Here is a 41,616-nt window from a genome sequence, read left to right on the forward strand (position 1 = left end):
AGCTTACAGAACTGCTTGTGAAGCTCTAGAGGATGAGTTCAAGTAAATGTTGCACTTATTCTTGCAATTTATCAGAAACAAAACCAAGAATGAATACACCACCAAGTAGACCAAGTACAAGTCCCATGAAACTATTGAACCATTCGTATGCAGATTTAATATCTGAATGAGCCATGATAATGGAAACAACAATTGAGAATAAACCTACTGCTAGAGATACGAATTGTGCAATTTTCGTACGACGATCGTCTGACATATTTTTAGAAATGACATCTTGAATATCCAATGTCCATGAAGTTGCAACAGAGTTCAAACCTGTTGAAATAGTTGATTGAGCTGCTGCATAAATCGCTGCCAAGATCAAACCTGTGACACCTACTGGTAACTGGTATGCAATAAAGTACATAAAGATTTGGTCTTGAGGGATATTGCTAGCTGCACTGCCTGCATTTTGTACTTGATAGAATACGTACAAGCCTGTACCGATCAAGTAAAAGACTGTTGCAGTAGCAAGTGACAAGACACCATTTGTGAACAACATTTTATTAAGTTTCTTAATATTTTGTGTTGTAGTAAAACGTTGAACCAAATCTTGAGATGAAGCATAGGAAGATAAGATTGTAAAGCCTGAACCCATCACAATTAAGAAGATGGAGTTTGAAAGCAAGTTAGGATCGAAAAGTTTTTCATTTGCAGCAAGGAATTTCCCGTTTGCTAATGTTTCTGCTACTGCACCAAAGCCACCTTTAATATTAGCCATCAGTACAAATAAAGCTACAACGACACCACTAATCAGAACCACACCTTGAATAAAGTCTGTCCATAATACGGATTTTAGACCACCAGTATAAGAATAAACAATTGCAATTGCACCCATCAAAATAATCAAAATATTGATGTCAATTCCTGTCAATACTGATAAACCAGCTGATGGGAGGTACATAATGATAGACATACGTCCCAATTGATAAATAATAAACAAGAGTGCTGAAATAATACGAAGTGCTTTAGAATTAAAACGTTTATCCAAGTAATCATATGCCGTATCGATGTCTATCCGTGCAAAGATAGGTAAGATAAAACGAATTGTCAGTGGAATAGCTACAACCATCCCTAATTGAGCAAACCATAAAATCCAGCTACCTGCATAAGAGTTACCAGCGAGTCCCAAGAAGGAAATCGGACTGAGCATTGTGGCAAAAATGGATACCGAAGTAACATACCAAGGAACCGAACCATCTCCTTTAAAGAACTCTTTTCCTTTCATCTCTTTTTTAGAGAAATAGATACCCGCAACCAACACCGCAAGTAAATAAACAATCAAGATAATTAAGTCAATTATTGTAAATCCTGTTGTGCTCATAACATATCTCCATATTGATTTTATTTATTATAAAAATTCTTTTCGTGCTTGTTGAATAAGTACTGCTGCTTGTTTTGCAACCTCCAAGTCACCTTCTGCCAATGCTTCTAAGGGTTGACGAACAGAACCTAAATCAAGTTTTTCATTTAGACGCAAAACCTCTTTTGCTACAGCATACATATTTGCCTTACCTGATACCATCTTATAGATAACTTCATTGATAGCATATTGAAGTTTTTTAGCAGTATCTAAATCTCGTTCTTGAATCAAACTTTCCAATTTCAAGAACAAATCTGGCATAACGCCATAAGTACCACCAATACCAGCTTCTGCTCCCATCAAGCGACCACCAAGATATTGTTCATCTGGACCATTGAATACAATGTAATCTTCTCCACCTGCAGCTACAAACATTTGAATATCTTGTACAGGCATAGAAGAATTTTTAACTCCAATCACACGAGGATTTTGACGCATTGTTGCATACAAACTACCAGTCAATGCAACCCCTGCCAATTGTGGAATATTATAAATGATAAAATCTGTATTTGGCGCAGCTTCACTCATTGCATTCCAATATGCTGCGATTGAATATTCTGGCAATTTGAAGTAAATAGGTGGGATAGCAGCAATAGCATCGACTCCAACACTTTCTGAATGTTTTGCCAATTCAATACTATCTTTCGTGTTATTACATGCAACATGGTTGATAACTGTTAATTTACCTTTGGCAACTTCCATAACAGCTTCAATAATTTGTTTACGATCTTCTACACTTTGGTAAATACATTCACCTGAAGAACCATTTACATAGATACCTTTTACACCTTTGTCAATGAAATATTGAACCAGAGATTTTACACGTTCTTGGCTAATTTCACCATTTTCATCATAGCAAGCATAAAATGCAGGAATAACGCCTTTGTATTTAGTTAAATCTTTCATCAGATTTCTCCTTTATATTGTTTTTTATTTGATGACATTAATAAATCGCTGAGCAATTTCTTTTGGACGTGTAATCGCTCCACCAATGACAACACTGGTAACACCTAAACTATAAGCTTTTTTTAATTGTTCTGGATAATGAATTTTTCCTTCGGCAATTACCGGAATATTAAAATCAGCCAATTTTTTCATTAGTTCAAAATCAGGCTCATCTGATTGTACACTTGTACTTGTGTACCCTGATAATGTTGTACCAACAAAATCAACGCCTGATTTAAATGCATAGAGACCTTCATCAAAATTACTTACATCCGCCATCAACAATTGATTAGGATATTTTTCTTTTATTTTTTTGATAAATTCACTGACAACTAAGCCATCATATCTTGGTCTTAAAGTTGCATCAAATGCAATGACTGTTGTTCCGCATTCTACAAGTTCATCTACTTCTTTCATCGTAGCAGTAATATATGGTTCTTGAGGTGGATAATCTCTTTTGATAATTCCAATTATTGGTAAATCTACTACTTTCTGAATTGCTTTAATATCACGCACAGAATTTGCGCGAATGCCCACTGCTCCTGCCTCTAAAGCTGCTTTAGCCATAAAAGGCATCAAGCTAAATTCTTCATTATAAAGGGGTTCACCGGGTAAAGCTTGACAAGAAACAATGACTCCACCATGGACTTGACTTATAAATTTTTCTTTAGTCCAAATTTGGCTCATTTTATTATTCCTCCTTATGGATAATAGTTTGATTGTAATAATATTGTCTCTCTGGACTTTCCAGATAATGAGAGAATAAGCAGTCTGTAATTAAAAGTATTGGAAACTGAGGTGATATGCGATTGCCATACGAGAGATGATTGATCGAAGCTAATAACAATAATTCATCAAAGAAACAATCTTCTTCGTCAAAATTTCTTGTAGTCATTAAAACTGTTTTAGCGCCTTTATCCGCAGCTTTTTGAAGACCTTCTAGTACAATATCAGTTTGACCTGAAATAGATGCTCCAATGACGAGGCAATTTTCATTAAGTAATAAGCTATTCCACAAAATCATATCCTCGTCTGATAATACTTCACCAATGACTCCGAGACGCATAAATCTCATCTTCATTTCTTGTAAAGCAAGAACAGAACTTCCTTCACCATAAAGATATACACGCTCAGCAGTTTCTATCATCTCAGCAATACGCTCAAGTTGAACTTCATCAAGAACCGTGTAAGTTTTTCTCAACATTTCTTCATAGTCAGATAAAACTTTTTCTGTAGCCTCTGTATACAATGCTAACTTTTCTTTCTCACGAATCATCTCTTGGTATTTGAAAATGAATTGTCTAAAACCTTTAAAACCACATTTTTTCGCAAATCGAGTCAATGTTGCTTTGGATACACTAAGGCTTTCGCACAATGCCTCACATGAATAATTATTAAGAGGTTGCTGTTTTAAGAAGAATTTAGCAATGTCTTTTTCAGCATATGCCATATTTGGTAAGTTAGCTTCTATCATTGGAATTAGTTCTTTTTGTAGTAACATATGAGCTCCTTTGTTAAAGTAAACGTTTACATTATTTATTCTAACACTTATTTTTTTTTTTTTTTCAATATTTTTCATGATTTAGAAACTAGTTTCCAATTTCTTTCATTTCATAACAGAACAACAAATATAAAGATATAACAATTTTTTATTCTTTATATTTGTATTTTATGCCTTTTAAGAACATTTATCGACGTCGATATACTCGTATATACATGTTTTATTAATTTATATTTTTATTTTATTATTTCTTTCGGAATTTCTATACAACATTTTATTTCTAAAAAAATAGAAAAAATGTTCCTAGTTTCTTTATTTTATACTGTTAATACATTTTTGTTTCCGAATTAATAATAATCCTATAAAAACTACTGATTTATGAGATAAATCAGAACACCTATTTTAAAAAAGCAGCAAACTATAAACTAGTAGGTTCCACACCAAATGTAGCCCCATACTACCCCATAAGTCCGATTTATAGCGCACCATCCCTAAAAACATTCCCAATGAAACATATGAACACCAAGCTAGAATGGTTCCTGGATGATGAGCTAAGGCAAATAAAACACTTGTCAAAGCAACTCGAATATCTAATTTTCTGACCAAGTTCCATAAAATTTCTCTATACAGAAATTCTTCAACCATACTCGCATTGATTAAAAACAATAAAAATGAAAACCAAGGAACTTGATGTTGAAGGCCAATTAAGTTTGCTTGATTCGTGCTTCCTTGAGCATGAATCAGACTTAAACATAGACTTATAATCAGTAGGCTGACAAATCCAATACCAAGCCATTTTATCCTAGTTTTCAAATTAACCTTGATCACTTGTTTTCGTTGACCATACATCCCTAAAAAAGAAATGAGCGATGCACCATAGAGAATCTGTAGTATAGTTAACTCACCGATACAAAGAAATTTCAGTAAGTATAGAGATACCAATAGGACATTTACTTGTTGGAATATATAAACTGGAATTATTCTTTTCATAGTTACCTCCGAAATAAATCTTCATAATCTAAATCTAATACCTGCACAATCCTTTCTACCCATGGACTTTGAGGCATTCGTTGTTCCATCTTATAGTGGCGAATCTTTTGATACAAACGATTCAATTCACTTGGATAGTGAAACTCTCCCGCAAACATTTTTCTGGTTAACTCAATCCAGCTGATATTTCTTTCAGCCAAAATAATGGACAAGTTCTCCCAAAATCGTTCAGCCATATTGCTTCTCCTTTAGTTAGATAAATAATGTGTTTGTGCCATGTAAATCAATTGTTTCGTATCTCTTGGCAATAAAGCTCTAGCCTCCTCTAGATTCAGATTTGGATAAACCCGCTTATTTGAAACCGCAAGAGGAAGTCTAATAGTTAGTTCAGGATTTTTTAATATCATTTCAATGAAATCTGTTAATTTTAGATTGTCACGGTTCTTAAATCGTAATAAATTAGGAGATAAAAACTCAAAACAATCTGAAGAATAGCTCATCAGCTCAATTAATTTATCCTTTGTCATTTCAGAAACTGAATGACAAGATACCTCGATGCCATAGTTTTGGAAGAAGTCTAAAAGAAGTTGATTTCTTTGGCTATTTTTACTTAGATAGAGATCAATCATGGGAGACCTCCCAAAGATTCGGTTCCATTTGATATTCTGAGACTATTAAGGAATCTAATAAATTTGCGAAGTTAATCGGTTTCTTGTCTTCATCATAAGCTTTTACAGTTACTTGGGTTGTAAGTATTCCCTCTTTTCCCTCGGCTCGATAGCCTTGTCCATATAAAACAAAAACAAGATTCTGATTATCATCTACAAAGGCATCAGCTCCGTTCTTTATATCCTGACTTTCAAGGAATTCCATAATGTTTTGAAGATAGGATTCGTAAAATAGGGGGTAGTTGTGTTTTTTATGGTAATCATCTAAAAATGTCACCTCAAACTCACATGGATAATTGGACATCAAAAATATTTGTTCATCCAGCTGTTTGATTTCTGCGTCATGTAATTCTGTTTCTAATTCATCACAATCTAGTATTGATTCTTTATTTAATGCTTTCATCTTTTTCCTCTATTTCTTTTAATTTTTTTGCGATTGCGGCAATCACAGGAACGGTTACACTATTACCAGCTTGTTTATAGAGCTGACTATTACTAGAGACTTTTCTAGCAGCTTCAAAAGCCCAATCAGGAAAGCCCTGCAGTCTAAAACACTCTTTAGGAGTGATTCGTCGTATCCTCAAACGGTAAAATTGCCCATCAATTAAGACACCAGCTACTTGGTAAACTTGTTTATCTTCTCCTTCATAGCTAGCCACTACTACTCCCATTTGCCCACTAGTTGTTAACGTATTCGCTATACCTTTTCCAACTCTACCACGACGATACTGAGAACTTGGTCTTTCTAAATTGATTGAATCGCCAATCTCTGCTTGAGCATATCCTTTTTTCGTTGCCTCTCGGACTTTTAGAAATTTGATTGGTTCTGGAATCAGTATTTTGGGAATTTTATCTCCACCTTGCATCGTAGTCAGTGTTGGAGATAAGCCCTCACTTCCATAGACGCGACCGGTCTCCTTAAAGCTAGTTGGTAAATCTCCAACAACGACAATACCATGGCGATCCTGAGTATTTAAAGTAAACATTGGCTCTTGATTATCCTTGAAACGTCTACCATTTTGTCTTTTTTCTAATCTGTCTGGTGTCATACAAGGAATCGCAACTTTAAATCCTTCTCCTTTTCCACGAACTAAGGTTGGTGCAAGACCTTCTGAATAATAGACTTTACCACTCATTCCACTTTTTGATGGATTCAAATTCCCTAATATTTTTAAAGTCTCAGAGTTAGTTGCTTGACCTTCTCGTCTGAAAGGAAATAGGAGTCTGGTACCTCTCTTTCTAGAATGTCCGATAATAAACACCCTCTCTCTGTTTTGGGGAACGCCAAAATCCTTACTGTTAAGCACCTGCCACTCAACATCAAACCCCAATTCATCAAGCGTGGTAAGGATTGTGGTGAACGTCCGTCCCTTATCGTGATTGAGTAGGCCTTTAACATTTTCAAGAAAAAGAAAACGTGGTTGGATTTGTTTGGCCGCTCGAGCAATTTCAAAGAATAAAGTGCCTCTAGTATCTTCAAATCCCAATCGTCTTCCTGCGATTGAAAATGCTTGACAAGGGAATCCCCCACAGATGACATCGACTTTCCCTCTAAGTTTTTTAAATTCGTCATCTGAAACATCTCGTATGTCATGAAATTCAATTTCTCCTTCCGTTTGAAAAATGGACTTATAAGATTCTCTAGCAAATTTATCAATCTCACAAAATCCAATACACTCGTGTCCAACACTTTCCATTCCTAGTCGAAAACCACCGATACCTGAAAATAAATCAATAAATCTCATTTCTTTACCCCCTTTCCTGATCGACTATCAATGTCCAAATAGTCACACCACTTGAAATGACAATGAGCATAACTAATATCCACTCGATTGGCGACATTTAACCACCTCCTTTTCTAACACGGTTATTCCAAACGGAATACAAGCCATTAAACACAAATTCAGCCAAAACTTCCGCTCGTCTAACAAAGCGAACATTGTCAAGAGCATACTGATAGATTCTCTCAAAATCAGTCATAGCAATTTCACTGGCTGTTTCAGAAAAACCTTCTCGTCTAAATTGATCTTGTACCAATCCCCAAATATAATCTCGATCATATTTTGTGACCTTTTCTACTTTTCTTTTCAAGATAGGTTGAGTATTCCTATCCTCCTCATCCTCAATAAATAAAGAATCAGTCTCACTATATTTAGTCTCACTAACTTCAGTCTCACTAGGGGCTGAATGTGAGACGGGGGCCGTTTCATTTTCAACCTGCCCTAGTCTTTTTTTAACACTAGGCCTGTTTGAATTACCTACTGGGGTAGTAGACAACTCCCCTAAATAAATCTTATTAGCTAGTCTCCCTTTCTCACTTGAAGACTGTTGGACTTCATCAATTAGGTCATATTCTTTTAGAATTTTTTTGATTGATAGTAATTTTGACTTCGAACAACCTAACAGCCTCATCAGTTTAGAATTAGAAAATACTAAATAAACCGCTCCTTCTTCATCTATCCAACCACGACTAAGAGATAATTCTAAACGATCTTTTAAAATAGAATAAGCCACCTTTACTTCTAGTTTCATATCCATATATTTCTCATCCTCAAAAAGAATTTTAGGTAATTTGTAATACCGTTCTGAAGTTTGGTATTGATTTGCGGTAATTCGTTTCATAGCGCACCTCCAAGTTCTTTGAGTGTTAAATCTCCGCTTGATTCCAATTGAACCAAGCCACTTTTTTCCAATTCAGCCATAAGAGAGATGGCTTCAACAATGTCAATTCCCATTTCACGTACTAAAAATGAAATGACAATATAGCGTGATGATTGTAATTCTTTTGTCATTTTCCCTCCTGAAAATAAAAAAAGGAGAACAATATACAATTGTTCTCTCTTTAGATAAATATTTATTGTTGTATTCATTTTTCCGATGCGCAAACGACATCTACAAATACATATACATCTATGTGCCTTTTTAGGACTTTTTTGACGTCAAAATTGCCTTTATCTACAAATACAAAATGCTTGTAAAATAGCTTAAAATCAAGGATTTTTACCCTTTTTTTCGTTGTAGCAACACTACACACTCCACGTGGTGCGTCTGTGGAAATAGATCCACCGGCTGAACTTTCTTCAATTCGTAGCCCAACTCTTGATAGAGTTTGATATCACGCGCCATGGTGGCTACGTTACAAGAGATATAGGCGATGCGGTCAGCTCCTGTTTGGGCGCTTGCTTTGATAAAGCTTTCGGTCAAGCCCTTGCGTGGTGGATCGACCAGGATGGCGGTTGGTTGGATGCCTTCCTTGAGCCAATTTTTCATGGCATTTTCAGCTGTGTCACAGACATAGTGGGCATTGGTGATGCCATTTAGACTAGCATTCTTCTGGCTATTCTCTACTGCTTCAGGGATGACTTCTACCCCATAGACTTCCTTGACATGCTTAGCGACGGATAAACCAATGGTCCCAATTCCAGAGTAGGCATCAATCACGACATCCTCTGCTTTTAACTCCGCAAAATAAATAGCTGTCTGATAAAGCTTCTCTGCCATTTCGGTATTGACCTGATAAAAGGCTGGTCCAGAGATTTGGAAATCATTTCCCAACATTTGATCCGTAATATAGTCTTGACCATAGAGAACCCGCCATTCTTTTCCAAAAATGGCATTGGTATTCTGGTCATTAATATTTTGCATAACAGATTTGATAGCTGGGAATTGCTTGATCAGCTGCTCGATCAACTGGTCCACACGGAACACCTTGGGACGAGTGGTGACCAAAATGACCATGATTTCTCCAGAATGATGTCCTCGACGAACCACAAGGTTACGAATTAAGCCAGACTGTTCCTTCTCATCATAAGGCTTGAGGTCAAAACGACGAATCAAATCTCGAAGAGCCAAGACCACTTGGTCAATGACTGGATCTTGGATATAAAAGTCTTCAATCGGCATCAAATCATGAGAGTTCTTCCGAAAGAAGCCTGTTTCGACCTGACCATTGACACGACGAACAGGGACTTGGGCCTTATTGCGATACTGGACGGGATGATCCATCCCCAAGGTCAGGGGCACTTCGATATCAGAGATTCCTGCCATCTTGTAAAGGCTATCCTTGACCTGCTTGGCCTTGAATTTCAGCTGCTCCGGATAAGCTAGGTGGCCCAAGTCAGCAATGCCGCTTCGCAAGTAAGCCAAATCTAGTTCTTCATTACGATGAGGGGATTTTTCTAAGTACTTTTCTACTTTTCCGTAGCCGATCTTTTTGTTGACTTTAAGCACGCGCATGCGGATGACTTCTCGTGGTAGGGCATTCTCTACAAAAAAGACCAGGCCATCGACCTTAGCCACCCCTGCTCCTTCATGGGTCAAATCGACAATATCAACGGTTACAATATCATTTTTCTTTAACATGGTGTTCAATCTTTCTAAAAAATAAAAGGGATGGAGTTTACAGACTCCTATCCCTTAATTATATCATCTTAGGCCCATTTGGGACAATTTCTTTTTATAAGCATCGAAATCGACCAGCAAGCCTTGTCCGCCATACATATCATAGGCATCGACCCAATCACCATTTTCTGGAATGGTAATGCGTTCAATCCCCTTGCTGGCACTTCCGACTAAGCCAATCCCGTTTGTCAACAAGAAGGAGAAGGGGACATTGGTTGAGGTCATAGCGAAGACCTTTCCTAGTGCTTCAGATCCAGTAAAGAGCTTGGTTGGATCCTTGATTTGGTGAACAATGGCAGACATAACTTCTTGTTGGCGTCTTGTCCGGCCAAAGTCGCCCTCATCATCCTTACGGAAACGAGCATAGTTGAGGAGGGTCCGGCCATCCATCCGTTGTTTTCCGACCTTAATGGTCTGATTTGGAACGACGCCATCTTTCATGTTCAAATCGTCTGGCACTTCCACTTCACTGACCTTTTCACCATCAATAGTGGAAAACTGCGCATTCATCTCGACCCCATTTGGGAAGAGGGTATCAATGGCTGTCGCAAAGGTTTGGAAATCAACCATGGCGTAGTATTGGATATCAATGTCAAAGTTATCCTTGAGCATCTGACGGACCAATTCCGCCCCCTGGTTGTTATTCTGCTCTCCAATGGTAAAGGCCGTATTCAGCTTCTGGTCATAGTAATCTTGATATTCTGGATCTGTTTGCTGGCTTACGCCATCGATATGAACCAAAGTATCCCGCATGAAGCTGACCAGTTTCACCTTGCCGTCCTTGTTGTTGACATTGACGACCATGATAGAGTCCGTTCGCGTCTCAGACGAGCTTTCCCCTATTCGACCATCTGTTCCCAAGATCAGGATATTAACCCCGTCTTTGGTCTTCTGACCGTTGAAATACTCTTTAACAGCTGGTTGGGCGTTGGTCCCACCAGGTTTACTATTCAAGCCTTTAATAAACATAAAGACCATTCCACCAAGGACCAACAAGAGGAAAACGGCAATCCACTTTAAAATACGTTTGAAGCGGATTTTTTTCCCCTTCTTACGTTTGGGAAGAGCTGCTACTTCCTCTCGTTTCTTTTTATTAGATTTGGGTTTATCCTTTCGGCTCCGTGATGGATAGACTGGTAATTCATCAGACTCGTTTTCTCTGCTATTTGAAGAAACCACAGATTCTTCTGCACTTGCTGAAACGGGGTCATCTTGGAATTGTCCCTCTGATTTATTTTTTAAGTACTTGTATTCCAACTGCTCTTTCTCATTCAGATAATGATAGTTGGAATAAAGATAATCCAATCTCTTTTGTTCATGATAGGATAGGTTTTCTGATTCTTTACTCATACGTTCTCCGTTTCATTGTTGTTTAGCACATAGACCGAATAGTGGCCCAAGGTTTTGATAGATGCTCCTAAGGATTCCAGTTCTTGATAGGCAGAAGCAAACAGTGATTCGTCAGCATCCACCACATCGATAATAAAAAAATATTCCCCTAGGACCGTCTTTAAAGGACGACTCTCAATTTTTGTTAAATTTAATTCTCTGGAAGCAAATGTAGCTAAGGCCCGGCATAAAGAACCTGCAATATTACTTGGTAAGGTAATGGCCAGACTATTCTTACAGGAAACTTTCTTTAAGGAATGACTACCTTTAAAAGGTCGCTGACCAAGAATCCAAAAGCGGGTATAATTTTGATCCATCTCTTGAATGTTCCTCGCTACAACTTCCAGACCATATTCATCCTTGACCTCCAAAGGCGCAATGGCTGCAATAGGAAGCTCTGGATGTTGAGAGACATATCGAGCTGCATAGGATGTCGAAGTTGTCATCTCTAGTCTGGCTTGAGGAAAATGTTCCTGAACATAGGCTTTCCCTTGAGCTAATGCTTGAGGATGCGAATAGATCACTTCAATGGATTGATCCTGCTTAACTGCCAAAAGTTGTTGCTTAATGGGATAGACCACTTCTGCAATAGCCTGGAAACGAGCCTGGTGAAAGAGGTAGTCAATCGTCTCATGGACACTGCCTTCGATGGAGTTCTCAACAGGGATGACCGCATACTCTACTTGAGCGGATTCATAGGCTTTCATCACTTCTGTAATGGAGTCATAAGGGCGTAATTCACCATCTTCAAAACTTTCCAGAGCTACATGATGGGTAAAGGATCCCTTAGGACCGAGATAAGCTACAAACATCGGATCATCTCCACAATTTTTTCAGGTGTCTTATCAGTAACATCAATCACATGTGTGGCTACTTCTTCATAAAAGGGCAGGCGTTGTTCATACAAAGCACGAAACTCTTCTTGGTTCATAGCAAGAAAGAGAGGGCGCTTAGTTGCAGGATCAGCGGCCAATCTTTGATAAAGCCGCTCAAAATCAATCCGCAAATAAATATTACAAGCATTCTTCTTGAGAAGCTCGCGATTTTCTGGCTTCAGGACAATGCCTCCACCAGTTGCAATGACCGAGCTCTGTCCATCGAGCAACTCTTGCAATAAAAGTGACTCTTGCAAGCGAAAACTCTCCTCACCATAGCGGGTAAAATAGTCAACAATCGGCATTTCTAAGCGTCGAACTAAGAGTGCATCCATATCAGCAAAAGCTGGATCCAACAAACGACCAATAGTCGTTTTCCCTGCTCCCATAAAGCCAAGTAGTATTTTAGGCATGAGACACCTTTTCTAAGTCTGCAAAGAAGGAAGGGTAACTGGTATTAATTGCTTCAGCACGCGCAAGCTCCACTTCACCATCTCTTACAAGCAAGGCTGCGATAGCTCCCATCATGCCGATCCGGTGGTCGCCAAAGGTTTGTAGACTAGCACCATGCAAAGGCGTTTTCCCTTCAATGATCATACCATCCTCTGTTGGGATGATGGAAGCCCCCATGGCATTTAGACTATCCGCCACGACTTGAATGCGATCCGTTTCTTTAACTTTTAGTTCTTCAGCATCTTTGATAATGGTGTTCCCAGAAGCTTGGGTTGCCAAAAGAGCAATGATTGGAAGCTCATCAATCAAGCGAGGAATCAGATCACCCGAAATTTCAGTTCCATGGAGGTCTGAAGTCTCTACCACAAGGGTCGCAGCCTTAGCAAGTGGATCAACATCCAAGATTTGAAGCTTGCCACCCATTTTTTCAATAACCTCTAGAATGCCTGTACGTGTCTCGTTAATCCCAACATTTTCAAGTCGAATCTTACTATTTGGGATAATCAAACCAGCTACTAACCAAAAGGCTGCACTGGAAATATCACCTGGTACCGTCACCTCACAAGCTTGAAAGCGTTGAGGCCCCCGTAAACGAATTTCTTTGCCTTCCACGCGAATCTGGCCACCGAACTGCTGAATCATATCTTCAGTATGATTCCGTGTCAGCTCCTTCTCCAGAATAACTGACTCTCCTTCTGCCTGCATAGCTGCAAAAAGTAGAGCTGACTTAACCTGAGCAGAAGCTACCGGTAATGAATAATGGATTGGTTGTAACTCTTTTGATCCATGCAGATGAAGGGGCAACATGTCTCGTTCTGTTTGACCTTGGACAGTAACTCCCATCTCTCGAAGGGGGATCGCTACTCGGTCCATAGGTCGTTTGGACAAGCTATCATCTCCAACCATGGTAACTGGGAAGGGACTTCCTGCTAAGACACCCACTATCAATCGAGTAGAGGTGCCTGAATTTCCCATATCCAGATCATTCTTAGGCTGTTGAAAGGCTTCGAAGCCTTTCCCCTCAATGGTGATCACTTGACCATCATCTTGGATAGAGACGCCTAGGTCCCTAAATACTTGAATAGTGGATAAGACATCTTCACCACGTAAGATATCATAGACCTTAGTGGTTCCATGAGCAAGGCTACCAAAGATAATCGAACGATGACTGATTGATTTATCCCCTGGAACACGAATAATTCCATTCAAACCCTTACAATTCGTTTGTAATTTCATGGCTTACCCCTTCAAGCTTTTCTAAAAATTTTACCATAAAAAACAGCCATTTTCAATGTTCACTTGGAAGGACCCGCAAGATGGGAGAGAAAAAGAGGCTGGGACAAAAGTCCTAGCCTCTCATTTGTCTTTGGATTGTCGAGCAAGACGCAGTGGTTGAGTGGGCTCTACTACGCTGATTTCATCAGCTTTTACAGCCCTACTCAACTGTGCGGATGTGGGACGACGAAATCGAATTCTAACGAATTAACGATTTCTTTCCCACTCTCTCTCCCTTATTTAAATAAATCCTGAACTGGATCAAAAATAATCCGTTCAATATCTCCTAGATAAACAGACAATTGCTGTTGTTTGGTGAAAAACTCATTTACAATTGGGTTTCCTTGTAACTTCCCAGCAAAGTCCTGCATTTTCTTTTGTTGGTCTTCAGTTGGCATTTGTCCAGACTGGATGACTCCATGAATTTCTTGTTGGAAAGCCAGGTAGTCACCGAATAATGCTTTTGCATCGGCATCGGCATCAATGGCTTCCTTACTAGCAAGGACAGCCTTGTATTCTGGTAAGTCACGAATTCCTCGTGACAATTCATTGGCTAGATCATAAATGTTTGACATGTGATTTCTCCTTAACAATTTGGTTTTGTTCTATTATACAAAGATTCTGGTACAACTTGTGTTAGAAACTGCTATTTTTGTAAAAATCCTACTTGGGACCTATTTGATCACTACGCTATAATCCGTTTTCTCGGTGATCAGAGCTTCGGCCCGTGCTTGATCTGCAGCTGTCTTAAAGGAAATCTGAAGAATTCCGTAGACATCTTCCCGGTTTTCCTCATTGATGTGAATATTGACCAAGGAGGTACCACGAAGCAATTCGAGGATCCGAAGGATGACATCTTCTTCGTCTGGAACATCCACAAAAATATCGAAGGTGCTTTCCACCCCTCCTCTTTTATGGATCTGCATATGTTGCCGTTGCTCTCGACTATGGTCAAAGAAGGCCCAAATCGCTTCTTCTTGCCCTTGTCTGATCATGTCGGCAACTTGCTCAAGACGATCCTTAAAATCCGCTATCCGATCAAGAACCGAAGCTGGATTAGATAGCAAAACTGAGGTCCACATACTTGGCTCACTCTCCGCAATCCGCGTCATATCACGAAATCCTCCTGCAGCAAAGCGACCTGCTAGGGCATGCTCTTCTGTATAAGCAGCTGCTTGTCCCATCAGGGTAGCCGCCAATACGTGAGGAAAGTGGCTGATCTGAGAAGTAACCCGATCGTGTTCGATAGGATCCACTTCGATGAAGCGGGCTCCAAGCCCTGAGAGTAAATCCTTCAATTCCAAGACCGCACTTGAGTCTGTCGTAGCTGTTGGGGTAAAAATATAGTAGGCATTTTCAAAGAGCGTGGAGTCAGCTGAGGCAGCTCCTGTCTTGTGACTTCCCGCCATGGGATGCCCGCCGACAAAACGGACTGGGAGATGTCTAAAAGCATTTTCGCCAGCTTCTACAATGGCCCCCTTGGTGGAGCCCACATCCGTCACAATGACTCCTTCTTTCAGTGGCATTCTCGCCAGTTGCTGAAAGGTTTGAATGCTTTGCTTGACGGGCAAAGAGACGATGATAACATCTGCATGACTAGCAAAATCTTCCAAATCAGCTGTCACCTCATCAACAATTCCCTTCTTCAGAGCAATATCTCGTGAGGCCTGACTACGATTATAACCTAGTAGAGTTACTTGCGGATGAGCTTTTCGGATCCCCATAGCTAACGAAGCGCCAATCAGTCCAAGACCGACGATATAAACAACCTTTTCTTCCATCTATTTCTCCAGTTAGAAAGCTTTGGTATAGGCCCGATGACGCTCGACAGCCTCCTTCAATTCTTCCAGATTATCAGAAGAGAACTTGTCCAAGACTTCTGTGGCTAAGACCGTTGCCACCACAGCTTCCATGACAACTCCTGCAGCTGGAAGTGCTGTTGGATCACTCCGCTCCACCGTTGCCTTATACGGTTCGTGCGTTTCAATATCGACACTCATGAGGGGTTTATAAAGAGTTGGGATTGGTTTCATTACTCCACGGACGATAATTGGCTCTCCATTGGTCATGCCACCTTCAAATCCGCCCAGATGATTGGTTCGGCGAGTATACCCATCTTGCTCAGACCAGAGAATTTCGTCCATGACTTGACTGCCTTTACGACGACCTGCTTCAAAGCCTAGCCCGAACTCTACACCTTTAAAGGCATTGATAGAGACAACCCCTTGAGCGATCTTAGCATCCAATTTCTTATCCCATTGGACAAAAGAACCCAGACCGACAGGCACACCACCTACAATCGTTTCGACGATCCCTCCGATGGTTTCCCCCTCTTTCTTCACGCTATCGATATAGGCCTTGATTTCCTCTTCTCGCTCTCGATTAACGATGGAAACCTCTGATTGAGCGACCGCTTCCTTGATTTGGGAAACCGTTAGATTTTCCGGAACCTCTACTTCGATGCCACCGAAATTGACGATGTGGCTGGCTACTTGAACCCCAATCTCTTCCAATAGTCGTTTGGCTACTGCACCAACTGCTACCCGCATGGTTGTTTCCCGAGCGGATGAGCGTTCCAAAGAATTTCGTAAGTCATCGAAACGGTACTTGATTCCGCCGACCAAATCAGCGTGGCCTGGACGAGGCTTGGTAATTTTCCGGAGCCCCTTCTTCTTTTCCTCCACATCACTGACAGACATGATCTCCAGCCATTTTTGATGGTCTAGATTGGTGACATTCAAAGTGATAGGACCTCCCATGGTCAAGCCATGGCGAACACCAGAGGTGATCTCGACTTGATCGCTTTCAATCTTCATCCGTGCTCCACGACCGTAGCCACCCTGGCGACGTTTTAGTTCGACGTTGATATAATCAGCTGTCAAAGGGAGCCCTGCTGGCACTCCTTCGATAATAGCTGTAAGTCGAGGTCCGTGTGATTCTCCTGCTGTTAAATAACGCATGGTATCTCCTTTGTCGCTTTCTAGTGTAAGAAGTCTCTCATTTCTTCCAACGGAACTGGATGGATTTGACAAGTCCCAATTTCAGGTACCAAAACGAGTTTCAATTGATTGCCCCTCGCCTTCTTGTCCAAGGTCAAGGCCTGATAAAGCTTTTCCTTATCCCAAGTATGGAATTCTACTGGTAAGCCAAATTTTTGACACATTTGGCAAATAGCCTGCGTTAAACCGGCTTGAACCAATCCCTTGGCTTCTGCAACCTTAGTAACTTGCACCATTCCTATCGCAACGGCTTCTCCGTGCATGACCTGGCCATAACCGGCTGTTGCTTCGATCGCATGACCAAGGGTATGACCGAAATTCAAATAAAGACGAATGCCCTGGTCTAACTCATCTTCGACGACCATCTTGCGCTTGACTTGACAGGAATGGGCAATCAGGGATTCTGCATGCTCATAAATAGACTCAATGGAGCCATCCATTTGATCCAGTTCTTCCCATAAGGCAGGATCTTCGATGAGACCGTACTTAATGACTTCCCCCATGCCCTCGATCAACTCGCGCTTGCCAAGAGTCCGCAGCACTTCAGGGTCAATCAATACCCCATCCGGTTGGGCAAAAGTTCCTACCATGTTCTTTGCATAGAGTGTATTGACTCCGGTCTTACCTCCGATAGAGGAGTCAACCTGAGCCGTCAAACTAGTCGGTACTTGGACGAAATGAATCCCCCGCATATAGGTGGAAGCCACAAAGCCTGCTAGATCACCGACAACACCACCCCCAAGAGCGAGAATGCCGTCTGATCGTGTCATCCCATTTTTCGCTAAAAATTCATAGACTTTCTGAACGGTCGTCAGATTTTTACTAGCTTCTCCTTCTAGGAACTCATAGCTAATCACTGTAAATCCTTCACTTTCAAGGCTTTTTACCACCTGACTTGCATAAAGAGACCCTACATGGTTGTCTGTTATGATTGCTACTTTTTGAGCTTTCCATAATTGACTGAGCCAGGTTCCAACCTTTTGGATCGCTCCATTCTCAATGACAATCTCATAACCATTCTTTGGTAGATCTACATTCACCTTCATAAGGATCTCCTTTCAAATCAATGTGAAAAAGATTACAATTTCACTATTGTATAAAAATAGAAAACAGAGCATACTTGATTAAGTTTTTCTGTTTTCTTCCATCATTTTTCTAATACATAATCTGGGTATTCCAATTTCAAAGCTTGCCAGACTTCCTCTTCTGGGAATGTTTTATCCGTCATCAGTTCAAAGGCAACAGCAGCTTGATGGAAGAGCATTCCCAAGCCATTTAAGGTTTGCGCCCCTTGTTCTTCAGCTAATTGAAGAAATGGTGTCTTGGCAGGAAAATAAGCTAAATCAGCCACTAGACAACCTTTAGGAAAGCTAAACTCTTTCGGAATAGGGAGAGAAGACCCGTCCATTCCTATTCCTGTAGCATTGATCAATAAATCCGTCCCCTCTATCGTTGCATTCAACTGATCCCGACTGGATAAGTCATGAAGGACAATTGAAACATCAAGAGTTTCGGATAGTGGAGCAAAGATAGCCTGATACTTATCTAAACTTTCTGGACGAACAAATAAATGAATCTCGCCAACTCCTTGCCGAATAGCCTCTACAACAATAGCAGTCGCAGCACCACCCGCACCTAAAAGAACGAGTTTCTTATTCATTATCGAAAAAGTCTTAGGAAGACTCTTTAGAAAACCAAGTCCGTCTGTGTTGTAGCCTGTTAAACGACCATCTTTCTGAACAATCGTATTGACCGAACCAATAAGCTGTGCGCTTCCATCTACCTGATCTAAAAATGGCAAGACCTTTTTCTTGTAAGGCATGGAAATATTAGCGCCCAACATATCCAGTACCCGTAACTGTTGAAGACTTTGTTCGACTTGTTCTTCTTCCACTTCCCAAGCAAGATAGACTACATTGGTCGCGGTTAGTTGGTAAGCCCAGTTGTGAATAAAGGGTGAGATACTATGACGAATGGGCTTGGCAATCACGGCCGCCATTCGCGTATAGCCATCAATCTTCATCTAAGATCTCCCGAATCTTGTGCATGCTGGACAAGCTAATTTGTCCTGGTGCACTTTCCACTCCTACACTAGCATAGGACCAAACAGAACCAGTTAAATCGGCAGCGATGCGAGAGATTCGGCCGATTTTCCCCATAGAAATGGTAACGAACTCTTGTTCTGGATTTAGCGTCTTAAAGCCACGTGTATAGTTCATTAGGTCCAGAACATCCTGCTCGGTATGAGCCATCACTGATACCTTGACCAATTTAGGTGTAAAGCTGGTTAACTCCGACATAATCTCCATCATATTTTCAGGAGTTTCCTGGAAATTATGATAGCTGAGGCACAGATTGGAATAATTCATCATCTGTTCAAACTCAACTTTGTGACTAAAATATTCATAATCTATATAATCTGGATGGTAGATCGTATTGATATCGTGGATAATCGATACATATTCATCACCTGAGAGATCAATTTGTCCCCCCTCTGGACGAGTCCGCAGGGTAAACAAAATTTCACGCCCCGCAAATTTTTCAAAAATTGCAGGTGCAACCGGTAGAATATCATTCTTATCCAAGAAGTCTGCCCGCCATTCGATGATATCTGCATCTTGATAGCGACTGGCATCGAGAGCCTGAGCCTCCTCCAAATTTCTAGGCATTACAGAGACAACTAATTTCATTGATCCACCTTAATCGTAAAAACTTTCAAGTAATTACTACTTTCTTCCCTTTCATTGTATCGAAAATCAGCTGGAAGTCCCACTTCACTGATAAAGCGATGCTTTTGGCCTTTGAAGCCCTTTTCAATTTCTTTCTTAAATTTATCCCGACTGACATTGGCAGCATTCGTACTTGCAATCAAAATACCTTTTGGTTTCAAGATCTCTAGGGACTGCTCGATTAGTTTGTGGTAATCCTTCGCAACTGAGAAGGTACGCTTCTTATTGCGAGCAAAACTCGGAGGATCTAAAACGATCACATCATAAGTCAAGCCATGACGCTTGGCATACTTATAATAATCAAAAACATCCATGACGATAAAGCGGTGCTGGTCCAATGCTAGACCATTTGCCACAAAATGAGCTTCAGATAGTTCGCGACTCCGCTTGGCCAGATCAACAGAGGTTGTTTCTACTGCTCCGCCCATGGCCGCTGCTACCGAAAAAGCCGCCGTGTAGGAAAACATATTGAGTAAGGATTTACCTGCAGCTAAGCCATCTACTAAGCTAGCACGCACATCGTGTTGGTCCAAGAAAATTCCTGTCATCAAGCCATCATTCAGAAAGACTTGGTAGCGAACGCCGTTTTCCAAAATCAAAAACTGCTCTGGAGCTTCTTGACCAAAAAGATGGGCTGACTCGTAACCTGGATCCTTGAAACGGATTTTTTCATATCCTCCCAAGACCTCTGGAAAAACTTCTTGAAAAGCTGCAACAAGCAACTCTCTGATTTGATAAACAAAGGCATTGTAAATGGAAAAGACGGCATAATCTCCATAGAGATCAATAGTCAAGCCACCAAATCCGTCGCCTTCTTGATTAAAAACTCTAAAAGCTGTATCCAATTCCGACTGATAGTAAGACTGACGTTTTGACTTAGCTTTAGCAAATAGCTGACTAAAGTAAGCCTGATCCAAGGTGATTTTCTTGGTAGAAATGACACAACCAAGACCCTTGTTTTGCTCTGAAAGATAGCCTGTCCCTAAAAAATGACCCGAAGCTGTGACCAGCTCAACCACCTCATTGTCAAAGGGGAGTTGCCCAAAATCACTCTTCTCTAAAATCTTATAACCTTTATGGATTTTTTTCTCAACTTGTCGGTTAATTGTCAGCTTTTTCATACTTCTATTGTATCAAAATTTTCAAAAATTCACAAAGTCTCCCACTTAAGAATCCTATTATTAAGGAAGTATTCACCATCTTTTTAAACAATCGCACTTCTTTTGTTTAGCTAATGATTACCAATATCAATCATACTCTTTTTTAACATCATTATTTACTTGCTTTATTTTCAAAACGTTTTAAATTATGGTATACTGTTGTAAGAAAATTTTTAGGAAATAAGGCAAGGAAGTATATTTTTGTGAAAAAAATTACCAAAACGATACTCGATGCTATGAGTACCAGACTAGGATTTGTCTTTACCCTACTGTTGCTTTATTGGTTTAAAACCATGTGGGCCTATGCAGTAGACTTTAATCTAGATATTCAAGGCTTTTATCAGGTTTTTCTTGCAGTAATTAACCCGATTCCACTCAGCCTCTTATTCATCGGTCTCGCTTTTTATATTAAGAGAACCAAACTCTTTTACATGCTATCTTTTAGCATCTATGTTATTTTATTTATCTGGTTGATTTCCAACTCGATTTATTATCGTGAGTTTACAGACTTCGTAACAGTCAACACCATGCTGGCATCTAGTAAAGTTTCTGCCGGTCTTGGAGCTGCAGCCTTAGAATTGTTCCGTCCCTGGGATATTATCTATGTTTTAGACTTCCCGATTCTAGCTTTCCTCTTCTTAAAGAAATTGGTCAAACTAGATCGCCGTCCCTTTAACAAACGGGCAAGTTTTGCAGTGACTTCGCTCTCTGCTATGCTCTTCTCGGCCAATCTTTTCTTGGCGGAGATTGACCGTCCGGAATTGTTAACGCGTGGCTTCTCCAACTACTATGTGGTTCGTGCGCTTGGTTTACCTGCCTTTTTGGGTTACAGTGCCAACCAGACCTACATGGCCAATAAAGAACGCTCAAAGGCTTCTGAAGTTGACTTAAAGCCTGTTGAAGAGTATGTTGCTAGCCATTATGCTCAACCAAACCCTGAAACCTTTGGTCTCGCCAAGGGACGAAATGTCATCTATATCCATTTGGAAAGCTTCCAACAATTCTTGATCGACTATAAATTGAAAGTCGATGACAAAGAATACGAAGTGACACCTTTCATCAACTCGCTTTACCACTCAAACGAAACCTTTGCATTTGCCAATATCTTCAACCAAGTAAAAGCTGGTAAAACATCAGATGCAGAGACCATGATTGAAACAGGCTTGTTCGGTTTGAACCAAGGTTCCTTTATGGTAAATTACGGTGGGACTAATACCCAGCAAGCAGCTCCTTTCATTCTTTCTAAGAATGGTTACCAATCTAGTGCAGTTTTCCACGGAAATGCCGGAAGTTTCTGGAACCGTAATACAGCCTACAAACAATGGGGCTACCATTACTTCTTTGATGCGTCATACTTTACCAAGCAAGATGAAACCAACTCCTTCCAGTATGGACTTAATGACAAGATCATGTTGAAGGATTCCATCAAGTACTTGGAACATATGCAACAACCGTTTTATACTAAGTTCATTACCGTTTCCAACCACTATCCTTATACGACGAGTCTGATTGGGGACGAGATTGGTTTCCCTCTTGCAGAGACGCAAGATGAAACCATTAATGGCTATTTCGCAACAGCAAACTATTTGGATTCTTCTATCAAGGCCTTCTTCGATTATCTCAAAGCTTCTGGTCTTTATGAAAACTCCATTATCGTATTGTATGGAGACCACTACGGTATTTCTAATTCTCGAAATCCAGCTCTGGCTCCTTTGCTTGATAAGAACTCTGAAACTTGGTCAAGTTATGACAATGCCATGTTGCAACGGGTACCTTATATGGTGGTCGTTCCTGGCATAAACAAAGGGAAAGTTATTGAGACCTATGGTGGAGAGATTGATATGCTTCCAACATTGGAACACTTGTTAGGCATTGATTCTAAGAACTTCCTTCAAGTTGGTCAAGACTTATTATCTCCAAATCATAGCCAAATCGTTGCTTTCCGTTCTGCTAACTACTTTGTAACTCCTGAGTATACAAGTTACAGTGGCCGGACCTATTACACCAAGACTGGTGAAGAAATCACCAATCCAGACGAAACAACGAAAGAGCAACTGGATAAAATCCGTGAGGCAGCGAATCTACAACTTAAGATTAGTGATAGTATCCAAACAGGGGACCTCTTACGTTTCTACACTGGAAATGCTCTTGGTAAAGTTAACCCAGATGACTACTCCTACAATAACTCGATGAAAGCATTGAAGAAAATTGAAAAAGAAAAAGGGGATGCCTCAACCAGCCTCTATAGCCAAAGAGGCAATCAATCAACCGTTGATCTCTTCAAAGCGCCAAGCTATAAGGAACTCCACCCTGAACAGTTCAGTTCATCTTCTTCGAGTGAGAATTCCAGCTCAAGTAGTTCTAGCTCATCTTCATCAGAAAAAAAATAAGATTGGGACCTCCCAATCTTATTTTTGAATATAGACAAACTGTTTTTACTTTAAGGAAGCTGGACTTTTTTAAAAAACACTTCTATTACCTTGGATTATTAAAGCAAATCTAAAACTTTCCGCTGTGAGAAAAGTACTTGAAACATAGTGTTTCAAGTACTCGGGAGTTTTGAAACTTTAGGTTCAAAACTAAGTCTTGGAAGTTCCTGGATTGCTGAAATCATCCACTGGATAATTTCACCTAACCTCCGTACTCACCTAAGGAAAGTTTTTAAGAAGACTTTTCTTAAATTTGAAATGAGGCTGGGACAAAAGTCCTAGCCTCTCAATTATTTTTGGATTGTCGAGCAAGACGCAGTGGTTGAGTGGGCTCTACTACGCTGATTTCATCAGCTTTTACAGCCCTACTCAACTGTGCGGAGGTGGGACGACGAAATCGAATTCTAACGAATTACCGATTTCTGTCCCACTCTCATTTCTTCCATTCAAATATGGAAGCTGTTAAATTCTCAACATAGAATGGACGTTTATTTCGACTATTTCCAACAAGGAGCTCAAGATGATCTGCATTCTGGAGATAGAATGGTAGTCCACTGGTGTTAAAAATGACATAGTAGTGTTTGTCCCAATTTAATTCAAAGACAACAACACCACTGCCCATATCTGCTGTATGCACGAAGACATGTTGATAAATCTCCTCATAAGATTCGAGGGACAAGGCAGGTAGGGTCTTCTTCAAATGAATGATTTGACGCACATATTCGATTGTATCCTTGTTGACAGATACTAAATCCCAATCGACTTGGTTGACGGCATCTGGCGCATTATAGGAATTCATAGCCCGTTCTCGATCTTGAGGTGTCACTTCCCCATCTTCGCCCGTTGCAACTAGTTTGGTTCGTAGGAACTCTTGTCCAACCTGCATAAAGGCCATCCCTTGGAAGAGGAGATTCATGGCTGTCGCCATTTCTACCTGCTTCTTAATTTTTTCCTGAGAATCATTTGGGTGGACATAAGAAAGTAAATCGTAGAGGTTATAGTTGTCATGGGCTTCTACATAGTTGAGGACCTGGCTTGGAGTTAGGAAGGATCCCAACTCTGCACTTCCAAGTACGGAGCGCGCAATGATATCTTCTGTAGACTTGCGACTGACATACCCACGTTTGATGGATCCGAAGACTTCAGCTCCCTTTATGGCATCTCGAGAGGTATCATTAAAGAAACCGACTTGGGCCATTTGATAAGCATTGTCCTTTTTGGCCTTATCTTCTGGAGCCAATCCTGTCCCCATATCCCAACCTTCTCCATAAAGGAGAATCCGTGGATCAATTGCGTCCATGGCTTCACGGATTTCATTCATAGTATCCACATCGTGAATCCCCATTAAGTCAAAGCGGAAACCGTCAATCTTATATTCTGTTACCCAATACGTCAAGGAATCAATCATGAATTTGCGGTACATCTCATGCTCACTGGCCGTCTCATTCCCAACTCCTGTACCATTTTGGAAGGATCCATTTGGATTCATCCGGTAGTAATAATCAGGAACGGTTGTTTGGAAAGCTCCATCTTCTGTCGAATAGATATGATTATAGACCACATCCATGACTACCGAAATACCCGCTTCATGATAGGCGTGTATCATTTCTTTTAACTCACGCATGGTGGTCTTAGGATCGTGAGGTTTGGTCGAGTAACTAGTCTCTGGAGCAGAGTAATTCTGCACATCATAGCCCCAATTGTAGAGGACATTCCCGTCTTCATCATAGGTCTTATAGCGGTCGGTCACTGGTTGCAGTTGGACCACATTGACCCCTAATTCCTTGATATAGTCAAAGGCTGTGGCATCCCCTTGGGCGTTCTTCGTCCCAGTCTGGTAAGCTCCTCGGTAGGTTCCTCGATAGGCTTCATCCACACCGGAAGTCGGAGAGATGGTCAAATCCCGGACGTGCATTTCATAAACAACCGCCTGACAAGGATTATCCAGACGCCAGTCAGCCTTTTCATAAGCTTCTGACTGAAAGGCAGGGAAGATGCAATCCTGATGAGAAAGAATGGCAGACTTTTTCCCATTTTCACTGGTAGCGATCGTATAAGGATCACGCGCAATCTCTGTATGGTAATCAAAATAAACCTTATACTGATAGGCTAGTCCACTGAGGTTTCCCATGACATCTGCATACCAGACACCACAGTTATTGCGAACATGGTCGCTAGATTCTCTCTGACCACGAACCATTGGGACAATCTTCCAGACCTTGCTGTCATTGGCTACAGAATCATAGATGAGAAGGTCTACTTTATTGGCAGTAGGCGCCCAAAGTTTAAAGCGGTAATCATCATCTTGCTGGCGATATCCCAACCAACCCTGATAGCCCCATTTGGCATCAAATTCTTGATAGTGCGTCGCCATATCAAAAGCGCGTGGCTTCCGACGGCTGTATTCATGACTGGTCATTGCAGCCTGCAAGGAATAATAAACGGTGTCATCTCCTTGAATCAACCAGACTTCCCGCACTTTCCCTTCTGGTAAAAGCTCAATATGGTATTCATCCGACTGACTAAGCCAGTTTCCTTCCTTGATGATGACATGGCCAATGTGTTGAGGTGTCTCACAGTTATAAACTAGGAGCCCCTCAACTCCAAAATAATCGAGCTTGGAGAAAGAGACTTCCTCTCCCCATACTCCTTCATGCCACTTCCACATATCACGGGCGAAATAATCACCTACGGGATGATGGTAGTGGATTTTCACTTGATACTGATGCATCGTATTGTATTTCCTATTTCCTAATTAACTATGTATGAAGAAACTGGCATTACCCACTCTCAGCAATGATTCTCCATTATTCTTCTGATTTATATTCTGAACGGACCAGAGCATCGTCATTAATTTCATCGATGTTGGCAAAAAATTCTAAGTGATTGTGGAAAACTTCCAGTTCTACCGGTGTATCTCCGCCGTATTCGCCATCTAAATTAATCTTGAACTCTTCTTTCTGATCCAAAACTTCAATTTTTAATTTAGAGGTCTTGAGGTATTCAATATTTGAATCATTAACGTGTTTCCCACCATTTACAGCTTGCATAATGAGAGACAGCATTTCAAATAATTTAGCTGTTTTGACTAAGATCAAGGTAAAGTTCCCATCATCAAGTTTAGCATCTGGTGCCACACTTTCAAAGCCACCGATTGAATTGGTCAATGCTACGAAAACAAGAGAAACTGGTCCAACATAGACCCCATTGTCGTGTTCAATCCGTACCTTGCGGGTTTTATTTTTAGGAAATTTTTTCACAGCTTCGGCCACATAAGCAAAGTAGCCATAGCGTGATTTCACTTCACTTGGAACGCTAAAGGTTAATTCGGACAAGGTTCCTGCTGCAGCAATATTGATAAAATATTTACTTCCGTAAGCACGGCCAATGTCCATTTGAATAGTTTGGTTCTTCTCAATGATCCGTGCAGCTGCGACTGGGTCTCCCATTGGAATCTTCAGTGCACGAGCATAATCGTTGGTTGTTCCAGTTGGAATAAAAGCCATCTTTGGACGGTGTTCCAAGCTAGCAACCCCATTGACAACCTCATTAATGGTTCCATCTCCTCCAGCAGCAATTATCAAATCAAAACCAGCTTTTGCAGCTCGTTCTGCTTCTAATTGAGCTGAAAGGGGCTCTGGAGTGGTCTGATAGGCACTTGTTTCGTAGCCAACATCCTCTAACACATCCAAAACTTCTGCGATATTCTTTTTAATGATTTCCTGACCAGAGGTCGGATTATATATCACTCGTGCTTTTTTAATCTTATTTTCCATACATGCCTCTATAAACTTTCAAGCCAGGCTTCATCCTGTATTTCAATCGATAATTCCTGCGCTTTGCTTAATTTACTTCCCGCATCGCTACCTGCTACTAATAGGTCAGTTTTTTTGGACACGGAACCTGTGACTTTAGCCCCTAAGGCTTCTAATTTAGCCTTGGCTTCCGAACGTGTCAGACGTTCCAGTTTACCAGTTAAGACAACTGTTTTACCGGACAAAGGAGCATCTGCTGCAACCTTTTGTCCAAGGTAATCTAAGTTTACCCCAGCATCCTTAAGCTCTTCTAAAAGAAGTTGAGAGCCTTCCTGGGCAAAATAACGCTTAAGACTTTCAGCAACCACCATTCCTAAACTGTCTATCGCCGCAATCTTTTCAACCTTTGCATCTGCTATAGCTGGAATGGAATGGAATTCCTGAAGCAAGAGCTGGCTAGCCTTACTTCCCACATGACGAATTCCCAGACCAAACAATAGTTTTTCAGCAGAATTTCCCTTCGATGTCTGGATCGCATCTACTAATTTTTGGGCAGATTTTTCTTTAAAACCATCCAATTGCAAGAGGTCATCGACGGTTAGCCGATAAATACCTGCTACATCTTGAACCAGTTCTTTAGCAAACAGTTTTTCGACCACTGCTGGCCCCAAGCCTGTAATGTTCATGGCATCACGGCTGGCAAAGTGAGCGAGTCCTTCTTTTATTTGAGCCGGACAGCGAGGATTGATACAACGCAAGGCCACTTCATCTTCAAAATGAAGGAGCTCGCTCTCGCAACTCGGACAGTGACACGGAATCTCTAATCTCTCTTCCGATATGCGCTTATCCATGACAACACGCAAGACAGCTGGGATAATGTCCCCGGCCTTATAAACAATGACCGTATCATCCTTGCGAATGTCTTTCTCTGCAATGTAATCTACATTATGGAGGGTAGCTCGACTGACCGTCGTACCTGCTAACTGAACTGGCGTCAAATTAGCCGTCGGTGTCACCACTCCTGTCCGACCGACTGTCCAATCAACTGACAAGAGTTTTGCTTCTTTCTCCTCAGCTGGGAATTTGTAAGCCACTGCCCATTTGGGAGCCTTGACGGTAAAGCCAAGCTCTTCTTGAACAGCTAGATCATTTACTTTAATCACGACCCCGTCGATATCATATGGAAGCTGGTCTCGCATGGATGCCACTTCCTGAATATAGGCCCAGACTTGCTCGATACTGGTCGCTGTCTTGTGATGAGGATTGACGACAAAACCGAGGCGGTTTAATTTGGCTAATACCTTCTCTTGGGTCGCTTGATCAGTAGGACTAGCTTCCTGGTAGAGGAAGGTCGCGAGCTTGCGCTCCGCAACAATCTTCGTATCCAACTGTCTAAGAGTACCGGCTGCAGCATTTCGAGGATTCGCAAACTCTGCCTCTCCATTTTCTTGGCGGGACAAATTTACAGCATCAAAAGACGCACGGGGCATGTAACATTCTCCGCGAACGGTTAAGGTAAGAGGTTCCGGTAAGACTAGAGGAATATCGCGAACTCGCTTGAGGTTTTCGGTGATATTTTCTCCAATGCTCCCATCTCCCCGTGTAGCACCAGTTTCAAGGACACCATCGACATAAGAAAGTGAAATAGATAGGCCATCAATTTTTAACTCACATACATAGGTGACAGATGGAAATTCCTTGCGAACCCGTTGGTCAAAGGCCACCAATTCTTCATAGGAGAAGGCGTCCTGCAAGCTATAAAGCGGGTAAGTATGCTGGTATTTTTCAAACCCTTTGAGAATGGTTCCTCCGACCCGATGGGTTGGACTATTGGGTTGGACCAATTCTGGATGGGCTTCCTCTAAAGCAACCAGTTCCCGATAAAGCTGGTCGTACTCATAATCCGATACGGAAGGAGCATCTTTTGTATAATATTCTTCTGCATATTTGTTTAGTAAGTTTACTAACTCTTTCATTCTGGTTTCCATATCTCTATTTTACCATAAAAACGCTTTACTGTGCCCTTTCTGACTACTTCACATGCGAAAAAATATCGTTTTTCAGAATGAATCGGATGAAACCATGGCATCAAAAAAAGAGGCTGGGACATAAGTCCTAGCCTCTCAATTGTCTTTGAATTATCGAGCAAGACGCAGTGGTTGACTGGGCTCTACTACACTGATTTCATCAGCTTTTACAGCCCTACTCAACTGTGCGGAGGTGGGACGACGAAATCGAATTCTAACGAATTACCGATTTCTGTCCCACTCTCTAGTGGATTATTGAGTCAAATCAATTCGTTGAGCAATCTTTTTGATCAAAATAGCTCCGACAATCAGGGAAGCAAATTCACCCAAACCAGTTGTCAACCAATTCAAGAAGAATGGTGTTTTGTTTATAATATGCAATTCTAGGGCAATCGTGAACATAGAGAGGGCAAAGAAAATTGAGAATAAGAAATGATCCTTGCGAATCCATCCATTAAAGAGATCTGTCTTTTCATAGCGTTTAAATAGGTAAACTCCAAGTGTAACGAAGATCAAGGTAGATCCACCACCAACGATCAAATCGATAATTCCATAACTCATGAAGTTAGAAATCATACACCCAATGGTAACAGACCAAATGTATTTCCGATTGTAGAAAGCCATGAAGTTGAGCATTTCAGAAACACGGAATTGGATCTCGTTGCTTCCGATGGCATTCAACGGGGGCGTAATGGTCAAGGCCACATAGAGAGCTGCAACTAGGGCAATCTGTGCCAAGTCACGAACAGTATAGTTTTTCATCGTTTTCTCCTTTAGCGGTTTTACCGCGTCTAATATGCTTGGTGAAAGAAGCTAAGCACCAAGGGTTGATCTTTGCCGATGACCCAAACTAATAGATTTCAAAGCAACAAATCAACTTTATAAGTATAGCATAAATAAGGAAATTATGATAGACTAATTGTATGAAAAAACTACTTAATCGAATCTTTGATAATGAAATTTTAGCCTACCTGATCTTTGGTGTTGCTACAACGATTGTTTCTGTTGCTACTCGGCTGATTGTTTTCCAACTGACAGACCAAGAACAACTAGCTACCTTAATTGGAAATATTGCAGGAATTCTTTTTGCCTTTGCTACCAATGATACGATTGTCTTTAAACAAGAAAGAAAAGGCTGGTTGAAACGGTTGATTGTTTTCTCTTTTGCTAGAATGGGAACTCTGGTGCTTGACCTCTTGATGACCACCATCTTTGTAACCCAGTATCCGCAAATCATCGGTCAGTTTGTCAATATGAATCGGACGGCTATCAATACCATCGAAACGTTTGCCGCCCAATTTATGATCGTCATTTTGAACTATGTTTTCAGTAAACTTTTTGTCTTCCGAAATAAGAAATAAGTTCCAAATAACTAAGAAAAACCGTCAGAACTCATATGGTCTCTGACGGTATTTTTTTATACTTCTAGACTAGATACTTGGGCGCTCAAATATGCAATCTTTCCTTCCACACCAAAGTAGTCCTTGACCAAGCCTTTTAATTCGTCCATTGCTTCTTTGGCCCGTCCTGCTTGCTCTTCAGTCACTGCCTCCATCACAAGAATAGCCTGTCGCGTTTCTTCTGTCAGCATGGTTCTTTGAGCTTCCCGCCAGTTTAAACAACGGCAAACGGCTCCCTCTTGATCATAATAGATGATCTCTTCCGGCAAAGCAGGAGCGTCTTCCTCAGCTCCTAGTGGGAAGAATGGCTCTCCCCCCTTGGCTTTTCCTAAGGATAAGCCTCCAGCTAAATTTTCCATATCCTCACCACCACAGGGGATAGCATAAGCAAGAGATACACTATTGTAGAGATCAACTAGCGGATTAATGGGATAAAACTCCCGTCCTTGCGACACACGTTTCAATAAGGCTTCGATGGAAGAACGAGCTCCTTTTTTGGTCTTGAATTTGGTAAAAGCCTGACGCCATTCCTGAACGACTGGGCTGACAGTGAATTGTTCATCATCGATGAAGACTTTTGATCGAGCGACTCCCTTGTCAAGTAGTTCCTTAAAATAGGGATCCTTGCTTTCGTCGACGTGGTTGTCAATACCTTCTACTGTCATCACCACTACTTGTGCTTGGGGAAACAAATCCCAAAATGCTTGATCTACTGTAAATTTCATTTCTTTTCCTCACTATAATTTCTTTTTTTGCCTTTTTTCACTAGCTCCCAATCCGCCGCGATGTTTTCTCTCATCTTTGCAAGCCATTCCTCTAATTGAAGGGCTTCTGCTTTTGAAAATCCCTTTAGGGCTGTCTCCTCAGAATATTCATGTTCAGAAAGGATGAACGGATAAAGCGCCTGTCCCTTTTCCGTTAGGATCCATTTTTTTATCTTTTGATTGGAATGATCATTTAATTCTCGGATAAATCCTTTATCAGCTAATTTTTTAACAGAGCGGGCTACTGTTGAGCGATCCACTTTTAATAAATCGGATAACTCCTCTTGAATAATCCCTGGGTGCTCCCCAATCCGTACCAAATACAGGTATTGGCCTTTAGCCAGTTCTAGATCTCGAAATTCGATATTGGCAATCGAATCTAAGGCTCGGGCTATGACGCCAATCTCTCGTAGTATCGTCATCTGCTCCTCCTTTCTTTATGGATGATTCTACCATATTTTTGTTGCAAATGCAATAAAAATAACGAGCACAAATAAGAGGCTGGACAAAAGTCCTAGCCTCTCAATTGTCTTTGGATTGTCGAGCAAGACGCAGTGGTTGAGTGGGCTCTACTACGCTGATTTCATCAGCTTTTACAGCCCTACTCAACTGTGCGGAGGTGGGACAACGAAATCGAATTCTAACGAATTACCGATTTCTGTCCCACTCTCTCTTCATGATTTGTTTCTTTAACATCATTCCTGATTTTTTCTCACATTTTTAAGATGGAAACGACGCTTGAGTGATGCTTCCTTTTGGTGAAAAGCTACTTGAGATGACTTGTACTTGGCTACCACATCCCCATCTTTTGTTTCGAATCGTGCTTCAATCGCATATTGAATACTAGCGTTTAAGATGCAACCAATAATCAACACCTTCGATACTAAGATAAACCAGAACATAATAATCGCTAAGAGGACCGACCCGAAGAAACGTGCATCTAAGAAACTCGTGATATAGTGGTCGACATATTTCCAGAAAATATTCAGGGTCAAATAAAGAACTGCTGTTACAAAGATAGCTCCCGGAAAGACATAGCGAAACTTAGGAATTTTGATATTGGGTAGCGTGTAGTAGAGCAAGAGCAAGGTCAAAAAGAGAAGAACGTAAACCGAAGGTCCTGAAATATTTAGGAGACGAAGGTAGATACTTTCATCAAACTTGAAAATCTCATAGACCGAACGAATAATCATCCGTCCAAACATAGTCAAAACCAGAGATAGACCGAACAGACCTTGCAGAGCAAAACTAATCAAAATACTGAAGATTCTCGCCCAGATAATCCCTCTCTCCTTCTCCACTCCATAACTTTTATTGAAGGCCCTTTGCAGGTATGCAATACACTGTGAAGAGACCCATAAAGCAGAGATGATGGAGAAACTCAGCAAACCAGTAGAAGGCTTAGTAAGCACCGATGAAATAACTTGCAAAACAATCCGGTACATGGAAGCAGGTAATACTTCTCGCAAAGTCAGCAAAATCTGAGTCGGACGAATCTGAAAGTAAGGGAGGATATTAGCTGCAATCAACAATAAAGGAAGAATCGAAATCAACAAATAATAGGCTACAGCTATACTCGTGATATCCGATTCAGAGGCCATATAAAAGCGCAAGAACCCCTTAATAAATGGTCGTTGGCCTAGCCATTTGAAAAACTTTTTCATATCTTCCCTCCCCCTAAACAAAGTGATAAAAAGAGAAAAGAGCGAAACCGTTTTTTATATTCAGCTCCATTCTTTCCTCTCTACTTGTATTAATAGGTTCCTTCTTCGCCTTGACTAGTCAAAATAACAGGACCATCTTTTGTAATCACAAACTGATGTTCGTACTGACAAGAAAGACCACCATCAAGGGTTTTGTGGGCCCAACCTGTCTTCATATCGGTATCAATTTCCCAAGTTCCGGTATTAATCATTGGTTCAATGGTCAAGACCATCCCTTCACGCAAGCGCAATCCACGTCCTGCACGACCGTAATGAGGCACCATTGGTTCTTCATGCATAGTTGGACCGACACCATGACCGACCAAGTCTCGAACCACGCCATAGCCCTTGCTTTCAGCATATTCTTGAATAGCGGCTCCGATATCTCCTAGACGATTTCCGACAACGGCTTTTTCAATCCCCTTGTAAAGACATTCCTTGGTCACATCCATGAGGTCTTTAACTTCTTGAGATACATTTCCTACTGCATAAGCCCAGCAAGAATCCGCCAAACCACCAGAGTAGTTTTCTGTATACTTTTTCACCTGCGCGACATTGTCAAAGTCTAATTTTGAGACATCAACAACAGACTTTTCTAAGGGCTCAGACAAGACCATATCCACCTTTAAGAGGTCCCCATCTTTTAAGACATAATGGCGAGGAAAGGCATGAGCCACTTCATCATTGATCCCACAACAAGTCGCATAGGGATAGTCCATCAAGCTTCCTTCAACACCAATCTGAAGGGGCAAGACATTGGCTTCTTTACAGCGACGTCGAACATACTCTTCTACTTCCCAAAGATCGAGACCTGGTTTGATCAAATCCCGAAGGCCAATATGGATACTAGCAAGAAACTCTCCTGCACGGTCCATGGCTTCAATTTCACGCTGTGATTTCAATGTAATCATCTATTTCCTACTTCCATTCTAATTAATTTTCAAAGTGACGGTGGCCTTCGTAACTAACTGTAGATTCAAATACAAATCAAAATCTATAATAGCCGATCGTCTTGTCTGACGAACGATGCGCGTTTCAATCCGCAAGGTATCGTCCACTTGAACAGCTTGAAGATAATAGACCAACAGTTGTTCAATAATTAAATTTTTCCCAGAATTCATCATGAGCTGGCGAGTGACCGTTGTTAGAACTTCAGTGAGCACGCCATTCGAGAGAACTCCACTCTTTTCTAACATACTCGGTTCAACCGTCAATTCAAAATGATTGGCTTGCAGAACCACTTTTTGACTGATTTGTTCACTAAAAGTAGGCAAACCAGACAATTGTTCCTTGCTCATCCGGTCCATGACCGCACGACGGGTAATGACTCCTAACAGGGTCTGATTGCTGCGAATAACAGGGATCATCTCAAAATCTTCTGCAATCATGCGTTGACTGACGTTGGCAATACTAGAGGATAGGTTTGTCGTAAAGACGCTACGGGACATGACCTTGTCAAGAGTTGTCTGGGGTGTCTTGTCTCCTGCATCTCGCATGGTCACCACTCCGACAACCATCTGGTGTTGATTGACGACAGGAAAGCGACTAAACCGGCTCTTTCTTACCAAATCTAGATAGTCACGTACGGTATCCGTTTCCCGTAAAAAACCATATTCATGCATGGGCGAATAGACTTGTTCGACCGTTAAAATATCTGTTTTAATTTGCATGTTTGCGAGAGCACGGTTGATCATGGTCGCCACGGTATAGGTATCATGCTTGGTACGTAAGATAGGAGTTTGGCCACTGCGACCTAGTTCCAAAATAGAAGGATCGACGTCGAAACCACCCGTTACAAGAACAGCATTGTCGTGTTTGAGGGCCAGACGCTGGATATTGGTCCGGTCTCCAACAATGAGGAGCCCACCTTCAGAGACATAGTCTAAAATATGCTCTTCAGTCATAGCACCGATATAAAATTTGTTGAACTCTCGTTCCAGTCCTTCTTTACCTGCCAAGACTTCCGAACCGGTTATTTCTACAATCTCTCGAAAAGTCAGATGTTCCAGGACAGCTTTTTTGGACTTAACACGAACAGTCCCACTACGAGGTCTCGTCTCAACAATTCCACGATTTTCGGCTTCTTTAATGGCCCGATAGGCGGTCCCATCACTCACCTGCAAATAGTTCGAGATACTTCTCACACTGACACGCTTGCCAATCGGTAGTTTCTCCAAATAATCTAAGATCGCTTGGTGTTTACTCATTGAGATCTCCTCTATCTATGCAGAACTCGTAATAATCCCGCATCTTTCGGGTATAGCGGTCACTTCCCTTAAATTGTCGTTTTAATGTATAACCGGCATGCAAAGCTACCTGTTGACTGGCTATATTTTCAACATGGGTAATAATTCGGACTTGTTTGAGATGAAGTTCCTGAAAGGACAAAAAGGTAATTTCTTTGACAACCTCTGTCATGAGGCCTTTGCCCCAATAGTCCTTGTGTAAGAAATAACCAAGCTCTGCTTCTTTCTTAATTTCATCCAATTTTTCAAATTTAATCGATCCAATCACACGGCCAGTTTCCTTGTCACAAATCGCCCATATTCCTAAAGGATTCTTTAAAAAATAATTCGCCAAGACATACTGGCATTCTTCAAGGGAAGTTTGTGCTGGGAAAATAAAAGGCAAATTATCCGGATTGGAGGATATGGTATAAAAGTCAGCCACATCACTATATAGAAAGGGCCTCAAGAAGAGGCGCTCTGTTTCGAAACATGAATATGCTGCTAGTTGCGTCCAAATGTTCATAAAAATCGTTCGTTATGCTTCATCAATTAGCTTGACGTCAGCTCCCAATTGTTGCAATTTTTCAATGATATGCGAATAGCCACGAAGGATAAACTCAACATTGGTAATCTCTGTTTTTCCTTGAGCCATTAGGCCAGCAATCACCAAGGCCGCACCTGCACGCAGGTCTGTCGCTTTAACTGGAGCCCCCGTTAATTGATTTGGTCCTTGGTAGACAATACGATCACTAACTGTTTCAATCGTAGCTCCCATGCGCATCAGTTCAGCCACATGGTTGACTCGCTTTTGATAAATAGTATCGACAATGCTTCCCTTTCCATTAGCTGTCAAGAGCAAGGGAGTCAAGGGTTGCTGCAAATCAGTCGCAAATCCAGGGTAAGGAGAGGTTTTTATATGGACAGCTTTCAGATTTTCCTGCTTTTCAACAAAAACACTATCCTCAGAAATGGTCATCCGAACGCCCATTTCTTCCAGCTTAGCGATAAAGCTTTCCAAGTGTTCATATAGGACATTGTTGATTTGAATCCCTTCTCCCACAGCTGCAGCAAGGGCGATATAAGTCCCCGCTTCGATGCGATCTGGAATCACTTGGTGACGTGTCCCGTGGAGATAGTCTACTCCTTCAATCGTAATGATATCTGTACCTGCGCCACGAATGTGAGCCCCCATATTATTGAGAAGAGTCACGACATCAATGATCTCAGGTTCGCGAGCAGCATTCTCAATAACGGTACGACCTTCCGCTTTAACAGCAGCTAGAATGGTATTAATCGTTGCTCCAACGCTAACCGTATCCATATAGATCACTGCGCCACGGAGACGCTCCCCATTTGTGGAAAGATTCATACTAGAACCATCCATGGTCATTTTAGCGCCCATCGCCTCAAAGGCTTTCAAATGCAGATCAATGGGACGTGGACCTAAATCACATCCCCCTGGTAGACCTACAGTTGCCTGGCCATAACGTCCCAAAAGACTTCCGTAGAAATAGTAAGAAGCGCGAAGACTATTGATCTTTCCAAATGGCATTGGCATATCTTGAACACCACGCGGATCGATAACAAGGGTCTCCCCATCTCGCTCCACTTTTGCTCCCATGAGGATCATAATGTCAATCAAGCTAGCCACATCTGAAATATCTGGGACACCATCAAGAGTCACAATTTCGTCTGCTAAAATAGTTGCAGGAATAAGGGCCACCACACTATTTTTTGCACCACTAATGGTCACCTCACCTTTTAAAGGGCGACCACCATTAATTATAATTTTTTTCATGTAAATTTGTATAAGCTCTTTCAATCATTCGGTAAAAAATTACCGCATCTATTATATCATAAAAACGCTTCATTTTCTACTCATTCTTATCTTTTGATCGGTCAATCCAATCTTTAGAAACCTCAACTAAATGTTTTACTATTTTTTTATATTTTCAGAATCTTTCCTTTTTTATTTATGTTGTTTGTAAATTGGCTGTAAGTGTTGTCACTTCTTTATAATCAAAAAAAGCAGCCCTTTTCGGACCGCCTTTCCTGACTTTATTTCACTTCATTTCCTAATTCATATTTACTGCCTTTTAGAGCTCGGGTCAAGGACCATTTCCAAGGTTTCCCTTCAATGGTTACTTGTTTTTTCTCTAAATCAACTTTCACTTCTTCTACACCTTTTACAGCAGATAGTTTTTCAGTGACAGCATTGGCACAACCTTGGCATTTCATTCCTGTAATTTCATATGTTTTTGACATGATTCTTTCCTTTCTTCTTCATGAGGAGATGATTTTTCTCCTAGTTCTTACAATTTTTTTCTCTTTAATCTTAGAGCATTCAGTACAACCGATACTGAACTAAAACTCATAGCTAGACCTGCTAGCATCGGGTTTAAGAGCGGGCCCCCAAAGAGATAGAGAAGGCCCATCGCCACAGGAATAGCTAAAACATTGTAGATAAAGGCCCAGAACAAGTTTTCCTTGATGGTCTTAATCGTATAGTGGCTGATTTCTAAAGCCCGGACAACATCCATCAATTGCGGTTTCATGACGACGATATCCGCACTTTCCATGGCAATATCTGTCCCAGACCCCATGGCAATCCCGATATCAGCAGTTGCAAGAGCCGGTGCATCGTTGATTCCATCCCCCACCATGATCACAGACTTGCCTTCTGCTTGCAACTCTTGGATTACCCGTGATTTTTCTTGAGGAAGGACTTGACTGATGACCAGCTGGATTCCAGCCTTCTTGGCAATAGCCTGAGCAGTTCGGTCATTATCCCCAGTTAGCATGATGACCTTCTTGCCCATTTTTTCTAGACTAGCAACCATTTCTAAACTATCTTCCTTGATGCGGTCTGCTACGCCAAATAGAGCCATGAGTTGTCCATCTTCAGCCAAGAAAATCGGCGTTTGTCCATCCTGGGTCAAGGCTTCCAAGTCAGCCTTGGCAAGACGAACATCGACCCCTTCCTCTTCCATGAGCGTTTGATTCCCAGCCAGATAAACCTGCCCAGCATAGCTAGCTGTAAGGCCTCTTCCTGTTAGACTAGAGAAGTTTTCCATCTCTAAGATGTCTACATGCGCTTCCTTTGTAGCATCCAGAATAGCTTGTCCTAGTGGATGCTCGGACTTAGCTTCCAGAGAGGCTAGTATTTGTAAGACATTCCCAGCTTGTCTATAAGTATAAGAAGAAGACAACTGAGGCTTTCCTTGAGTGATGGTCCCCGTTTTATCGAAGACCAAGACTTGTGCTTGATGAGCTAACTCAAGGACATCCCCTCTCTTGTAGAGGATCCCATGCTCTGCCCCTAATCCTGTGCCTACCATAATGGCTGTCGGAGTAGCCAAGCCTAGGGCACATGGACAGGCAATGACCAAGACACTGATCGTTACCGTCATAGCAAAGGTGAAGGTTTCACCCATGATAAAATACCAAAAGAGACCAGATAAGAGGGCAATCCCCATAACTACAGGGACAAAAACTCCTGCCACTTGATCAGCAATCTTAGCGATTGGCGCTTTGGTTTGTTGGGCATCTTCCACCAGCTGAATGATTTGTGCTAGTAAGGTATCCCGACCAACTTTTTCAGCCTGATAGACCAAGCTTCCTTGACCATTGATGGAACCAGCGTAAACTGAACTCCCTTCAGTTTTTTGGATGGGGATTGATTCACCCGTCAGCATGCTTTCATCAATGGCTGATTGTCCGGAAACCACCTGACCATCAACGGCTATTTTTTCACCTGGCTTGACCAGGATCTGATCTCCAATGACCAAGTCTTCTACAGGCAATTTCACTTCTTTTCCATCACGTAGGACCGTTGCCTCTTTAGCCGCCAGATGCATGAGCTTTTTGATGGCTTGTGAAGTACGCCCTTTAGATAGTGTTTCAAAATATTTACCTAGAGTAATCAGGGTCAGAATCACAGCTACAGACTCAAAGTAAAGCTGATGTACGTGATGGTGGTGACCAAGCAAAATGTGATAAGTTCCATAAAGACTATAAAGAAAGGCTGCGCTAGTCGCCAAAGCCACCAAAGCATCCATATTGGGATGGCCTTTTAGAAGGGTTCGGAAGCCATTTCGATAAAAGGCTCGTCCGAAGATCATCACAGGAATGGTCAAGAACAAAAGAACAAGAGTATAAGCCACAGGTGCTCGATCAGGTGAAACAAATGCAGGTGCTGGTAGGCCAATCATGGGGCCCATCGCTAGATAAAAGAGTGGCAGGGTGAAGATGGAAGACCAAAAGAGGCGTTTTCGGATCAATAGTAGCTTGTCACCTTCTCTCTCTTCTTGGCTCTTAGCTGTATCTGGATTATATACTACTGCCTCATAACCGGCATCCGCTACCGCTTTTGAAATAGCCTCTGGGCTCAAAGGTTCCCCTTGATATTCTACTGTCATTTTTTCGGTGGTCAGGTTTACTGTCGCTTTTTCAACACCATCCAGATGGTTGACAGCTTTCTCCACATTGATCACACAGGATGCACAAGTCATCCCATTGACGACAAAAGTTTCTTCTTTCATTTCTCTTCCTCCACATGACTGACACAGTGACATTGGCCTGGCTGGCAATCACATTGAACCCGCTCCACGCTTTCTTTGGATGCGAGGATTTCTTGCAAGTCCTTGATCTGTTCTTTGGTCATTGGTGTTTGCTGGATCAGTTTTCCCAATAATTGGCTATGCTTGGTCAAGCAGATCTTACTTAAGACTGCTTGGACAGCTTTTAAATTGGACTCTTCTTCATTGAGAAGGGTCTGATAGAGATAGGTTCGACCTTCTCTTCGACTCGTCAGGTAGCCTTTATCAGCCAATCGTCCCAAAAGAGTTTTCACTGTCGAAGCTGACCATTCCTGCTTGGTGGAGAGAATCTTGGTTATTTCTGTAGAAGTCGCTTCCCCCTTAGTCCAGAGAACTCTCATGACTTCCCATTCCGCACTTGAAATCTTTGCCATTGTTTTTCCTTTCTATCTCCTATCAAAGATAATATATTTACATTTGTAGTTTAATTATACACCTTCTTTTTTTCTTGTCAATAGTTTTGTTTACATTTGTAAATTTATTTTACAAAAAAATCTAGAACAACTGTTCTAGATTCTTTCTATCTACTTAGTTAACTGCTTCTTTCAAGTCTTCCACCTTGTCTAAACGTTCCCACGGAAGGTCAATATCTGTACGTCCCATATGTCCATAAGCCGCTGTTTGACGGTAGATTGGACGTTTGAGGTCAAGCATTTGGATAATTCCTGCAGGACGAAGGTCAAAGATTTGACGCGCTGCTTTTTCAAGCTTGCTTTCAGCCACTGCTCCAGTACCGAAGGTATCGATCCGAACAGATACAGGTTGGGCTACCCCAATGGCATAAGCCAATTGCACTTCTGCTTTCTTAGCAAGACCTGCAGCAACAATGTTTTTAGCAATGTAGCGAGCTGCATAAGAAGCGGAACGGTCAACCTTAGTCGCGTCCTTACCAGAGAAGGCACCACCACCATGACGTGAATAACCACCATAGGTATCCACGATGATCTTACGACCAGTTAAACCTGAGTCTCCTTGAGGTCCTCCGATAACGAAACGACCTGTTGGATTGATGAAGAATTTAGTCTCATCGTCAAGATACGAAGCTGGAATCACTTCTTTGATAACCTTGTTGATTACATCCTCACGGATTTGTTCATTGCTGACTTCTGGATCGTGTTGAGTTGAAATAACGACAGTGTCCACACGCACTGGTTGGTCATTTTCATCATATTCAACAGTAACTTGGGATTTTGCATCTGGACGAAGGTAGCTAATTTCACCAGACTTACGTAGCTCTGCCAAGCGACGAACCAACTTATGGCTGAGTGAGATTGGCAATGGCATGAGTTCTTCAGTTTCATCAACTGCAAAACCAAACATGAGACCTTGGTCTCCAGCACCAATCAAGTCAAGTGGATCTTGATCCGCATTCCCACGAACTTCTAAAGCTTCATTAACCCCTTGAGCGATATCTGGAGATTGTTCCACCAAAGATGGATGAACTCCCACCGTCTCCGCTGAGAAACCATACTCTGTATTGGTATAACCGATTTCTGCAATAGTATCACGAACCACACGGTTAATATCTACATAAGCGGTCGTTGAAATTTCACCAAAGACATGCACGGAACCAGTATAAACAGCTGTTTCAGCAGCCACGTGTGCCTCTGGATCTTGCTCTAAAATAGCATCCAAGATAGCATCTGAAATTTGGTCTGCAATCTTATCTGGATGCCCCTCAGATACAGATTCAGACGTGAATAATTTACGTTCTGACATAAAAATGTCCCCCCTTAAAAAATATTCGTTATAGAGTTACAAAGAACTGGTAGATGCATTCTACCACCTTATCGGGACCATATAACCTAACTATTATAACACGTTTTTGCACCAGTATCCTTTTTTTATAAGATAAATTGTAAAATATAGTGCAACAAAAAAACTCATAGCGTTTCATTGGGGTAAACTGTAAGTATTCACACAAA

General features: G+C 41.4%; 39 protein-coding genes, 1 pseudogene and 1 riboswitch. Of the genes and pseudogenes, 2 read left to right on the top strand and 38 right to left on the bottom strand.

What is annotated here, in order from left to right:
* Nucleotides 1-67: 67 nt before the first annotated feature.
* The 23 genes and pseudogenes from K1J10_RS04415 to K1J10_RS04525 all read right to left on the bottom strand — a co-directional run.
* Nucleotides 68-1,363: pseudogene (locus K1J10_RS04415) on the bottom strand (sodium:solute symporter); the annotation flags it as partial.
* A gap of 27 nt (nucleotides 1,364-1,390) precedes the next feature.
* Nucleotides 1,391-2,308: an N-acetylneuraminate lyase gene (locus tag K1J10_RS04420; RefSeq protein ID WP_024058029.1), complete on the bottom strand. Its 918-nt coding sequence runs from the start codon at nucleotides 2,306-2,308 to the stop codon at nucleotides 1,391-1,393.
* 24 nt (nucleotides 2,309-2,332) lie between these two features.
* Nucleotides 2,333-3,034 carry an N-acetylmannosamine-6-phosphate 2-epimerase gene (locus K1J10_RS04425; RefSeq protein ID WP_024058030.1) on the bottom strand — a complete coding sequence of 234 codons (702 nt, stop codon included), beginning with the start codon at nucleotides 3,032-3,034 and terminating at the stop codon, nucleotides 2,333-2,335.
* A 4-nt stretch (nucleotides 3,035-3,038) separates the two neighbouring features.
* On the bottom strand, nucleotides 3,039-3,848 hold the full coding sequence (locus K1J10_RS04430) for a MurR/RpiR family transcriptional regulator (RefSeq protein WP_049500023.1): 810 nt from the start codon (nucleotides 3,846-3,848) through the stop codon (nucleotides 3,039-3,041).
* A 402-nt stretch (nucleotides 3,849-4,250) separates the two neighbouring features.
* Entirely contained in the window at nucleotides 4,251-4,838 is a 588-nt protein-coding gene (locus K1J10_RS04435; RefSeq protein ID WP_223356004.1) for a CPBP family intramembrane glutamic endopeptidase, read from the bottom strand.
* Nucleotides 4,839-4,840: 2 nt separating this feature from the next.
* Nucleotides 4,841-5,074, bottom strand: coding sequence for a hypothetical protein (locus K1J10_RS04440; protein ID WP_000840776.1), 234 nt, complete (start codon nucleotides 5,072-5,074; stop codon nucleotides 4,841-4,843).
* Nucleotides 5,075-5,086: 12 nt separating this feature from the next.
* The gene (locus K1J10_RS04445) at nucleotides 5,087-5,467 is read right to left on the bottom strand and encodes a thioredoxin domain-containing protein (protein ID WP_223356005.1); all 381 of its coding nucleotides are present in this window, start codon (nucleotides 5,465-5,467) and stop codon (nucleotides 5,087-5,089) included.
* Nucleotides 5,460-5,909 (bottom strand): hypothetical protein, encoded by a 450-nt coding sequence (locus K1J10_RS04450; protein ID WP_223356006.1) that lies wholly within the window; start codon nucleotides 5,907-5,909, stop codon nucleotides 5,460-5,462. Before K1J10_RS04450 ends, K1J10_RS04445 begins: the two co-directional genes overlap by 8 nt.
* Complete coding sequence (gene dcm / locus K1J10_RS04455; protein ID WP_223356007.1) at nucleotides 5,893-7,251, bottom strand: DNA (cytosine-5-)-methyltransferase; 1,359 nt, start codon at nucleotides 7,249-7,251, stop codon at nucleotides 5,893-5,895. Before dcm ends, K1J10_RS04450 begins: the two co-directional genes overlap by 17 nt.
* Nucleotides 7,252-7,348: 97 nt before the next feature.
* Entirely contained in the window at nucleotides 7,349-8,128 is a 780-nt protein-coding gene (locus K1J10_RS04460) for a replication initiator protein A (protein WP_061706398.1), read from the bottom strand.
* Complete coding sequence (locus K1J10_RS04465) at nucleotides 8,125-8,298, bottom strand: hypothetical protein (RefSeq protein WP_000159602.1); 174 nt, start codon at nucleotides 8,296-8,298, stop codon at nucleotides 8,125-8,127. The genes K1J10_RS04460 and K1J10_RS04465 overlap by 4 nt, the downstream gene beginning before the upstream one ends.
* Nucleotides 8,299-8,506: 208 nt before the next feature.
* Nucleotides 8,507-9,868: a 23S rRNA (uracil(1939)-C(5))-methyltransferase RlmD gene (gene rlmD / locus K1J10_RS04470; protein ID WP_223356008.1), complete on the bottom strand. Its 1,362-nt coding sequence runs from the start codon at nucleotides 9,866-9,868 to the stop codon at nucleotides 8,507-8,509.
* 63 nt (nucleotides 9,869-9,931) lie between these two features.
* Nucleotides 9,932-11,257 carry an LCP family protein gene (locus K1J10_RS04475; RefSeq protein WP_223356009.1) on the bottom strand — a complete coding sequence of 442 codons (1,326 nt, stop codon included), beginning with the start codon at nucleotides 11,255-11,257 and terminating at the stop codon, nucleotides 9,932-9,934.
* Nucleotides 11,254-12,108, bottom strand: coding sequence for a prephenate dehydratase (gene pheA, locus K1J10_RS04480; protein WP_223356010.1), 855 nt, complete (start codon nucleotides 12,106-12,108; stop codon nucleotides 11,254-11,256). Before pheA ends, K1J10_RS04475 begins: the two co-directional genes overlap by 4 nt.
* Nucleotides 12,099-12,584 carry a shikimate kinase gene (locus tag K1J10_RS04485; protein ID WP_223356011.1) on the bottom strand — a complete coding sequence of 162 codons (486 nt, stop codon included), beginning with the start codon at nucleotides 12,582-12,584 and terminating at the stop codon, nucleotides 12,099-12,101. The genes pheA and K1J10_RS04485 overlap by 10 nt, the downstream gene beginning before the upstream one ends.
* Complete coding sequence (aroA, locus tag K1J10_RS04490) at nucleotides 12,577-13,860, bottom strand: 3-phosphoshikimate 1-carboxyvinyltransferase (protein WP_223356012.1); 1,284 nt, start codon at nucleotides 13,858-13,860, stop codon at nucleotides 12,577-12,579. Before aroA ends, K1J10_RS04485 begins: the two co-directional genes overlap by 8 nt.
* 275 nt (nucleotides 13,861-14,135) lie before the next feature.
* Entirely contained in the window at nucleotides 14,136-14,474 is a 339-nt protein-coding gene (locus tag K1J10_RS04495) for a YlbF/YmcA family competence regulator (RefSeq protein ID WP_061564079.1), read from the bottom strand.
* 99 nt (nucleotides 14,475-14,573) lie between these two features.
* A complete protein-coding gene (locus tag K1J10_RS04500) occupies nucleotides 14,574-15,680 on the bottom strand; it encodes a prephenate dehydrogenase (protein WP_223356013.1) in 1,107 nt (368 codons plus the stop codon).
* Between the two features lie 12 nt (nucleotides 15,681-15,692).
* Nucleotides 15,693-16,859, bottom strand: coding sequence for a chorismate synthase (aroC, locus tag K1J10_RS04505; RefSeq protein WP_223356014.1), 1,167 nt, complete (start codon nucleotides 16,857-16,859; stop codon nucleotides 15,693-15,695).
* A 20-nt stretch (nucleotides 16,860-16,879) separates the two neighbouring features.
* Nucleotides 16,880-17,944, bottom strand: coding sequence for a 3-dehydroquinate synthase (aroB, locus tag K1J10_RS04510; protein WP_125330034.1), 1,065 nt, complete (start codon nucleotides 17,942-17,944; stop codon nucleotides 16,880-16,882).
* Nucleotides 17,945-18,045: 101 nt separating this feature from the next.
* Nucleotides 18,046-18,921, bottom strand: coding sequence for a shikimate dehydrogenase (gene aroE / locus K1J10_RS04515; RefSeq protein ID WP_223356015.1), 876 nt, complete (start codon nucleotides 18,919-18,921; stop codon nucleotides 18,046-18,048).
* Complete coding sequence (gene aroD, locus K1J10_RS04520; RefSeq protein ID WP_223356016.1) at nucleotides 18,911-19,588, bottom strand: type I 3-dehydroquinate dehydratase; 678 nt, start codon at nucleotides 19,586-19,588, stop codon at nucleotides 18,911-18,913. Before aroD ends, aroE begins: the two co-directional genes overlap by 11 nt.
* Nucleotides 19,585-20,748, bottom strand: a complete 1,164-nt coding sequence (locus tag K1J10_RS04525; RefSeq protein WP_223356017.1) for a class I SAM-dependent rRNA methyltransferase — start codon at nucleotides 20,746-20,748, stop codon at nucleotides 19,585-19,587. The genes aroD and K1J10_RS04525 overlap by 4 nt, the downstream gene beginning before the upstream one ends.
* Before the next feature lie 242 nt (nucleotides 20,749-20,990).
* Here K1J10_RS04525 and K1J10_RS04530 point away from each other — a divergent pair, with 242 nt between their 5' ends.
* A complete protein-coding gene (locus K1J10_RS04530) occupies nucleotides 20,991-23,177 on the top strand; it encodes an LTA synthase family protein (RefSeq protein ID WP_223356018.1) in 2,187 nt (728 codons plus the stop codon).
* 472 nt (nucleotides 23,178-23,649) lie between these two features.
* Here the strand turns inward: K1J10_RS04530 and pulA are convergent, their stop codons facing one another.
* The 4 genes from pulA to K1J10_RS04550 form a co-directional block, all read right to left on the bottom strand.
* Complete coding sequence (gene pulA / locus K1J10_RS04535; RefSeq protein WP_223356019.1) at nucleotides 23,650-25,947, bottom strand: type I pullulanase; 2,298 nt, start codon at nucleotides 25,945-25,947, stop codon at nucleotides 23,650-23,652.
* Between the two features lie 76 nt (nucleotides 25,948-26,023).
* Nucleotides 26,024-26,992: a diacylglycerol kinase family lipid kinase gene (locus K1J10_RS04540; protein WP_048688118.1), complete on the bottom strand. Its 969-nt coding sequence runs from the start codon at nucleotides 26,990-26,992 to the stop codon at nucleotides 26,024-26,026.
* An 8-nt stretch (nucleotides 26,993-27,000) separates the two neighbouring features.
* A complete protein-coding gene (gene ligA, locus K1J10_RS04545; RefSeq protein ID WP_223356020.1) occupies nucleotides 27,001-28,959 on the bottom strand; it encodes an NAD-dependent DNA ligase LigA in 1,959 nt (652 codons plus the stop codon).
* Nucleotides 28,960-29,250: 291 nt separating this feature from the next.
* Nucleotides 29,251-29,760 (bottom strand): QueT transporter family protein, encoded by a 510-nt coding sequence (locus K1J10_RS04550; RefSeq protein ID WP_223356021.1) that lies wholly within the window; start codon nucleotides 29,758-29,760, stop codon nucleotides 29,251-29,253.
* A riboswitch (PreQ1 riboswitch) is annotated at nucleotides 29,758-29,893 on the bottom strand. (Overlaps the previous gene by 3 nt.)
* A gap of 28 nt (nucleotides 29,894-29,921) precedes the next feature.
* Between K1J10_RS04550 and K1J10_RS04555 the strand changes: the two genes are divergently transcribed.
* Nucleotides 29,922-30,359 (top strand): GtrA family protein, encoded by a 438-nt coding sequence (locus tag K1J10_RS04555; RefSeq protein WP_048688108.1) that lies wholly within the window; start codon nucleotides 29,922-29,924, stop codon nucleotides 30,357-30,359.
* A 56-nt stretch (nucleotides 30,360-30,415) separates the two neighbouring features.
* Here K1J10_RS04555 and K1J10_RS04560 read toward each other — a convergent pair whose 3' ends face one another.
* From K1J10_RS04560 to metK, 11 genes are all read right to left on the bottom strand, one after another.
* On the bottom strand, nucleotides 30,416-31,123 hold the full coding sequence (locus tag K1J10_RS04560) for a B3/B4 domain-containing protein (RefSeq protein WP_223356022.1): 708 nt from the start codon (nucleotides 31,121-31,123) through the stop codon (nucleotides 30,416-30,418).
* Nucleotides 31,120-31,584, bottom strand: a complete 465-nt coding sequence (locus K1J10_RS04565) for a MarR family winged helix-turn-helix transcriptional regulator (RefSeq protein ID WP_223356023.1) — start codon at nucleotides 31,582-31,584, stop codon at nucleotides 31,120-31,122. Before K1J10_RS04565 ends, K1J10_RS04560 begins: the two co-directional genes overlap by 4 nt.
* Nucleotides 31,585-31,857: 273 nt before the next feature.
* Nucleotides 31,858-32,826 carry a YihY/virulence factor BrkB family protein gene (locus tag K1J10_RS04570; protein WP_223356024.1) on the bottom strand — a complete coding sequence of 323 codons (969 nt, stop codon included), beginning with the start codon at nucleotides 32,824-32,826 and terminating at the stop codon, nucleotides 31,858-31,860.
* An 89-nt stretch (nucleotides 32,827-32,915) separates the two neighbouring features.
* Complete coding sequence (locus K1J10_RS04575) at nucleotides 32,916-33,776, bottom strand: methionyl aminopeptidase (protein WP_154853226.1); 861 nt, start codon at nucleotides 33,774-33,776, stop codon at nucleotides 32,916-32,918.
* 18 nt (nucleotides 33,777-33,794) lie between these two features.
* Nucleotides 33,795-35,072 carry a CBS-HotDog domain-containing transcription factor SpxR gene (spxR, locus tag K1J10_RS04580; RefSeq protein WP_125330046.1) on the bottom strand — a complete coding sequence of 426 codons (1,278 nt, stop codon included), beginning with the start codon at nucleotides 35,070-35,072 and terminating at the stop codon, nucleotides 33,795-33,797.
* Complete coding sequence (locus K1J10_RS04585; protein WP_223356025.1) at nucleotides 35,065-35,616, bottom strand: GNAT family N-acetyltransferase; 552 nt, start codon at nucleotides 35,614-35,616, stop codon at nucleotides 35,065-35,067. Before K1J10_RS04585 ends, spxR begins: the two co-directional genes overlap by 8 nt.
* A 12-nt stretch (nucleotides 35,617-35,628) precedes the next feature.
* Nucleotides 35,629-36,891 (bottom strand): UDP-N-acetylglucosamine 1-carboxyvinyltransferase, encoded by a 1,263-nt coding sequence (locus K1J10_RS04590; RefSeq protein ID WP_223356026.1) that lies wholly within the window; start codon nucleotides 36,889-36,891, stop codon nucleotides 35,629-35,631.
* Between the two features lie 260 nt (nucleotides 36,892-37,151).
* Entirely contained in the window at nucleotides 37,152-37,358 is a 207-nt protein-coding gene (copZ, locus tag K1J10_RS04595; RefSeq protein ID WP_126404419.1) for a copper chaperone CopZ, read from the bottom strand.
* A 47-nt stretch (nucleotides 37,359-37,405) separates the two neighbouring features.
* Nucleotides 37,406-39,634, bottom strand: coding sequence for a heavy metal translocating P-type ATPase (locus K1J10_RS04600; RefSeq protein WP_223356027.1), 2,229 nt, complete (start codon nucleotides 39,632-39,634; stop codon nucleotides 37,406-37,408).
* Nucleotides 39,631-40,065, bottom strand: coding sequence for a CopY/TcrY family copper transport repressor (locus K1J10_RS04605; protein ID WP_154853239.1), 435 nt, complete (start codon nucleotides 40,063-40,065; stop codon nucleotides 39,631-39,633). Before K1J10_RS04605 ends, K1J10_RS04600 begins: the two co-directional genes overlap by 4 nt.
* Before the next feature lie 154 nt (nucleotides 40,066-40,219).
* Entirely contained in the window at nucleotides 40,220-41,410 is a 1,191-nt protein-coding gene (gene metK, locus K1J10_RS04610) for a methionine adenosyltransferase (RefSeq protein ID WP_223356028.1), read from the bottom strand.
* Between the last annotated feature and the right edge of the window lie 206 nt (nucleotides 41,411-41,616).

Origin of the sequence: Streptococcus australis (assembly GCF_019930045.1) — a bacterium.
Lineage (GTDB): Bacteria > Bacillota > Bacilli > Lactobacillales > Streptococcaceae > Streptococcus > Streptococcus australis_D.

Bases quoted from the DNA above. Each gene is read 5' to 3' on its own strand.
- K1J10_RS04420 (WP_024058029.1), bottom strand. From the start codon at position 2,308: ATGAAAGATTTAACTAAATACAAAGGCGTTATTCCTGCATTTTATGCT.
- K1J10_RS04425 (WP_024058030.1), bottom strand. From the start codon at position 3,034: ATGAGCCAAATTTGGACTAAAGAAAAATTTATAAGTCAAGTCCATGGT.
- K1J10_RS04430 (WP_049500023.1), bottom strand. From the start codon at position 3,848: ATGTTACTACAAAAAGAACTAATTCCAATGATAGAAGCTAACTTACCA.
- K1J10_RS04435 (WP_223356004.1), bottom strand. From the start codon at position 4,838: ATGAAAAGAATAATTCCAGTTTATATATTCCAACAAGTAAATGTCCTA.
- K1J10_RS04440 (WP_000840776.1), bottom strand. From the start codon at position 5,074: ATGGCTGAACGATTTTGGGAGAACTTGTCCATTATTTTGGCTGAAAGA.
- K1J10_RS04445 (WP_223356005.1), bottom strand. From the start codon at position 5,467: ATGATTGATCTCTATCTAAGTAAAAATAGCCAAAGAAATCAACTTCTT.
- K1J10_RS04450 (WP_223356006.1), bottom strand. From the start codon at position 5,909: ATGAAAGCATTAAATAAAGAATCAATACTAGATTGTGATGAATTAGAA.
- dcm (WP_223356007.1), bottom strand. From the start codon at position 7,251: ATGAGATTTATTGATTTATTTTCAGGTATCGGTGGTTTTCGACTAGGA.
- K1J10_RS04460 (WP_061706398.1), bottom strand. From the start codon at position 8,128: ATGAAACGAATTACCGCAAATCAATACCAAACTTCAGAACGGTATTAC.
- K1J10_RS04465 (WP_000159602.1), bottom strand. From the start codon at position 8,298: ATGACAAAAGAATTACAATCATCACGCTATATTGTCATTTCATTTTTA.
- rlmD (WP_223356008.1), bottom strand. From the start codon at position 9,868: ATGTTAAAGAAAAATGATATTGTAACCGTTGATATTGTCGATTTGACC.
- K1J10_RS04475 (WP_223356009.1), bottom strand. From the start codon at position 11,257: ATGAGTAAAGAATCAGAAAACCTATCCTATCATGAACAAAAGAGATTG.
- pheA (WP_223356010.1), bottom strand. From the start codon at position 12,108: ATGTTTGTAGCTTATCTCGGTCCTAAGGGATCCTTTACCCATCATGTA.
- K1J10_RS04485 (WP_223356011.1), bottom strand. From the start codon at position 12,584: ATGCCTAAAATACTACTTGGCTTTATGGGAGCAGGGAAAACGACTATT.
- aroA (WP_223356012.1), bottom strand. From the start codon at position 13,860: ATGAAATTACAAACGAATTGTAAGGGTTTGAATGGAATTATTCGTGTT.
- K1J10_RS04495 (WP_061564079.1), bottom strand. From the start codon at position 14,474: ATGTCAAACATTTATGATCTAGCCAATGAATTGTCACGAGGAATTCGT.
- K1J10_RS04500 (WP_223356013.1), bottom strand. From the start codon at position 15,680: ATGGAAGAAAAGGTTGTTTATATCGTCGGTCTTGGACTGATTGGCGCT.
- aroC (WP_223356014.1), bottom strand. From the start codon at position 16,859: ATGCGTTATTTAACAGCAGGAGAATCACACGGACCTCGACTTACAGCT.
- aroB (WP_125330034.1), bottom strand. From the start codon at position 17,944: ATGAAGGTGAATGTAGATCTACCAAAGAATGGTTATGAGATTGTCATT.
- aroE (WP_223356015.1), bottom strand. From the start codon at position 18,921: ATGAAGATTGATGGCTATACGCGAATGGCGGCCGTGATTGCCAAGCCC.
- aroD (WP_223356016.1), bottom strand. From the start codon at position 19,588: ATGAAATTAGTTGTCTCTGTAATGCCTAGAAATTTGGAGGAGGCTCAG.
- K1J10_RS04525 (WP_223356017.1), bottom strand. From the start codon at position 20,748: ATGAAAAAGCTGACAATTAACCGACAAGTTGAGAAAAAAATCCATAAA.
- pulA (WP_223356019.1), bottom strand. From the start codon at position 25,947: ATGCATCAGTATCAAGTGAAAATCCACTACCATCATCCCGTAGGTGAT.
- K1J10_RS04540 (WP_048688118.1), bottom strand. From the start codon at position 26,992: ATGGAAAATAAGATTAAAAAAGCACGAGTGATATATAATCCGACCTCT.
- ligA (WP_223356020.1), bottom strand. From the start codon at position 28,959: ATGGAAACCAGAATGAAAGAGTTAGTAAACTTACTAAACAAATATGCA.
- K1J10_RS04550 (WP_223356021.1), bottom strand. From the start codon at position 29,760: ATGAAAAACTATACTGTTCGTGACTTGGCACAGATTGCCCTAGTTGCA.
- K1J10_RS04555 (WP_048688108.1), top strand. From the start codon at position 29,922: ATGAAAAAACTACTTAATCGAATCTTTGATAATGAAATTTTAGCCTAC.
- K1J10_RS04560 (WP_223356022.1), bottom strand. From the start codon at position 31,123: ATGAAATTTACAGTAGATCAAGCATTTTGGGATTTGTTTCCCCAAGCA.
- K1J10_RS04565 (WP_223356023.1), bottom strand. From the start codon at position 31,584: ATGACGATACTACGAGAGATTGGCGTCATAGCCCGAGCCTTAGATTCG.
- K1J10_RS04570 (WP_223356024.1), bottom strand. From the start codon at position 32,826: ATGAAAAAGTTTTTCAAATGGCTAGGCCAACGACCATTTATTAAGGGG.
- K1J10_RS04575 (WP_154853226.1), bottom strand. From the start codon at position 33,776: ATGATTACATTGAAATCACAGCGTGAAATTGAAGCCATGGACCGTGCA.
- spxR (WP_125330046.1), bottom strand. From the start codon at position 35,072: ATGAGTAAACACCAAGCGATCTTAGATTATTTGGAGAAACTACCGATT.
- K1J10_RS04585 (WP_223356025.1), bottom strand. From the start codon at position 35,616: ATGAACATTTGGACGCAACTAGCAGCATATTCATGTTTCGAAACAGAG.
- K1J10_RS04590 (WP_223356026.1), bottom strand. From the start codon at position 36,891: ATGAAAAAAATTATAATTAATGGTGGTCGCCCTTTAAAAGGTGAGGTG.
- copZ (WP_126404419.1), bottom strand. From the start codon at position 37,358: ATGTCAAAAACATATGAAATTACAGGAATGAAATGCCAAGGTTGTGCC.
- K1J10_RS04600 (WP_223356027.1), bottom strand. From the start codon at position 39,634: ATGAAAGAAGAAACTTTTGTCGTCAATGGGATGACTTGTGCATCCTGT.
- K1J10_RS04605 (WP_154853239.1), bottom strand. From the start codon at position 40,065: ATGGCAAAGATTTCAAGTGCGGAATGGGAAGTCATGAGAGTTCTCTGG.
- metK (WP_223356028.1), bottom strand. From the start codon at position 41,410: ATGTCAGAACGTAAATTATTCACGTCTGAATCTGTATCTGAGGGGCAT.